Origin of the sequence: Klebsiella sp. HMSC25G12, assembly GCF_001807705.1 — a bacterium.
Lineage (GTDB): Bacteria > Pseudomonadota > Gammaproteobacteria > Enterobacterales > Enterobacteriaceae > Klebsiella > Klebsiella variicola.
On the sequence record NZ_KV789928.1, the window covers coordinates 1 to 47,245 of the forward strand.

Annotated in this window: 49 protein-coding genes and 1 pseudogene; 26 read left to right on the forward strand and 24 right to left on the reverse strand. The window is 55.9% G+C overall.

The window, feature by feature from the left end:
• Window positions 1-28: 28 nt before the first annotated feature.
• Window positions 29-178, reverse strand: a pseudogene (locus HMPREF3096_RS31695) (hypothetical protein); the annotation flags it as partial.
• Between the two features lie 3 nt (window positions 179-181).
• Complete coding sequence (locus HMPREF3096_RS27880) at window positions 182-550, reverse strand: DUF3302 domain-containing protein (protein ID WP_004152044.1); 369 nt, start codon at window positions 548-550, stop codon at window positions 182-184.
• 538 nt (window positions 551-1,088) lie between these two features.
• Between HMPREF3096_RS27880 and mtlA the strand changes: the two genes are divergently transcribed.
• The 3 genes from mtlA (at window position 1,089) to mtlR (ending at window position 4,843) form a co-directional block, all read left to right on the forward strand.
• Window positions 1,089-2,996, forward strand: coding sequence for a PTS mannitol transporter subunit IICBA (gene mtlA / locus HMPREF3096_RS27885; protein ID WP_004173919.1), 1,908 nt, complete (start codon window positions 1,089-1,091; stop codon window positions 2,994-2,996).
• 102 nt (window positions 2,997-3,098) lie between these two features.
• On the forward strand, window positions 3,099-4,247 hold the full coding sequence (gene mtlD / locus HMPREF3096_RS27890; RefSeq protein ID WP_008806863.1) for a mannitol-1-phosphate 5-dehydrogenase: 1,149 nt from the start codon (window positions 3,099-3,101) through the stop codon (window positions 4,245-4,247).
• Entirely contained in the window at window positions 4,247-4,843 is a 597-nt protein-coding gene (mtlR, locus tag HMPREF3096_RS27895) for a mannitol operon repressor MtlR (RefSeq protein WP_002922401.1), read from the forward strand. Before mtlD ends, mtlR begins: the two co-directional genes overlap by 1 nt.
• Here mtlR and HMPREF3096_RS27900 read toward each other — a convergent pair.
• Window positions 4,832-5,056 carry a hypothetical protein gene (locus tag HMPREF3096_RS27900; protein ID WP_012540317.1) on the reverse strand — a complete coding sequence of 75 codons (225 nt, stop codon included), beginning with the start codon at window positions 5,054-5,056 and terminating at the stop codon, window positions 4,832-4,834. The genes mtlR and HMPREF3096_RS27900 overlap by 12 nt on opposite strands.
• Before the next feature lie 272 nt (window positions 5,057-5,328).
• Between HMPREF3096_RS27900 and HMPREF3096_RS27905 the strand changes: the two genes are divergently transcribed.
• The 5 genes from HMPREF3096_RS27905 to trmL all read left to right on the forward strand — a co-directional run bounded on the left by HMPREF3096_RS27905 (window position 5,329) and on the right by trmL (window position 10,310).
• Window positions 5,329-5,691, forward strand: a complete 363-nt coding sequence (locus tag HMPREF3096_RS27905; RefSeq protein ID WP_008806861.1) for a YibL family ribosome-associated protein — start codon at window positions 5,329-5,331, stop codon at window positions 5,689-5,691.
• A gap of 284 nt (window positions 5,692-5,975) precedes the next feature.
• Entirely contained in the window at window positions 5,976-7,631 is a 1,656-nt protein-coding gene (lldP, locus tag HMPREF3096_RS27910) for an L-lactate permease (RefSeq protein ID WP_008806860.1), read from the forward strand.
• The gene (gene lldR / locus HMPREF3096_RS27915; RefSeq protein WP_008806859.1) at window positions 7,628-8,401 is read left to right on the forward strand and encodes a transcriptional regulator LldR; all 774 of its coding nucleotides are present in this window, start codon (window positions 7,628-7,630) and stop codon (window positions 8,399-8,401) included. The genes lldP and lldR overlap by 4 nt, the downstream gene beginning before the upstream one ends.
• A complete protein-coding gene (gene lldD / locus HMPREF3096_RS27920; RefSeq protein WP_008806858.1) occupies window positions 8,401-9,585 on the forward strand; it encodes an FMN-dependent L-lactate dehydrogenase LldD in 1,185 nt (394 codons plus the stop codon). Before lldR ends, lldD begins: the two co-directional genes overlap by 1 nt.
• Window positions 9,586-9,836: 251 nt before the next feature.
• Window positions 9,837-10,310 carry a tRNA (uridine(34)/cytosine(34)/5-carboxymethylaminomethyluridine(34)-2'-O)-methyltransferase TrmL gene (gene trmL / locus HMPREF3096_RS27925; protein WP_004205043.1) on the forward strand — a complete coding sequence of 158 codons (474 nt, stop codon included), beginning with the start codon at window positions 9,837-9,839 and terminating at the stop codon, window positions 10,308-10,310.
• Between the two features lie 81 nt (window positions 10,311-10,391).
• Here the strand turns inward: trmL and cysE are convergent, their stop codons facing one another.
• The 5 genes from cysE to HMPREF3096_RS27950 form a co-directional block, all read right to left on the reverse strand.
• On the reverse strand, window positions 10,392-11,213 hold the full coding sequence (gene cysE / locus HMPREF3096_RS27930) for a serine O-acetyltransferase (protein ID WP_002922426.1): 822 nt from the start codon (window positions 11,211-11,213) through the stop codon (window positions 10,392-10,394).
• A 73-nt stretch (window positions 11,214-11,286) separates the two neighbouring features.
• The gene (gpsA, locus tag HMPREF3096_RS27935) at window positions 11,287-12,306 is read right to left on the reverse strand and encodes an NAD(P)H-dependent glycerol-3-phosphate dehydrogenase (protein ID WP_008806857.1); all 1,020 of its coding nucleotides are present in this window, start codon (window positions 12,304-12,306) and stop codon (window positions 11,287-11,289) included.
• Window positions 12,306-12,773: a protein-export chaperone SecB gene (gene secB / locus HMPREF3096_RS27940; protein WP_002922428.1), complete on the reverse strand. Its 468-nt coding sequence runs from the start codon at window positions 12,771-12,773 to the stop codon at window positions 12,306-12,308. The genes gpsA and secB overlap by 1 nt, the downstream gene beginning before the upstream one ends.
• Window positions 12,774-12,833: 60 nt before the next feature.
• Entirely contained in the window at window positions 12,834-13,085 is a 252-nt protein-coding gene (grxC, locus tag HMPREF3096_RS27945) for a glutaredoxin 3 (protein ID WP_008806856.1), read from the reverse strand.
• Between the two features lie 104 nt (window positions 13,086-13,189).
• Window positions 13,190-13,621: a rhodanese-like domain-containing protein gene (locus tag HMPREF3096_RS27950; RefSeq protein WP_008806855.1), complete on the reverse strand. Its 432-nt coding sequence runs from the start codon at window positions 13,619-13,621 to the stop codon at window positions 13,190-13,192.
• 245 nt (window positions 13,622-13,866) lie between these two features.
• On the opposite strand from HMPREF3096_RS27950, the gene gpmM reads away from it, so the two are divergent.
• Genes gpmM through HMPREF3096_RS27965 form a run of 3 tightly spaced genes read left to right on the forward strand, consistent with a single transcriptional unit; the run spans window position 13,867 to window position 17,652 of the window.
• Window positions 13,867-15,411: a 2,3-bisphosphoglycerate-independent phosphoglycerate mutase gene (gene gpmM / locus HMPREF3096_RS27955; protein WP_032731476.1), complete on the forward strand. Its 1,545-nt coding sequence runs from the start codon at window positions 13,867-13,869 to the stop codon at window positions 15,409-15,411.
• A 9-nt stretch (window positions 15,412-15,420) separates the two neighbouring features.
• Entirely contained in the window at window positions 15,421-16,692 is a 1,272-nt protein-coding gene (envC, locus tag HMPREF3096_RS27960; protein WP_008806853.1) for a murein hydrolase activator EnvC, read from the forward strand.
• A 3-nt stretch (window positions 16,693-16,695) separates the two neighbouring features.
• Complete coding sequence (locus tag HMPREF3096_RS27965) at window positions 16,696-17,652, forward strand: divergent polysaccharide deacetylase family protein (protein ID WP_070544672.1); 957 nt, start codon at window positions 16,696-16,698, stop codon at window positions 17,650-17,652.
• A gap of 5 nt (window positions 17,653-17,657) precedes the next feature.
• Here the strand turns inward: HMPREF3096_RS27965 and HMPREF3096_RS27970 are convergent, their stop codons facing one another.
• The 3 genes from HMPREF3096_RS27970 to kbl form a co-directional block, all read right to left on the reverse strand.
• Window positions 17,658-18,446, reverse strand: coding sequence for a glycosyltransferase family 2 protein (locus tag HMPREF3096_RS27970; protein WP_012540315.1), 789 nt, complete (start codon window positions 18,444-18,446; stop codon window positions 17,658-17,660).
• Window positions 18,447-18,615: 169 nt separating this feature from the next.
• A complete protein-coding gene (gene tdh, locus HMPREF3096_RS27975) occupies window positions 18,616-19,641 on the reverse strand; it encodes an L-threonine 3-dehydrogenase (protein ID WP_004205051.1) in 1,026 nt (341 codons plus the stop codon).
• A 12-nt stretch (window positions 19,642-19,653) separates the two neighbouring features.
• A complete protein-coding gene (gene kbl / locus HMPREF3096_RS27980; RefSeq protein WP_008806850.1) occupies window positions 19,654-20,847 on the reverse strand; it encodes a glycine C-acetyltransferase in 1,194 nt (397 codons plus the stop codon).
• Window positions 20,848-21,060: 213 nt separating this feature from the next.
• On the opposite strand from kbl, the gene rfaD reads away from it, so the two are divergent.
• From rfaD to HMPREF3096_RS28005, 5 genes are read left to right on the forward strand one after another with little or no spacing between them, the layout of a single operon-like run.
• Window positions 21,061-21,993: an ADP-glyceromanno-heptose 6-epimerase gene (gene rfaD, locus HMPREF3096_RS27985; RefSeq protein WP_008806849.1), complete on the forward strand. Its 933-nt coding sequence runs from the start codon at window positions 21,061-21,063 to the stop codon at window positions 21,991-21,993.
• 8 nt (window positions 21,994-22,001) lie between these two features.
• Window positions 22,002-23,060, forward strand: coding sequence for an ADP-heptose--LPS heptosyltransferase RfaF (rfaF, locus tag HMPREF3096_RS27990; RefSeq protein WP_022064891.1), 1,059 nt, complete (start codon window positions 22,002-22,004; stop codon window positions 23,058-23,060).
• 3 nt (window positions 23,061-23,063) lie between these two features.
• Entirely contained in the window at window positions 23,064-24,035 is a 972-nt protein-coding gene (gene rfaC, locus HMPREF3096_RS27995) for a lipopolysaccharide heptosyltransferase RfaC (RefSeq protein ID WP_008806847.1), read from the forward strand.
• The gene (locus HMPREF3096_RS28000; protein WP_012540313.1) at window positions 24,035-24,943 is read left to right on the forward strand and encodes a sugar glycosyltransferase; all 909 of its coding nucleotides are present in this window, start codon (window positions 24,035-24,037) and stop codon (window positions 24,941-24,943) included. Before rfaC ends, HMPREF3096_RS28000 begins: the two co-directional genes overlap by 1 nt.
• Window positions 24,921-26,090 carry an O-antigen ligase family protein gene (locus HMPREF3096_RS28005; RefSeq protein ID WP_022064893.1) on the forward strand — a complete coding sequence of 390 codons (1,170 nt, stop codon included), beginning with the start codon at window positions 24,921-24,923 and terminating at the stop codon, window positions 26,088-26,090. Before HMPREF3096_RS28000 ends, HMPREF3096_RS28005 begins: the two co-directional genes overlap by 23 nt.
• A 43-nt stretch (window positions 26,091-26,133) precedes the next feature.
• On the opposite strand, the gene HMPREF3096_RS28010 is transcribed toward HMPREF3096_RS28005, so the two are convergent.
• Both HMPREF3096_RS28010 and HMPREF3096_RS28015 read right to left on the reverse strand, forming a co-directional pair.
• A complete protein-coding gene (locus HMPREF3096_RS28010; RefSeq protein ID WP_008806844.1) occupies window positions 26,134-27,213 on the reverse strand; it encodes a glycosyltransferase family 9 protein in 1,080 nt (359 codons plus the stop codon).
• A gap of 18 nt (window positions 27,214-27,231) precedes the next feature.
• Complete coding sequence (locus HMPREF3096_RS28015) at window positions 27,232-28,194, reverse strand: polysaccharide deacetylase family protein (RefSeq protein ID WP_012540311.1); 963 nt, start codon at window positions 28,192-28,194, stop codon at window positions 27,232-27,234.
• A gap of 111 nt (window positions 28,195-28,305) precedes the next feature.
• On the opposite strand from HMPREF3096_RS28015, the gene rfaQ reads away from it, so the two are divergent.
• The 7 genes from rfaQ (at window position 28,306) to coaD (ending at window position 35,240) form a co-directional block, all read left to right on the forward strand.
• Window positions 28,306-29,382 carry a putative lipopolysaccharide heptosyltransferase III gene (gene rfaQ, locus HMPREF3096_RS28020; RefSeq protein ID WP_012540310.1) on the forward strand — a complete coding sequence of 359 codons (1,077 nt, stop codon included), beginning with the start codon at window positions 28,306-28,308 and terminating at the stop codon, window positions 29,380-29,382.
• Complete coding sequence (locus HMPREF3096_RS28025) at window positions 29,379-30,506, forward strand: glycosyltransferase family 4 protein (RefSeq protein ID WP_008806841.1); 1,128 nt, start codon at window positions 29,379-29,381, stop codon at window positions 30,504-30,506. Before rfaQ ends, HMPREF3096_RS28025 begins: the two co-directional genes overlap by 4 nt.
• 2 nt (window positions 30,507-30,508) lie before the next feature.
• Window positions 30,509-31,603 carry a glycosyltransferase gene (locus HMPREF3096_RS28030; RefSeq protein ID WP_070544673.1) on the forward strand — a complete coding sequence of 365 codons (1,095 nt, stop codon included), beginning with the start codon at window positions 30,509-30,511 and terminating at the stop codon, window positions 31,601-31,603.
• Between the two features lie 29 nt (window positions 31,604-31,632).
• Window positions 31,633-32,622, forward strand: coding sequence for a glycosyltransferase (locus HMPREF3096_RS28035; protein ID WP_008806839.1), 990 nt, complete (start codon window positions 31,633-31,635; stop codon window positions 32,620-32,622).
• 91 nt (window positions 32,623-32,713) lie between these two features.
• Window positions 32,714-33,988: a lipid IV(A) 3-deoxy-D-manno-octulosonic acid transferase gene (waaA, locus tag HMPREF3096_RS28040; protein WP_008806838.1), complete on the forward strand. Its 1,275-nt coding sequence runs from the start codon at window positions 32,714-32,716 to the stop codon at window positions 33,986-33,988.
• Window positions 33,988-34,758, forward strand: a complete 771-nt coding sequence (locus tag HMPREF3096_RS28045) for a glycosyltransferase family 2 protein (RefSeq protein WP_008806837.1) — start codon at window positions 33,988-33,990, stop codon at window positions 34,756-34,758. The genes waaA and HMPREF3096_RS28045 overlap by 1 nt, the downstream gene beginning before the upstream one ends.
• A 2-nt stretch (window positions 34,759-34,760) precedes the next feature.
• Window positions 34,761-35,240 carry a pantetheine-phosphate adenylyltransferase gene (coaD, locus tag HMPREF3096_RS28050; RefSeq protein ID WP_008806836.1) on the forward strand — a complete coding sequence of 160 codons (480 nt, stop codon included), beginning with the start codon at window positions 34,761-34,763 and terminating at the stop codon, window positions 35,238-35,240.
• Window positions 35,241-35,375: 135 nt separating this feature from the next.
• Here the strand turns inward: coaD and mutM are convergent, their stop codons facing one another.
• The 4 genes from mutM to radC all read right to left on the reverse strand — a co-directional run bounded on the left by mutM (window position 35,376) and on the right by radC (window position 37,627).
• Window positions 35,376-36,185 carry a bifunctional DNA-formamidopyrimidine glycosylase/DNA-(apurinic or apyrimidinic site) lyase gene (gene mutM / locus HMPREF3096_RS28055; protein ID WP_008806835.1) on the reverse strand — a complete coding sequence of 270 codons (810 nt, stop codon included), beginning with the start codon at window positions 36,183-36,185 and terminating at the stop codon, window positions 35,376-35,378.
• A 135-nt stretch (window positions 36,186-36,320) separates the two neighbouring features.
• Window positions 36,321-36,488 (reverse strand): 50S ribosomal protein L33, encoded by a 168-nt coding sequence (gene rpmG, locus HMPREF3096_RS28060; protein ID WP_002922510.1) that lies wholly within the window; start codon window positions 36,486-36,488, stop codon window positions 36,321-36,323.
• A 20-nt stretch (window positions 36,489-36,508) separates the two neighbouring features.
• Window positions 36,509-36,745, reverse strand: a complete 237-nt coding sequence (rpmB, locus tag HMPREF3096_RS28065; protein WP_002436699.1) for a 50S ribosomal protein L28 — start codon at window positions 36,743-36,745, stop codon at window positions 36,509-36,511.
• 216 nt (window positions 36,746-36,961) lie between these two features.
• Window positions 36,962-37,627 carry a RadC family protein gene (radC, locus tag HMPREF3096_RS28070; RefSeq protein ID WP_008806834.1) on the reverse strand — a complete coding sequence of 222 codons (666 nt, stop codon included), beginning with the start codon at window positions 37,625-37,627 and terminating at the stop codon, window positions 36,962-36,964.
• A gap of 172 nt (window positions 37,628-37,799) precedes the next feature.
• Here radC and coaBC point away from each other — a divergent pair, with 172 nt between their 5' ends.
• The 3 genes from coaBC to slmA all read left to right on the forward strand — a co-directional run bounded on the left by coaBC (window position 37,800) and on the right by slmA (window position 40,171).
• On the forward strand, window positions 37,800-39,014 hold the full coding sequence (gene coaBC / locus HMPREF3096_RS28075; protein ID WP_032691473.1) for a bifunctional phosphopantothenoylcysteine decarboxylase/phosphopantothenate--cysteine ligase CoaBC: 1,215 nt from the start codon (window positions 37,800-37,802) through the stop codon (window positions 39,012-39,014).
• Complete coding sequence (dut, locus tag HMPREF3096_RS28080; protein WP_012540306.1) at window positions 38,992-39,450, forward strand: dUTP diphosphatase; 459 nt, start codon at window positions 38,992-38,994, stop codon at window positions 39,448-39,450. The genes coaBC and dut overlap by 23 nt, the downstream gene beginning before the upstream one ends.
• Before the next feature lie 124 nt (window positions 39,451-39,574).
• Window positions 39,575-40,171: a nucleoid occlusion factor SlmA gene (gene slmA / locus HMPREF3096_RS28085; protein ID WP_008806831.1), complete on the forward strand. Its 597-nt coding sequence runs from the start codon at window positions 39,575-39,577 to the stop codon at window positions 40,169-40,171.
• 47 nt (window positions 40,172-40,218) lie between these two features.
• On the opposite strand, the gene pyrE is transcribed toward slmA, so the two are convergent.
• The 7 genes from pyrE to HMPREF3096_RS31240 form a co-directional block, all read right to left on the reverse strand.
• Complete coding sequence (pyrE, locus tag HMPREF3096_RS28090; protein WP_008806829.1) at window positions 40,219-40,860, reverse strand: orotate phosphoribosyltransferase; 642 nt, start codon at window positions 40,858-40,860, stop codon at window positions 40,219-40,221.
• Window positions 40,861-40,971: 111 nt separating this feature from the next.
• Window positions 40,972-41,688 carry a ribonuclease PH gene (rph, locus tag HMPREF3096_RS28095; protein ID WP_002922602.1) on the reverse strand — a complete coding sequence of 239 codons (717 nt, stop codon included), beginning with the start codon at window positions 41,686-41,688 and terminating at the stop codon, window positions 40,972-40,974.
• 95 nt (window positions 41,689-41,783) lie between these two features.
• Window positions 41,784-42,923, reverse strand: coding sequence for an ABC transporter permease (locus HMPREF3096_RS28100; protein WP_012540305.1), 1,140 nt, complete (start codon window positions 42,921-42,923; stop codon window positions 41,784-41,786).
• Window positions 42,910-43,827, reverse strand: a complete 918-nt coding sequence (locus HMPREF3096_RS28105) for an ABC transporter ATP-binding protein (protein ID WP_016161962.1) — start codon at window positions 43,825-43,827, stop codon at window positions 42,910-42,912. Before HMPREF3096_RS28105 ends, HMPREF3096_RS28100 begins: the two co-directional genes overlap by 14 nt.
• Window positions 43,820-44,785 carry an HlyD family secretion protein gene (locus tag HMPREF3096_RS28110; RefSeq protein ID WP_012967055.1) on the reverse strand — a complete coding sequence of 322 codons (966 nt, stop codon included), beginning with the start codon at window positions 44,783-44,785 and terminating at the stop codon, window positions 43,820-43,822. The genes HMPREF3096_RS28105 and HMPREF3096_RS28110 overlap by 8 nt, the downstream gene beginning before the upstream one ends.
• Before the next feature lie 86 nt (window positions 44,786-44,871).
• Window positions 44,872-46,572, reverse strand: a complete 1,701-nt coding sequence (locus HMPREF3096_RS28115; RefSeq protein WP_032731486.1) for a lysophospholipid acyltransferase family protein — start codon at window positions 46,570-46,572, stop codon at window positions 44,872-44,874.
• 394 nt (window positions 46,573-46,966) lie between these two features.
• Window positions 46,967-47,245: hypothetical protein (locus tag HMPREF3096_RS31240; protein WP_218069940.1), on the reverse strand; the 279-nt coding region annotated here is incomplete at its 5' end.

The window sequence follows — 47,245 nt, forward strand, 5'->3', positions numbered from 1 at the left end:
GAAAGACTTAGTTCTTAAGGTCCAGTCTATGATAGTTCATTAATAAAATAAGCGCGCTAACAATAAATACGCCCCCCAGCGCCGCGGTAGGTACCGTCCATTTATTTACCGGTATTTTGAAGATTTTAAATATCGACCAGGCGATGGCCACGTAGGTCAAAATTATCAACAGATCCATAGATTATTTCTCCGCCGCAGAGGTGGACTGCGGCCGCTGGATGGCCGCCACCTGGTGTTCAAGGTCGCTCAGTCGTTGGCGAAGCTGTTGTATATCGGTCTCTTTTTCAGGTTCGTCAGGGGCCGTATTCGCCTTATGCTGCATGCCCCAGCCGCGCTCAGGCTGGTACAACGTGGCCCAAATCCATAAAAACGGCCAGATGACGTGGAGAGTAAAAAGACTGACCCATCCGGCGACATGAATAGCATCGGAATGAGGGTGGTTGCGTTTTTTGGCGATCAAATAAGGAATATCGTGAATAATGATAATCCCATAAAAAATGACCAGAAAAACGAAGATCAGAACGCCCAGCGCAAAATAATTGAGAAACATAATTCCCTCGGCTTTACGCTAATAATTTATATGAATTTTATTCACGACCCACTGACATTCGGGCCGCTATTTTGAGCATAATTCACGCCTTTCATTTTTGCCATCCGGCGTAAAAAAGTTATTCGGCAGTTAAGGTTGCTTAGTTACAGAGCCATCTCGCCCTGGCCGCAAAACCGGGCCGAGATCACAGCGGCAAAAATCCACCGTGAAATTCTTTGTGATCAAAATCACAAACAAACAACAAAACCACGAAACAAAATTGTGACAAATATCACACAAAAAGGCAGATCAGCGGCTAAAAAGGCGCTGTGTTGTTTTTTTACACAGGAATTATGTGATCAGCATCACTACAAAAAGCGCTTTGCCCCCTATATTCATGTGATCCGTATCACACAAAAGGGCGCTGGCTGGACAGCTAAACGATTCAGTGCCAGATTTCGCACTATCAATCAGGGCCCGGCTACCTCTGCCGCCACATTAACAACAAACCTCGGGCTTTAAGCCTGCGCGATACGCAAAACAGAAGAAGGGGTGTTTTATGTCATCCGATATCAAGATCAAGGTGCAAAGCTTTGGTCGTTTCCTCAGCAATATGGTGATGCCGAATATCGGCGCGTTTATCGCGTGGGGTATCATCACCGCGCTTTTCATTCCGACAGGGTGGTTGCCAAACGAAACGCTGGCGAAGCTGGTCGGTCCGATGATCACCTACCTGCTGCCGCTGCTGATCGGTTACACCGGCGGTAAATTAGTCGGCGGCGAACGTGGTGGCGTGGTCGGGGCGATCACCACCATGGGCGTTATCGTCGGCGCGGATATGCCGATGTTCCTCGGCTCAATGATTGCCGGCCCGCTGGGCGGCTACTGCATCAAGAAGTTCGATAACTGGGTAGACGGTAAGATCAAATCCGGTTTTGAAATGCTGGTGAATAACTTCTCCGCTGGCATCATCGGGATGATCCTCGCCATTCTGGCCTTCCTCGGCATCGGCCCGGCGGTTGAAGTTCTGTCGAAAATTCTGGCAGCTGGCGTTAACTTTATGGTGGCGCACGACATGCTGCCGCTGGCGTCTATCTTCGTGGAACCGGCAAAAATCCTGTTCCTCAATAACGCCATTAACCACGGTATCTTCTCGCCGCTGGGTATTCAGCAGTCCCACGAGCTGGGTAAATCTATCTTCTTCCTGATTGAAGCTAACCCGGGTCCGGGGATGGGCGTTCTGCTGGCGTACATGTTCTTTGGTCGCGGCAGCGCAAAACAGTCAGCAGGCGGGGCGGCTATCATCCACTTCCTGGGGGGTATCCATGAAATCTACTTCCCGTACGTGCTGATGAACCCACGTCTGATCCTGGCCGTTATCCTCGGCGGGATGACCGGTGTCTTCACCCTGACCATCCTCAATGGCGGTCTGGTCTCTCCGGCTTCCCCAGGCTCTATCCTGGCGGTGCTGGCGATGACGCCGAAAGGCGCCTACTTCGCTAACATCGCCGCGATTATCGCAGCGATGGCGGTCTCCTTCGTGGTCTCTGCGGTTCTGCTGAAGACCAGCAAGGTAAAAGAAGAAGACGATATCGAAGCCGCAACGCGTCGTATGCATGACATGAAAGCGGAATCCAAAGGCGCCAGCCCGCTGGCGGCCGGTAATGTCACCAACGACCTGAGCCATGTGCGTAAAATCATCGTCGCCTGCGACGCCGGGATGGGTTCCAGCGCCATGGGCGCCGGGGTACTGCGCAAAAAAGTGCAGGATGCCGGACTGAGTAACATCTCGGTTACCAACAGCGCGATCAATAACCTGCCGCCGGATGTTGACCTGGTTATCACTCACCGTGACCTGACCGAGCGGGCGATGCGCCAGGTACCACAGGCGCAGCATATTTCGCTGACCAACTTCCTCGACAGCGGTCTGTACACCAGCCTGACTGAGCGTCTGGTCGCGGCCCAGCGCCACATCGAGAATGAAGTGAAAGTTACCGATAGCCTGAAAGACAGCTTTGATGATGGCGACAAAAACCTGTTCCAGTTGGGTGCGGATAACATCTTCCTCGGGCGCAAAGCAGCCACCAAAGAAGAAGCCATTCGCTTCGCCGGCGAGCAGCTGGTGAAAGGCGGCTACGTCGAGCCGGAATATGTGCAGGCGATGCTGGACCGCGAAAAACTGACCTCGACCTATCTCGGCGAGTCCATCGCGGTCCCGCACGGCACCATCGAAGCGAAAGACCGTGTGCTGAAAACCGGCGTCGTCTTCTGCCAGTACCCGGAAGGCGTGCGCTTCGGGGAAGATGAAGACGATGTCGCCCGCCTGGTGATCGGTATCGCGGCCCGCAACAACGAGCATATTCAGGTTATCACCAGCCTGACTAACGCCCTGGATGACGAAACCGTGATTGAGCGCCTGGCGAAAACCACCAGCGTCGACGAAGTTCTGGCACTGTTGAATAAATAACCAAAGCGGTCCATTCCCTCTCCCTTTGGGAGAGGGTTTGGGTGAGGGGAAAAGCCTCACCCCAGCCCTCTCAGGTAAAAACATTAATTGAAGGTTAATACTATGAAAGCATTACATTTTGGCGCAGGTAATATCGGACGTGGCTTTATCGGTAAATTGCTGGCCGACGCGGGCATTGAACTGACGTTCGCCGATGTCAATCAGACCGTACTTGATGCCCTGAATGCCCGTCATAGCTATCAGGTTCACGTCGTCGGTGAGAATGAGCAGGTGGATACTGTCTCCGGCGTCAATGCCGTCAGCAGCATCGGCGATGAGGTTGTGGACCTGATCGCTGAGGTGGATCTGGTCACCACCGCCGTCGGTCCCGTCGTACTTGAGCGCATCGCCCCAGCCATCGCCAAAGGGCTGGCGAAGCGCAAAGCGCAGGGCAGCGAACGTCCGCTGAACATTATCGCCTGCGAAAATATGGTGCGCGGCACCACGCAGTTAAAAGGCCACGTGTTTAACGCGCTGGCGGAAGAAGATAAAGCGTGGGTTGAAGCCCATATCGGCTTTGTCGACTCAGCCGTTGACCGTATTGTGCCGCCATCGGCTTCCGCCACCCATGACCCGCTGGAAGTCACCGTGGAAACCTTCAGCGAGTGGATTGTCGATAAGACGCAGTTCAAAGGAGCGCTGCCGACTATCCCGGGAATGGAATTAACTGATAACCTGATGGCATTTGTCGAACGCAAGCTCTTCACCTTGAACACCGGGCATGCTATAACCGCCTACCTCGGAAAACTGGCGGGCCACCAGACGATTCGCGACGCGATCCTCGACGAGAAAATTCGTGCCGTCGTGCAGGGCGCGATGGAAGAGAGCGGCGCGGTGCTGATCAAACGTTACGCCTTTGACCCGCAGAAACACGCGGCTTATATCCAGAAAATTCTTGGACGTTTCGAGAACCCGTACCTGAAAGACGATGTTGAGCGCGTTGGCCGTCAGCCGCTGCGCAAACTGAGCGCTGGCGACCGTTTAATTAAGCCGCTGCTGGGTACCCTGGAATACGGTCTGCCGCACCGCAACCTGGTGAAAGGGATTGCAGCGGCGATGCATTTCCGTAGCGAAGACGATCCGCAGGCGCAGGAGCTGGCGGCACTGATCGCCGACAAGGGGCCGCAGGCCGCGCTGGCGCAGATTTCCGGCCTGGATGCCGCAAGTGATGTCGTCGCGGAGGCCGTTAACGACTACAACGCGGAAAAATGATGCACAACCTGGCGCGACCAACGTCGCGCCCATTACGACTCCTGTCAGATATGCAGGCAATGATGGAAGAAACACAAGCATTTGAAAACCGTGTGCTTGAGCGTCTGAATGCTGGCAAAACCGTACGAAGCTTCCTGATCGCCACCGTCGAACTGTTAACGGAAGCGGTCAATATTCTGGTGCTTCAGGTGTTCCGTAAAGACGACTACGCGGTGAAATACGCCGTCGAGCCCTTGCTGGAGGGCAGCGGGCCGCTCGGCGATCTCTCTGTACGCCTGAAGCTGATTTATGGCCTTGGGGTGATAAGTCGTGCCGAATATGAAGACGCCGAACTGCTGATGGCCCTGCGCGAAGAGCTTAACCACGACGGCAATGAGTACAGCTTTACCGACGACGAAATTATCGGGCCGTTCGGCGAGCTGCACTGCGTCGCCGCCCTGCCGCCAACGCCGCAGTTTGATGATAGCGATGCCGAACTGCTGGCAATGCAGAAGCTGCGTTACCAGCAGATGGTGCGCTCAACAATGGTGTTGTCCCTGACTGAGCTGATTTCGCGAATCAGCTTAAAAAAAGCCTTCCAGAAATCAACGCTCTGACTCCGGCTCCGTCTGGTCGCAGGTCGGCCGGTAAAGCTGACGATAATATTCCAGACGCTGCAGAAACAACGCTTCCTTATCCTGGGGAATATCTCGCGGTATATGCTGCAGACGCGGAGATTTTTTCAAATACTCCATAAACGCCTGACTGGAAGCCATAAAATCAACCGCTTTATCGATTAAACGTGGTACGCCGTCGCCGATCTTTGCCATCACGTCCTCCTTTTGGGAATAATCTGATTAAGCATTAGCCAAATCACCGGCGCGGGTTAAGGAAAACGTGCTTATCTGCCGACGGGCTTCACAGAAATGAAATTAGAACGGGTATTAGGCGGAATATTAATAAAATTCAAATTATTAGCGATCGCTGGTATAGCATTCTGCGGGCGATAAACGGCGAATTTTTGATAAATAGCTATCAACAATGACGGTCACAGCACATACTATAGGCGAATGAAGCCCCTTTATTAACAGATTAAGTCATCATGAAAGAAGTCGAAAAAAATGAAATCAAGCGCCTGAGCGACCGTCTCGACGCCATCCGCCATCAGCAGGCCGAACTGTCGCTGGTGGAAGCCGCCGACAAATACGCCGAGCTGGAAAAAGAAAAAGCCACCCTGGAAGCGGAGATTGAACGTCTGCGTTCCGTCCAGAGCCAGAAGCTGAGCAAAGAGGCGCAAAAACTAATGAGCCTGCCGTTCCGCCGCGCGATCACCAAAAAAGAGCAGGCCGATATGGGCAAGCTGAAGAAAAGCGTTCGCGGTCTGGTGGTCGTCCATCCGATGACCGCCCTGGGCCGGGAAATGGGTCTGAAAGAGATGACCGGTTTCGCCCGCAGCGAATTCTGATCCCCTGCCCTCTCCGCCCGGAGAGGGTCATTCTGTCTTCACTTCCCACATTTTTACCCTCAGCCAGGTCGATTGGTCCTACCAATAATTTCATCTACCCCCCAGCAGTTCACAAATCCATCAAAATACATCACAAACACGTTGCTTAAGAGCAACATCTGATTAACCATTCGTTGTCATCAACCCTGATACCCTTAATTGGCCGGGCCAATTTTACCTACGATGGGATCGGCAATGAGCGCAGACTCAGCCCTCCTCTCCTGGCGGCCCGATGGAGACCCTGCATGAATCTCTGGCAACAAAACTACGATCCCGCCGGTAATATCTGGTTATCCAGTCTTATCGCATCGCTACCGATTCTGTTTTTCTTTTTTGCGCTGATTAAGCTCAAACTGAAAGGCTACCTCGCAGCCACCTGGACCGTCGCTATTGCGCTGGCCGTCGCCTTGCTGTTCTATAAAATGCCGGTGGACCGCGCCTTAGCCTCGGTGGTCTACGGCTTCTTCTACGGCCTGTGGCCTATCGCGTGGATTATTATCGCCGCGGTCTTCGTCTATAAAATCTCGGTGAAGACCGGGCAGTTCGACATCATCCGCTCATCGATTCTGTCGATTACGCCGGACCAGCGCCTGCAGATGCTGATCGTCGGCTTCTCGTTCGGCGCCTTTCTCGAAGGGGCGGCGGGTTTCGGCGCGCCGGTGGCGATTACCGCCGCGCTGCTGGTCGGCCTTGGGTTTAACCCGCTGTATGCGGCTGGCCTGTGCCTGATCGTCAACACCGCGCCGGTGGCCTTCGGCGCGATGGGCATCCCGATCCTGGTCGCCGGCCAGGTGACCGGTATCGACAGCTTTGCTATCGGCCAGATGGTGGGCCGTCAGCTGCCGTTCCTGACCATTATCGTCCTGTTCTGGATCATGGCCATCATGGATGGCTGGCGCGGCATCAAAGAGACCTGGCCGGCGGTGATGGTGGCAGGCGGTTCGTTCGCTATTGCCCAGTACCTCAGCTCTAACTTCCTTGGCCCGGAGCTGCCGGACATCATCTCGTCGCTGGTCTCCCTGGTCTGTCTGACCCTGTTCCTCAAACGCTGGCAGCCGGTACGCATCTTCCGCTTCGGCGATATCGGCGCCTCGCAGGTGGATATGACGCTGGCCCGCACCCGCTACACGGCGGGACAAGTGATCCGCGCCTGGTCGCCGTTCCTGTTCCTGACCGCCACCGTGACCCTGTGGAGCGTACCGCCGTTTAAAGCGCTGTTCGCACCGGGCGGCGCAATGTATGACTTCGTCATCAATATTTCGGTGCCGTTCCTCGACAAAATGGTTGCCCGTATGCCGCCGGTAGTTAGCGCCGCGACGCCATACGCCGCGGTGTATAAATTCGACTGGCTGTCGGCAACCGGCACCGCCATTCTGTTCGCCGCCCTGCTGTCCATCGTCTGGCTGCGCATGAAGCCAAAAGACGCGCTGACCACCTTCGCCGGGACGCTGAAGGATCTGGCGCTGCCGATCTACTCTATCGGCATGGTGCTGGCGTTCGCCTTTATCTCCAACTACTCCGGGCTGTCGTCGACCCTGGCCCTGGCGCTGGCGCATACCGGCCACGCGTTTACCTTCTTCTCGCCGTTCCTTGGCTGGCTGGGGGTATTCCTGACCGGTTCGGACACCTCGTCTAACGCCCTGTTCGCCGCACTGCAGGCAACGGCCGCGCAGCAGATTGGCGTCTCCGATATTCTGCTGGTCGCGGCCAACACCACCGGCGGTGTCACCGGCAAGATGATTTCCCCTCAGTCGATCGCCATCGCCTGCGCCGCGGTAGGCCTGGTGGGTAAAGAGTCGGATCTGTTCCGCTTTACCGTCAAACACAGCCTGATCTTCACCTGCATGGTGGGCCTGATCACCACGCTGCAGGCCTACGTTTTAACCTGGATGATCCCGTGATAGTGATGCCTAAACGCCTGGCCGACGACGTGGCGCGTCGCGTCCGGGCGCTGATTGAAGAACAACAGCTGGAGGCGGGCATGCGACTGCCCGCTGAACGCCAGCTCGCCGCCCAGCTCGGCGTCTCGCGCAATTCCCTGCGCGAAGCGCTGGCGATGCTGGTCAATGAAGGCGTGCTGCTGAGCCGTCGCGGCGGCGGCACCTTCGTCCGCTGGCAGCATGAACCGTGGTCGGAGCAAAACATCGTCCAGCCGCTGAAGACGCTGCTGGCCGATGACCCGGACTACAGCTTCGACATCCTCGAAGCCCGCCACGCCATCGAGGCCAGCACCGCGTGGCACGCAGCGATGCGGGCCACCGACGCCGATAAAGAAAAAATTCGTCTGTGCTTTGAAGCGACCCAGAGTGAAGATCCGGATATCGCCTCGCAGGCGGATGTCCGCTTCCATCTGGCCATCGCCGAAGCCTCGCATAACGTGGTGCTCCTGCAAACCATGCGCGGTTTTTTCGACCTGCTGCACTCCTCCGTTAAGCAGAGCCGCCAGCGCATGTATCTGGTGCCGCCGGTGTTTGCCCGCCTGACTGAACAGCACCAGGCCGTTATGGAGGCTATTGTTGCCGGTGACGCCGAGGCGGCGCGCCAGGCGATGATGGGCCACTTAGGTTTTGTCCACGCCACGATTAAACGTTTTGATGAAGACCAGGCCCGCCAGGCGCGAATTACCCGCCTGCCCGGTGACCACAATGAAAATTCCAGGGAGAACTCGTGATGATTATTTCCGCCGCCAGCGACTATCGCGCCGCCGCACAGCGTATCCTGCCGCCGTTTCTGTTCCACTATATCGACGGCGGCGCCTACGCCGAACATACCCTGCGCCGTAACGTCGAGGACCTGTCCGATGTGGCCTTGCGCCAGCGTATTTTGCGCAATATGTCGGATCTGAGTCTCGAGACCACTCTGTTCAATGAGAAGCTGGCGATGCCGACGGCGCTGGCGCCGGTCGGGCTGTGCGGCATGTACGCTCGCCGCGGCGAAGTGCAGGCCGCCGGCGCGGCGGACGACAAAGGCATTCCGTTCACCCTCTCTACCGTTTCCGTTTGCCCGATTGAAGAGGTCGCCCCGACCATCAAACGCCCGATGTGGTTCCAGTTATACGTCCTGCGCGACCGCGGCTTTATGCGCAATGCGCTGGAGCGCGCCAAGGCCGCCGGCTGCTCGACGCTGGTCTTTACCGTCGATATGCCGACCCCTGGCGCCCGCTACCGCGACGCCCATTCCGGCATGAGCGGCCCGAACGCCGCCCTGCGCCGCTACTGGCAGGCGGTGACTCATCCGCAGTGGGCGTGGGACGTCGGCCTTAACGGTCGCCCGCACGATCTGGGCAATATCTCCGCCTATCTCGGCCAACCGACCGGTCTGGAGGATTACATCGGCTGGCTGGCGAATAACTTCGATCCGTCGATTTCATGGAAAGACCTCGAGTGGATCCGCGATTTCTGGGACGGTCCGATGGTGATCAAAGGGATCCTCGATCCGGAGGACGCCCGCGACGCGGTGCGCTTCGGCGCTGACGGCATTGTGGTCTCTAACCACGGCGGCCGCCAGCTCGATGGCGTGCTCTCCTCGGCCCGCGCCCTGCCGGCCATTGCCGACGCGGTGAAAGGCGACATTACCATTCTCGCCGACAGCGGCATCCGCAATGGTCTCGATGTGGTGCGGATGATTGCCCTGGGCGCCGACAGCGTACTGCTGGGCCGCGCGTATCTGTACGCCCTGGCGACCCACGGTAAGCAGGGCGTGGCGAATCTGCTGAACCTGATCGAAAAAGAAATGAAAGTGGCGATGACCCTGACCGGGGCGAAAACCATCCGTGAAATCAGCCGTGATTCGCTGGTGCAGAACGCCGAAGCGCTGCAGACCTTCGATGCGCTCAAGCAGAATAACGCCGCGTAGGCGGCGGCGTCATTCTCTCCCCTCACCCTAACCCTCTCCCTCAGGGAGAGGGGACTGTCCGGCAGACAGGTTAGCGGCGGCGTTTCCCTGAGCCTCTGTCCACGAAAAGTATCGACTGATGGGTGAGTCCTTTACCCGCACCCTCCGATCCACCGACCGGCGCCGGTTTTCCCCCTCTCCCTCAGGGAGAGGGTCGGGGTGAGGGTTCGCCAAATATCTGCTATTCTGCCCCCCGCAATTAAGGGGGCAGTATGCTGAACATCGTGTTATTCGAACCAGAGATCCCGCCGAACACCGGGAATATTATCCGCCTGTGCGCCAACACGGGCTTCAGTCTGCATATCATTGAGCCGATGGGCTTTACCTGGGACGATAAACGCCTGAGACGCGCCGGACTGGACTATCACGAGTTCACTGCCGTGCAGCGCCATGCGGATTACGCGGCGTTTCTCGCCAGCGCGCAGCCACAGCGGTTGTTCGCCCTGACCACCAAAGGCACGCCGGCGCACAGCGCAGTGAGCTATCAGGATGGCGATTTCTTGATGTTTGGCCCGGAAACCCGCGGTCTGCCGGCCAGCATCCTCGATGCCCTGCCGCCAGAGCAGAAAATCCGTATTCCGATGATGCCGGACAGCCGCAGCATGAACCTGTCAAACGCGGTGTCGGTGGTGGTGTATGAAGCCTGGCGCCAGCTGGGGTATCCGGGCGCCGTGTTGCGCAGCTAACCTGAGCCATTCCCGGATGGCGGCGCACCGCGCCTTATCCGGGCTACATATCTGAGCTTAACAGCGGCAAATGGCAATACATCAAATCCCGTCGCCGTACTCGAAGGTGTGGTGGATGCCGTTGAAATGCTGATCCATGTCCATCGCCGGCTTGTCGCTCTCCGGCTTGCCAACGATGCGCGCCGGTACGCCCGCCGCGGTGGTGTGCGGCGGAACCGGCTGCAATACCACCGAACCGGCGCCAATCTTCGCCCCACGTCCCACTTCGATATTACCGAGGATCTTCGCCCCGGCGCCAATCATCACGCCTTCGCGAATTTTCGGGTGACGGTCGCCGCTGGTTTTACCGGTACCGCCGAGGGTGACCGACTGCAGGATAGAGACGTCATCTTCAATCACCGCCGTTTCGCCGACCACAATGCCGGTGGCGTGGTCGAGCATGATCCCGCGGCCGATTTTCGCCGCCGGGTGGATATCCACCTGGAAGGAGACGGAGACCTGATTTTGCAGGAAAATCGCCAGCGCACGTCGGCCCTGAGTCCACAGCCAGTGGCCGATACGGTAGGCCTGCAGCGCATGGAAACCCTTCAGGTAGAGCAGCGGCGTGGAGTATTTATCCACCGCCGGGTCGCGCGTGCGCACCGCCTGAATATCGCAGGCGGCGGAGGCGATCATTTCCGGATCGGCGGCATAGGCCTCTTCCACCACTTCGCGAATGGCGATCGCTGGCATAATCGGCGAGGCCAGCTTGTTGGCCAGCATATAGCTCAGCGCACTGCCCAGATTTTCATGCTTGAGTAGCGTAGCGTGGTAAAAACTGGCGAGCATCGGCTCACAGTCAGCCAGAGCCCGGGCTTCGGCTTTAATATTATTCCAGACGATATCCAGTTCTTCACACGGCATTGCATACTCCAGACGATATGATAATGACCTGCCAGTTCTGCGCTGGCAGGGTCATTCAGGTGACAAAGGAAAGCTAATTGCTGCTGCGCTCGTCCTTGCGGGCGCGACCCAATAAGGTCAATGCTGCCTCGCGCGCAATTTTTCCGCAATACAATACCTGATAAATTTCCTCGGTTATTGGCATTTCGACACCTAAACGCTGTGCCAGAACGCGAACCTCCTTGGTATTGCGGTAGCCTTCGACCACCTGGCCAATCTTGTCCTGGGCGCTCTGCACGTCCATACCCTGGCCGAGCATCATGCCGAAGCGACGGTTACGGGACTGGTTGTCGGTGCAGGTGAGCACCAGGTCACCGAGGCCGGCCATGCCCATAAAGGTTTCCGGATCGGCGCCCAGCGCCGCGCCGAGACGGGACATTTCCACCAGCCCACGGGTAATCAGCGCCGTACGCGCATTGGCGCCGAAGCCGATGCCATCCGACATACCGGCCCCGATGGCAATGACGTTTTTCACCGCGCCGCCGAGCTGCACGCCGATAAAGTCCGGATTGATGTAGACGCGGAAACTTTTGCCGCAGTGCAGCAGGTGCTGCAGATCCTCGGCAAACTGCGGATCCGTCGCTGCCAGCGAAATCGCCGTCGGCAGACCGGCGGCCAGCTCTTTGGCGAAGGTTGGTCCCGAGATCACCGCCAGCGGGATATCATCGCCCAGCGCCTCACGCGCCACGTCCTGCAGCAGGCGGCCGGTTTCAGCCTCGAGGCCTTTGGTCGCCCACACCAGACGTGCGTCGGGACGCATCAGCGGTTTAATCTGACGTAATACCTGGCCGAACACATGGCTTGGCACCACGACAAGGATGTCGCGGCTGGCGGCCAGCGCGGTGGCCAGGTCGCTCTCAAGATGCAGCGTATCCGGGAAAGGCACATCGGGAAGGAACGCGGCGTTGCAGCGATCGTGTTGCAGCGTCGCGATATGTTTCGGGTCATGGCCCCAGAGCACAACGTGGTGGCCATTTCTTGCCAGGGTGATGGCAAGAGCGGTGCCGTAAGAGCCGGCACCGATCACAGTCATTGCAGCATTAAGTGCGTTCATCAGGCATCCTGATGTTGTTCAGCACCTTCGCCAGCCTGCTGCTGCAGATAGTTCATAAACAGCGCGTCGAAGTTCACTGGCGCAAGGTTAAGTTGCGGGAAGGTGCCGCGGGAAACCAGGCTGGTGATGCACTCACGCGCGTACGGGAACAGAATGTTCGGGCAGTATGCGCCGAGGCAGTGCGCCATCTGGGTGCCTTCGATGCCGTCGATGGAGAAAATACCGCCCTGCTGTACTTCACAGAGGAACGCGGTTTCTTCGCCCAGCGCGGCGGTCACGGTCACACGCAGCACCACTTCATAAACGCCTTCAGCCAGCTGGGTGGAGGCGGTATCCAGATCAAGTTTAACTTCCGGCTGCCAGTCTTTCTGGAAAACTTGCGGCGCGTTCGGCGCTTCAAAAGAGATATCTTTGGTATAGATACGCTGGATCTGGAAGGTCATTTCGGTGCTGTTTTGTTCTGACATAGTAAAACCCTTTCGTGTTGTCCTTAAATACGCGCTTCCGCCAGGGAAAGCGCGCAAAAATTAGCGCAAGAGGGGATCAAGTCCACCACGTGAATCAAGCGCATACAAGTCGTCACAGCCGCCAATGTGCTGCGCATCAATAAAAATCTGCGGAACCGTCGTCCGTCCGCTGCGCTGGATCATCTCCTCACGCTTCGCGGCATCGCCATCGATCGGCAACTCATGGAACGTTACGCCTTTGCTGTTCAACAGCGCTTTCGCGCGTACGCAGAACGGGCAGGTCGCTTTGGTGTAGATCTCAATATTGGCCATGACTTTACTCCTGTTTTTACCCTGGGGTTTTACGCCGCAGCCTGAGCTTCCCCTTACGTCAGGCATGAAGGGGAAAGCGCGGCGGCATTACCACGCGAGGTAAGTTATTTGCCGCGTACCAGAGGAAGGTTTTCGCCGCTCCAGCCTGCGATGCCCTCTTTCAGTACAAAGACTTTTTCAAACCCGGCTTTGTTCAGCGCGCTGGCTGGCTCTTGCGCCTGCATGCCGGAACCGTCTACCACAATAATGGGTTGCGATTTGTGTTTTTCCAACTCGCCGACGTTATTGGCTTTGATATCGGCAGGCAGCAGGTTGATGGCGCCGGCAATATGGCCTTTACGGAAATCGTCACGCTGACGCAGGTCGACCACCACCGCATCTTCTTTATTGATAAGACGCGTCGCTTCACCACGGGTGATGACTTTAACTTTCGACATCAACCCTTTAAAGGTGGTGAACAGTACCGCACCCAGCAGCGCGATCCACGCGATGCTCAGGACCGGGTGACGGCCGATGAATTGCATAATTTCTTGCATGGGGGGTTACAACTCCCGACTAAGTGATAAAAAACCAGGGAAGGAGTATACCTGTGCATTGCGGCAAATACAGCCAGTGAGCGCGATGTAATGTATTTTCTGCGGGCGGTCACGAAAAAAAAGCCGCCTTCATCATCGCCTCTGACGCCGCCCCTTCCCTTTCTTTGATCTTTCACGGGGATTTAAACGATTCAGCTGTAGTAAAATTACGCAAAATTTCTGTCTTTGAGCATGAGGTTGTCGCAATGTCGGTTTCTAAAAAACCTATGGTACTGGTGATTCTGGATGGCTACGGCTATCGCGAAGACCAACAGGATAACGCCATTTACAGCGCTAAAACGCCGGTAATGGACGCCCTGTGGGCCAAACGTCCGCATACCCTGATCGATGCATCTGGCCTGGAAGTCGGCCTGCCGGACCGTCAGATGGGGAACTCCGAAGTAGGCCACGTCAACCTGGGCGCCGGTCGTATCGTCTACCAGGACCTGACCCGTCTCGATGTTGAAATTAAAGAACGCACCTTCTTCGCCAACCCGGTACTCACCGCCGCGGTCGACAAAGCGGTTGCCGCCGGTAAAGCGGTCCACATCATGGGCCTGATGTCTCCGGGCGGCGTCCACAGCCACGAAGATCACATCATGGCGATGGTGGAGCTGGCAGTAGAGCGCGGCGCTGAGAAAATCTATCTGCACGCCTTCCTTGATGGCCGTGATACGCCGCCGCGCAGCGCGGAAAAAACGCTGGCGACATTCGAAGCCAAATTTGCCGCGCTGGGCAAAGGCCGCATCGCGTCTATTATTGGCCGCTACTATGCCATGGATCGCGATAACCGCTGGGATCGCGTGGAACAAGCTTATGATCTGATGACCCTGGCGAAAGGCGAATTCCAGGCCGATACCGCCGTCGCGGGTCTGCAGGCCGCCTACGCCCGTGACGAAAACGACGAATTCGTCAAAGCCACCGTTATCCGCGCCGCCGGCCAGGCCGATGCCGCGATGGAAGACGGCGACGCGCTGATCTTCATGAACTTCCGTGCTGACCGCGCGCGTGAAATCACCCGCGCCTTCGTCAACGCCGACTTCGACGGCTTCGCGCGTAAGAAAGTGGTTAACCTCGACTTCGTGATGCTCACCGAATACGCCGCCGACATCAAAGTCGCTTGCGCTTATCCGCCCGCCTCACTGGCTAACACCTTCGGCGAGTGGATGGCGAAGCACGATAAAACCCAGCTGCGCATCTCCGAAACCGAGAAATACGCTCACGTGACTTTCTTCTTCAACGGCGGCGTAGAAGAGCCGTTTAAAGGCGAAGAGCGTATTCTGATTAACTCACCAAAAGTGGCAACCTACGATCTGCAGCCAGAAATGAGCTCCGCCGAGCTGACCGAGAAACTGGTCGCCGCCATCAAAGGTGGCAAATACGACACCATCATCTGTAACTACCCGAACGGCGATATGGTTGGCCATACCGGGGTGATGGAAGCGGCAGTGAAAGCGGTTGAAGCGCTGGATCACTGCATCGACCAGGTGACTCAGGCGGTGGAATCCGTTGGCGGCCAGTTGCTGATCACCGCCGACCACGGCAACGCCGAGCAGATGCGCGACCCGGCCACCGGTCAGGCGCACACCGCCCATACCAACCTGCCGGTTCCGCTGATCTACGTCGGTAACAAAGCGGTCAAAGCGGTCAATGGCGGTAAACTTTCCGACATCGCCCCGACCATGCTGTCGCTGATGGGAATGGAAATCCCGCAAGAGATGACTGGCAAGCCGCTGTTCATCGTGGAATAATCCTTCCCCATGAGGGGAAAGGCGACGTATTCAACTACATGGATCGCAACGGCAGTTCGATCCGTCCTTTACGCCAGCGCGCTCAGCGCTGGCGTATTGCTGTGCGCGTCATCTGCGCACGCCGACGATCGCGATCAGCTAAAGTCCATCCAGGCCGACATCGCCGCCAGGCAGCGGGCGATTAAGCAACAGCAGCAGCAGCGCGCAAGCCTGCTCGCCCAGCTCAAAGCGCAGGAAGAGGCGATCGCCGCCGCGGCCCGCAAACTGCGTGAAACCCAGGACAGCCTGAACCAGCTCAATAAGCAGATTGACGAGATGAACGCTTCTCTCGCGAAGCTGGAGCGTCAGCGCGCGTCTCAGGAGCGTAACCTCGCTGCGCAGCTTGACGCCGCGTTCCGCCAGGGGCCGCATACCGGCATCCAGATGGTGCTGAGCGGTGAAGAGGGCCAGCGCAATCAGCGGATGCAGGTCTACTTCAGCTATTTCAACCAGGCCCGTCAGGAGACTATCGCGGAGCTGAAGAAAACGCGCGAAGAGATGGCGGTGCAAAAGTCGATGCTCGAAGAGAAGCAGAGCCAGCAGCAGACGCTGGTCTACGAGCAAAAAGCCCAGCAGGCGAAGCTGGAGCAGGCGCGTAACGAACGGAAAAAGACCCTTTCCGGTCTGGAGTCCGCCATTCAGCAGGGTCAGCAACAGTTAAGTGAATTGCGGGCTAACGAATCGCGCCTACGCGGTCGTATCGCCCAGGCGGAGGCTGCCGCCAAAGCCCGAGCCGATCGGGAAGCTCGCGATGCGCAGGCGGTGCGCGACCGCCAGCAGGAAGCATCGCGCAAAGGCACCACCTATAAACCAACGGAAAGCGAGCGTTCGCTGATGTCACGCACCGGCGGGCTGGGCTCGCCGCGCGGCCAGGCGTTCTGGCCGGTTCGCGGTCCGCTCCTTCATCGATATGGCGAACAGCTGCAAGGTGAACTACGTTGGAAAGGGATGGTTATCGCCGCGTCTGAAGGCACCGAAGTCAGAGCCATTGCCGATGGTCGGGTCATTCTGGCCGACTGGCTGCAGGGCTATGGTCTGGTGGTGGTGGTCGAACATGGCAAAGGCGACATGAGCCTGTATGGCTATAACCAAAGCGCGCTGGTCAGCGTCGGTACGCAGGTTCGTGCCGGTCAGCCTATCGCGCTCGTAGGCAGCAGCGGCGGTCAGGGCCGTCCGTCGCTCTATTTCGAAATTCGCCGCCAGGGTCAGGCGGTCAATCCACAGCCGTGGTTGGGAAGATAAGTTTTGCTTCAATTTCGCGCAATTGCTCTTGCCGTAGCCGGTTCGCTGGCTCTGGCGGCGCCAGCGTTCGCTGGCAAACTCTCCATCGTTATTGACGATTTTGGCTACCGCCCGCAGACCGAGAATCAGGTGCTGGCGCTGCCGTCAACTATCTCCGTCGCCGTGCTGCCGAACGCGCCGCACGCCCGGGAAATGGCCACGAAAGCGCATAATCTGGGCCATGAAGTGCTCACCCACCTGCCGATGGCGCCGCTCAGCAAACAGCCGCTGGAAAAAGACACCCTGCGTCCCGAAATGAGCAGCGAGGAGATCGAGCGCATCATTCGCGAGGCTTACGGCAAAGTTCCCTACGCCGTCGGGCTGAATAACCATATGGGCAGCGCGATGACCTCCAACCTGTTTGGTATGCAGAAGGTGATGCAGGCCCTGGAGCGCTACAATCTCTATTTTCTCGATAGCGTCACCATCGGCAACACCCAGGCCATGCGCGCCGCGCAGGGCACCGGGGTGAAGGTGATTAAGCGCAAGGTGTTTCTTGACGATACGCAGAATGAAGCCGATATCCGCACCCAGTTCAATCGCGCCATCGCCCTGGCGCGGCGCAACGGTTCGGCAATAGCCATTGGCCATCCGCATCCGACGACGGTGCGGGTGCTGCAGCAGATGGTCTATAACCTGCCGCAGGATATCACGCTGGTGCGCCCGAGCAGCCTGCTCAACGAGCCACAGGTCGACAACTCGACGCCAAACTACGCTCAGCCGCCCGCGCAACAAACGCCGCCGCAGCAGCAGAAGCCGCGTAATCCGTTCCACGGTGTGAAGTATTGCAAGCCGAAGCGCCCGCTGGAGCCCGTGAACGCCAGCCGCTTCTTCACTATCCTCAGCGACAGCATCAGCCAGAGCGCGCTGGTCCAGTACTATCGCCTCAAATGGCAAGGCTGGGACAATCCCGGCAACTAGACCACTCAGGGGTCCGTTCGCTTTTGCGCGACGGGCGCCTGGTTATCTTCGTGGGCGTACCACGCCTTAAAATATTTGAGAAAGCTGTAAAACGTGGCGTACAGGCCGGTGACCACGCCGACTTTGCCATAGCGCCACGCTCCGCTAAAGAGATACCACTTAAAGAAAGCGCCAATGGCGCTGACGATCCCCCGCGTCAGCGAAGGTTTGATCTGCTGGTACTTCACCAGCCGGGTGGTATAGCTGTTTAGCTTATTAAACACTTCATGCAGCGAATAAAAGGTGTCATGGCGTACAAAGCCCGGCAGCCTGACGGAGCGTGCGTGTCCGACCACCTGGTCATCCACCGGCCGGTCGTTAAACCGCGCCTGCTGGCGGTTAAAGAGACGCACCGGGTAATCCGGCGAAGAAATAGGGTAGATCGTTCGCACCTGCGTGCCGAGCACAAACCAGTAGCGCGGCAGACGCCAGGCGCAGGTTGGGTCCGGCTCCTCCCCCGCTTTTAGCGCCTGAATGGCCGCCACTACGTCATTATCAAGAATCTCATCGCTATCCATACACAGCACCCAGTCATGGCTGGCCAGCCCGATGGCGTAGTTCATCTGGGCGCCGTGGGCTTTATAGGCATGATGATGGACGGTGAGGCCAAACTGCTGACAAATAGAGACCGTTTCGTCGGTGCTGCCGGAGTCGACGACGATACATTCATCGGCCACCTTCAGCAGCGGCGGCAGCACCTCCATCAGCAGGCGCGCAGAGTTACAGGTCAGTAAGCATACGGAGAGTTTAAGCATGATAGTTACAAAGTTAAACCGCGACTAAACACACTGTATAAGCGAATAACCGTAAAATCGATGTAGAAATTGTGCGCTTAATATTAAGCAGGCTAAAAATGTTATCCAAATCTAAATTAAGGCGCCCGCAGGCGCCTTTTTTGCTGATTTTTACAACAGCCCGGAGGCGTTATTCCCAGCTCAGAACCACTTTACCGGACTGGCCGGAGCGCATCGCGTCAAAACCTTTCTGGAAATCATCAATGCCGAAGCGGTGGGTGATGATCGGTGAAAGGTCCAGACCAGACTGGATCAGCGCCGCCATTTTGTACCAGGTTTCGAACATTTCGCGACCATAGATCCCTTTAATAAACAGCCCTTTGAAGATGACCTTGGTCCAGTCGATGGACATATCCGACGGCGGGATACCCAGCATCGCGATACGGCCGCCGTGGTTCATGGTATCGAGCATGCTGCGAAACGCCGGCGGCGCGCCGGACATCTCCAGGCCCACGTCGAAACCTTCGGTCATGCCCAGCTCGGCCATCACGTCGTTGAGGTTCTCTTTCGCCACGTTCACCGCGCGGGTGACGCCCATTTTGCGCGCCAGCTCCAGACGGTACTCGTTGACGTCGGTGATCACCACGTTACGCGCGCCGACGTGTTTCGCCACCGCCGCCGCCATCACGCCGATCGGACCGGCGCCGGAAACCAGTACATCTTCCCCGACCAGATCGAAGGAGAGCGCGGTGTGCACCGCGTTGCCGAACGGGTCGAAGATAGACGCCAGGTCATCAGAGATATTGTCGGGGATTTTAAAGGCGTTAAAAGCCGGGATCACCAGATACTCGGCAAAGCAGCCCGGGCGGTTGACGCCCACGCCGATGGTGTTGCGGCACAAATGGGTGCGGCCCGCGCGGCAGTTGCGGCAGTGGCCGCAGGTGATATGCCCTTCGCCGGAGACGCGGTCGCCAATCTTAAAGCCGCGCACTTCCTGACCAATCCCCACCACTTCGCCGACGTATTCGTGACCGACCACCATCGGCACCGGAATGGTCTTCTGCGACCACTCATCCCAGTTGTAGATGTGCACGTCGGTTCCGCAAATAGCAGTCTTGCGGATTTTAATCAGCAGATCGTTATGGCCGACTTCCGGTTCCGGTACGTCGGTCATCCAGATGCCTTCTTCCGCTTTCAGTTTGGATAACGCTTTCATCTCACACCCTTATTAGGCGATGACGCCCAGTTGTTTGCCGATGCGGGTAAAGGCTTCCACCGCACGCTCAATTTGTTCAGGGGTATGCGCCGCCGACATCTGGGTGCGAATACGCGCCTGGCCTTTCGGTACCACCGGATAGAAGAAGCCGGTGACATAGATCCCTTCTTTCTGCAGCTCGCGGGCAAAGTTCTGCGCCACCACCGCTTCACCCAGCATCACCGGAATGATGGCGTGGTCGGCGCCCGCCAGCGTGAAACCTGCCGCGGTCATTTTTTCGCGGAACAGACGCGCGTTAGCCCACAGCCGATCGCGCAGGTCTGCCCCCTCTTCAACCATCTCCAGCACTTTGATGGAGGCGGCCACAATGGCCGGCGCCAGAGAGTTGGAGAACAGATACGGACGGGAACGCTGGCGCAGCCACTCAACCACCTCTTTGCGTGCGGCGGTGTAGCCCCCGGAGGCGCCGCCCAGCGCTTTACCCAGCGTGCCGGTGATGATGTCGACGCGACCCATCACGTCGCAATATTCATGAGAGCCGCGGCCGTTTTCGCCGACGAAGCCGACGGCGTGGGAGTCATCGACCATCACCAACGCATCGTATTTATCCGCCAGGTCGCAAACGCCTTTCAGGTTGGCGATCACGCCATCCATCGAGAAGACGCCATCGGTGGCGATCAGCACGTGACGCGCGCCGGCCTCGCGCGCTTCTTTCAGACACGCTTCCAGCTCCTGCATGTCGTTGTTGGCATAGCGGAAGCGCTTCGCTTTACACAGGCGCACGCCGTCGATGATCGAGGCATGGTTCAGGGCGTCGGAGATAATGGCGTCTTCCGGCCCGAGCAGCGTTTCAAACAGGCCGCCGTTGGCGTCAAAGCAGGAGGAGTAGAGGATCGCGTCTTCCATACCGAGGAAATCGGCCAGCTTCTTCTCCAGCTGCTTATGCGTGTCCTGGGTACCGCAGATGAAGCGCACCGAGGCCATCCCGAAGCCGTGGCTGTCCATACCGGATTTCGCTGCGGCAATCAGTTCCGGGTGGTTCGCCAGACCCAGATAGTTATTGGCGCAGAAGTTAATCACATGGCTGTCGCCGACGGTAATGTCCGCCTGCTGCGCCGAGGTGATGATCCGCTCTTCTTTGAACAAGCCTTCGGCCCGAGCGGTTTCCAGATTACTCGTTAACTGTTTGTAGAAATCACCACGCATTGCAACTCTCCAGATTCGGCAAAATTTGGCACATATTACCCAAAGCTATACGCTGATACGAGATGATGCAGGCCTGAATGAATTATTTGCAGCATAAATCACGTCAGCCCAGCACCTTATTCTGCGAATGGCTGTAGGCTTGCTCATGTGGTGATATGATATGAGCATTCATGCCCGGATTGTCTTCGGGCTCCCAACTTCAAAGGTACAGTTATGATCATCGTTACCGGCGGCGCAGGCTTTATCGGCAGCAACATCGTTAAAGCGCTGAATGACAAAGGCATCACCGACATTCTGGTTGTCGACAATCTGAAAGACGGCACCAAGTTTGTGAATCTGGTTGACCTGAACATCGCTGACTACATGGATAAAGAAGACTTTCTGATCCAGATAATGGCGGGTGAAGAGTTCGGTGAAATCGAAGCGATCTTCCACGAAGGCGCGTGCTCTTCCACCACAGAGTGGGATGGCAAGTACATGATGGATAACAACTATCAGTACTCTAAAGAGCTGCTGCACTACTGCCTGGAGCGTGAAATCCCGTTCCTGTACGCCTCTTCCGCCGCCACCTACGGCGGGCGCACCAGCGACTTCATCGAGTCCCGTGAGTACGAACAGCCGCTGAACGTCTACGGCTACTCCAAATTCCTGTTCGACGAATACGTCCGCCAGATCCTGCCGGAAGCCAATTCGCAGATCGTCGGCTTCCGCTACTTCAACGTCTACGGGCCGCGCGAAGGCCACAAAGGCAGCATGGCGAGCGTCGCTTTCCACCTCAACACCCAGCTGAATAATGGCGAAAGTCCGAAACTGTTCGAAGGCAGCGACGGCTTCAAGCGCGACTTCGTCTACGTGGGCGACGTGGCAGACGTCAACCTGTGGTTCTGGGAAAACGGCGTGTCCGGGATCTTCAACCTTGGCACCGGCCGCGCGGAATCCTTCCAGGCGGTTGCCGATGCGACCCTGGCTTTCCATAAAAAAGGCAGCATTGAGTACATCCCGTTCCCGGACAAACTGAAAGGCCGCTACCAGGCATTCACCCAGGCCGATCTGACTAACCTGCGCAAAGCGGGCTATGACAAACCGTTCAAAACCGTTGCCGAAGGCGTAACGGAATATATGGCCTGGCTGAATCGGGATGCGTAAGAGATAACATGAAAATTCTGGTGGTAGGCCCGTCTTGGGTGGGCGACATGATGATGTCGCAAAGTCTTTATCGTACGCTCAGGGCGCGCTATCCCCAGGCGATTATCGACGTGATGGCGCCAGCCTGGTGCCGTCCGTTGCTATCGCGCATGCCGGAAGTGAATGAAGCGATCCCGATGCCGTTGGGCCACGGCGCGCTGGCTATCGGCGAACGCCGCAAGCTCGGCCATAGCCTGCGCGAGCGTCGCTACGATCGCGCTTACGTGCTGCCGAACTCGTTTAAATCGGCATTAGTCCCCTTCTTTGCCAACATCCCGCTGCGCACCGGCTGGCGCGGCGAGATGCGCTACGGCCTGCTCAACGACGCCCGGGTACTGGACAAAGACGCCTGGCCGCTGATGGTGGAACGCTACGTGGCGCTGGCCTACGACAACGGCGTGATGCGCTGCGCCAAAGATCTGCCTCAGCCGCTGCTGTGGCCGCAGCTGCAGGTCAACGATGGCGAAAAATCACAGACCTGCAACGCCTTTAATCTCTCAAACGAGCGGCCGATCATCGGCTTCTGCCCCGGCGCGGAATTCGGTCCGGCCAAACGCTGGCCGCACTATCACTATGCTGCGCTGGCTAAAAAGCTTATCGACGATGGCTATCAGATTGCGTTATTCGGCTCGGCGAAAGATAACGAGGCCGGCAAAGAGATCATCGCCGCCCTCAGCAGCGAGCAGCAGGCCTGGTGTCGTAATCTGGCGGGTGAAACCCAGCTGGAGCAGGCGGTCATTCTGATCGCCGCCTGTAAAGCTGTAGTGACTAACGATTCGGGGCTGATGCACGTCGCCGCCGCGCTGGACCGCCCGCTGGTGGCGCTGTATGGCCCGAGCAGCCCGGACTTCACCCCGCCGCTGTCGCATAAAGCGCGGGTTATCCGCCTGATTAGCGGCTACCACAAGGTGCGCAAAGGCGATGCCGCGGAAGGCTATCATCAGAGCCTGATCGACATCACCCCAGAACGCGTCCTGCAAGAGCTGAACGAACTGTTAGCGGAAAAAACCGAGCACGAGGAAGCGTAACGGATGCGGGTATTGATCGTAAAAACCTCGTCCATGGGCGACGTGCTACACACGCTGCCCGCGCTAACCGACGCTGCGCAGGCCATCCCCGGCATTCGCTTCGACTGGGTGGTTGAAGAGGGTTTCGCGCAGATCCCCTCCTGGCATGAAAGCGTCGAGCGGGTGATCCCGGTGGCGATTCGCCGCTGGCGTAAAGCCTGGTTTTCCGCGCCGATTAAAGCGGAGCGTCAAGCCTTCCGCGAGGCCGTTCAGGCGGTAAAGTATGACGCCATCATCGACGCCCAGGGGCTGGTGAAAAGCGCCGCGCTGGTTACTCGCCTGGCGCACGGCGTCAAGCACGGTATGGACTGGCAAACGGCCCGCGAGCCGCTGGCGAGCCTGTTTTACAACCGCCGCCACCATATCGCGAAACAGCAGCACGCAGTGGAGCGTACCCGTGAGCTGTTCGCCAAAAGCCTTGGCTACGCGAAACCCCAGACCCAGGGGGATTACGCCATTGCGCGCCATTTCCTGCAGCACGAGGCTAGCGCTGCCGCGCCCTATCTGGTGTTTCTGCACGCCACCACCCGCGATGATAAGCACTGGCCGGAAACCCGCTGGCAGGAGCTTCTCGATCTGCTGGCCGACAGCGGCGTCCGCATTAAGCTGCCGTGGGGCGCCCCGCACGAAGAGGCGCGGGCAAAACGACTGGCGGAAGGCCGGGAGTATGTTGAAGTGCTGCCGCGCATGAGCCTTGAGCAGGTGGCGCAGGTTCTGGCCAGCGCCCGGGCTGTCGTCTCGGTCGATACCGGACTGAGTCATTTGACCGCCGCGCTGGATAAACCGAACTTCACGCTCTACGGCCCGACCGATCCGGGGCTGATTGGCGGATACGGTAAAAACCAGCATATCGTCAGGCCGGAAAACAGCACCAGCACCAGCGATATTCCGGCCAGCCGGGTTCATCTTCTCCTGCAAAATCAGGGGCTGCTCTGATGGGATCCCTGTTTAAACAGATCTACCGCTATACGCGCCCTCGCGCTTATCGCCACAATGAAAATCTGTGGCCTTTTACCCGTATTACGCGCGCGCCAAGCGGCGAAATCAGCGCGTTACGCTATAAAGGGAAAACGGTGCCGCTGGTCAGCCTGAGCGCGCTGAAAAACAGCATGCAGGGCGAAGTCCTGCTGACCGCCACCGGCCCCTCAACCCGCAATATCGATTTTTCCCTGTTGTCGAAAACGATCCCGGTGATGGGCGTCAATGGCGCCTGGCATCTTGCCGACCGGCTACACTTTTCGCTCTATACCATCGTCGACATGGAATTTTTCGATAAGAAGCCTGATATTATCCGCGCCATTGTCAGCCAGCCGGAGATTCTGCTGTTCACCACCATGCACGGGATCGCCAAAATCCTCGATCGCTATGGGGACGCACTACGCTGCCGTTTGGCGTTGATTGAGGACGGTTGCTATAAGATTTACCAGCCGAAAGTCGCCAGCGAAGCGATAAAGCGCACTTACCAGCAGAATGCGGCGATGTGCTTTCATCCTCAGCGCCCGGATATCTGTTTTAGCACCGATATTCGCCAGGGCATCTTTGATGCCGGCACGGTGGTCTACTGGGCGCTGCAAATTCTCGCCTGGCTGGGCTTCAATACTATCCTGGTGAGCGGCCTGGATATGACCAACTTTAACCAGCCGCGATTCTACGAAACACAACAAGAAAAATTGCCTTCTTACCTGGCAACAAAAGTGGATACCCTCGTCATGCCCTCCTTTGCGCATGCCGCGCAGGTACTGCAGCAACGTCAGATTCGGGTGATTAATTTTTCCCCAGAAAGCGCTGTGCCGGATACTATCTTCGAAAAGGTTGCGTTTAATGAGTACTTTAAAAGTGAGTAACTTCGCCAGACAGGGTTACTCGATTGTCTTTCCTTTGTTTTTATTTTTCAGCGCGATTTTTTGCATGTCCACCCGGACCAATAATCTGCTGCATTTATCGATCCTGCTGCTATTGCTGTCGCTGGTACGCCAGGAAAACCGCCAGGCGCTGGCCGGGGTGTTACGCGAGCAGTGGCAGACCTGGACGCTGCTGGCAGCTTTCTTTATCTATTACGCCCTCAGTAACCTGTGGGGACATACGCCACAGCATATTGACTCGCCGATCACCCACGGCGTGTATCTGACGGGGTATCTGTTGCTGATGACGATGCTGCTCAGCGACGAACGAACCCGCCGCCTGGCCATGCTGGCGGTGGTTGGCGGGATCACCGTGCTCTCCCTGTGGACGCTGATTATCGACCATACGCTGGTCCTCACCGAACGAGCGGTCTCCCCCGAGAACCCCGGACCAACGAACGTTATCGACCTTGCCGGTTACTGCGGCATCGGCATTTTAATCTGCGGCATGCTACTGAAAGAAAAAGCCAGCCACTGGCTCTATCTGCCGGTGGTCATCATGCTGGTGATGCTGCTGCTCACCCAAAGCCGTGGGCCGATCATCGCCCTGGTGCTGGCGGTCGGCTGCACGTTGCACCTGCACGTCTTCACCCGCCGCAACCTGCTGATCGCCGCGGCGCTGGCTGTGCTGGTTGCGCTGCTTTTGGTCATGACGCCGGTGGGCGACATGCTGCTCGCCCGTTTCGAGGAGCTTGGCACCCAAAGCGGGCTGCGCCTGAGCATCTGGCACCATACGCTGTCGGAGATGGCCAGCCAGCCGTGGCTGGGGCGCGGTTTCAGCTATGAACTGGATTTCATCAACTACAGCGGCGAGCACATCACCACCACCCACAGCGTGTATATGGGCGCCCTGCTGAAAGGCGGCATCCTGGGGTTACTGCTGCTGCTGGCGGTCATTGCCTGCGGGCTATGGCAGGCGTGGCGCAAGCGCCACACCGACAGCCGCTACAGTCTGGCGATCCTGTTTTACGCGCTGGTGTTTATGGCCTCGCAGGGGATGTTTATCATCAGCAACCCCCGGGAAACCTGGGTGCTGTTCTGGCTGCCGCTGGGCATCGCGCTCAGCAAAGGGCTGGCGGAAAAACGCTAACAAAAAGGGCCGTCAGCGGCCCTTTATTATATTCACTTTTAAATCAACTGCGGGCGGCGACCAGCCGGTCGGCCTGCTCTTTAATCACGGGCCACACTGACTCAATCGCCACATCGGCGACATTCGCTTCTTCACAGACGATCTGTTTCGCCTTGTCATAGCCCGGCGCCCAGATGTGATAGCCGGGCAGCCCGGTATCCTTGAGTTTGCGCTTGTTATAGACCGCCACCATCGGTTTATCGAAGGCCCGGGCGATATGCACGATCGAGGTGTCTGGCGTAATGACTAAATCACAGCTGCGGATCACTTCGACGGCGGAGTTGATGGTACTGTCGGCGATATACAGCGCCATATCCAGCCCCAGCTGGCGGATTTTCTCACTACGCCCCACCATCACGATACAGACCCGGTAAGGTAGGGCGCGTAACCGCTCGACCAGGGTCGCCACCTGGTGACGACAGAAGTCTTTATCCTCAGACGCGGTAAAAGGGTTAATGGCGATACGCAGTTCGACCTCTCCGGCCTGGGAAAGCAAGCGAGCCACTTTCTCCCGCTCATGGCGGCAGCCGGGGAGATGATAGTGATACGGGTGGTCGTCAACGATGCCAAACAGTTTCACCACCTGTTTATAGCGCTGGGAAATATGGCTGTTGCTGTCAAAAAAAGCGATCGAATGATCGTAAAGTTTATATTGATCTTTATTAAAACCAATCACGCTGGCCGCCCGTAAATCGGCGAGTAATTTAAAGCGTTCATAGCTGGTGACGTCATCAAAATCGATAACTGCATCAAAACCTACCGCCCGCAACGTATTTAAGGACATGCGCGGCCGATATAAATATACTTGCTGAATGAATTCTGAGCCTGCTAATATTTCGCAGCATATTGGTCCGGTTAACACCGAAACCTGATATCCCCGTTCGGCCAGTATTCTGGCGCAGCCGGTCGTGACCACCATATCCCCGACTTTATCGTCCAGGCGCAATAGCAGTACGCGGCGGACAGCCGCTGGGTCGAAGGCTTTACGCGCCGGCTTATTTCTGTATCGATAGTTAATTAAATTAAATTTAATGCCGCGGAAAAAAGCATTCTTTTTCCGCGTTAATTGTTTAAGGATACGCATACGGTACCTTGAGCTGTGTTAGCGCTGTGTGATTTTCCGCTGGTAATATTCTGCCAACGTCATGCCCTTCACCTGCGGCGCCAGCCAGCTAAAAAAGGCTTCAAGGTCAGCGTATAAACGCTCAATATCCCGTTCATTCTGGAACGTGGGGCTGCCGCCGGGCATATACTCTGAAGAGTGGAGCATATATTCCACGTAGTCATTGCCCTGCGTCAACGTTTGTTCGACGACTTTTTTCATCGTCTCCACGTTGCCGCCCATCGGACGCAGCCAGTGTACGGAGGGGGAACGCACTTTACCCCGCAGGCGATCGTAGCCCTGCTTCACGCTGTTCATCCACGCTGAGTGCTTGTACTGAATGCTCATCGGCACTTCCAGCAGCGGAGAGTGGCCTTCGCGGCTGATATCATTTTCATCGAGAAAATAGGCATGCTGCGGGAAGCGGCGATAATCGGTCCCGCCATCGCCCTGCGGCGCTCCCTTGGCGGTCTTCCAGTTCACCCGCGGGGTCACCGAGCAATCCACCTGATAACCGTGCTCCACCAGCAGACGCGCATAGCGCTCGTCAAAGGCCCAGCGCCCGGCGCGATGGCTGACCATTTTGGTCTGGAAAGTATCCTCCAGCAGATGCGTCATATAGTCGACCTTCTCACGCATCATGGCATCGCTGTATTCAATGAGATAAGGCTTATGCCGCCAGTCATCGGCGGTCAGCGGCTCGGTCGGCGGGCTGTTCCACGCATGCAGATGCATGCCGACTTCCGCGGTGCCGCGGGCAATCACGTCTCTGGCGAATTCGATATAAAAGGGGTCGATGGCCATTTCATAGTTGGTCAAATAGACCGGTTTAAAGCCATACTTTTCGCAAAGCTGCTGAAAACGCGGGAGATAACGCGCATTCTCGGTGGTGATGCTGTCATGTTTTTGCCAGAGGTTATCGCCCTCTGTATCAATCGTGATGAGAAATGCGGGATTGTGCACGAAAACGTCCTCAGGCCATACGTATCGGGTCATGGTAGAGCAATACAACGCTTCTCTCAATCTGTCTGATCCCCTAGAATCGGAACCCTTATCCTGGATGAAGAACAGAGTATGACGCCTGAAACCCTCTCCCGCGGCCCGTTGAACCCGGCGCGGATCCTGGTCATTAAGCTGCGCCATCATGGCGACATGCTGCTGATCACGCCGCTTATTCACGCGCTGAAACAGCAGTATCCCGCCGCCAGCGTGGATGTGCTGCTGTATGAAGAGACCCGGGATATGCTCGCCGCCAACCCCGATATCCATCATATTTATGGTCTCGATCGCCGCTGGAAAAAGCAGGGAAAAAGGCATCAGTTGAAGATGCAATGGCAGCTCATTCAGACGCTGCGTCAGCAGCGATACGATATGGTGCTTAACCTTGCTGACCAGTGGCCGAGCGCGATTATCAGCAAACTGACCGGCGCCGCGACGCGGATTGGTTTTGATTTTCCGAAGCGCCGCCACCCGGTCTGGCGCTATTGCCACACCGCGCTGGCCTCCACCCAACAGCACAACCAGCTGCATACGGTACAGCAGAATCTCTCTATTCTCGCTCCGCTCGGTCTCCCGTTGAACGACGCGCCGGCGCGGATGGGCTACAGCGAAGCAGACTGGGCCACCAGCCGCGCCCTGCTGCCGGAGGAGTTCCGGGAAAACTACATCGTCATCCAGCCAACGTCGCGCTGGTTCTTTAAATGCTGGCGCGAAGATCGTATGAGTGCGCTGATCAACGCGCTGTCTGCCGAGGGGTACGCGGTGGTGCTCACCTCCGGCCCCGACGATCGAGAGAAGAAGATGGTGGACACCATCATCGCCGGTTGCCCGCAGGCGCGTCTGCACTCTTTAGCCGGCCAGTTAACGCTGCGCCAGCTGGCGGCGGTGATCGATCACGCCCGCCTGTTTATCGGCGTCGACTCGGTGCCGATGCATATGGCTGCGGCGCTCGGCACTCCGCTGGTCGCCCTGTTCGGCCCCTCGAAGCTGACCTTCTGGCGTCCGTGGCAGGCGAAAGGCGAGGTGATCTGGGCCGGCGACTTCGGTCCGCTACCCGACCCGGATGACATCAACACCAACACCGAAGAACGTTATCTCGATTTAATTCCTACCGACGCCGTGATCGCGGCGGCGAAAAAGGTACTGGCATGAGTAAATTCAGGCTGGCTCTGGTGCGGCAGAAGTACCGCCCGGACGGCGGCGCAGAACGGTTTGTCTCCCGCGCGCTGGAAGCCCTCGACAGCAGTCATCTGCAGCTGAACGTCATCACCCGCGAATGGCAGGGGCCGGTGAAACCGGACTGGCAGATCCATATCTGTAATCCGCGCAAATGGGGGCGCATCAGCCGCGAGCGCGGCTTTGCCAACGCCGCGCGCGCGCTCTGGCAGCGCGAGTCTTTCGACCTGGTGCAGAGCCATGAACGTATTCCCGGCTGCGATCTCTACCGCGCTGGCGATGGCGTTCATCGCCGCTGGCTGCAGCAGCGCTCGCGCATTTTACCGGCCTGGAAAAGCCGCCTGCTGTTCGCCGACCGTTATCATCGCTACGTCATGCAGGCGGAGCGCGAGATGTATGAAGACTCACACCTGCGCGGGGTGATCTGCAACGCCGAGATGATCAAGCGCGAAATTATCGAAGACTTTGGCCTGCCGGCGGAGAAGATCCACGTTATTTATAACGCCATTGATAACCAGCGTTTTCTACCGCCGGGCGAAGACACCTTTGCCGCCTTACGCGCCAAATGGCAGCTACCGCTGCAGGCAACCTGCCTGATTTACGTCGGCTCCGGCTTTGAGCGCAAGGGACTGGCGGCGGCAATCCGCGCCATCGCCCCCACCGATCGCTATCTGCTGGTGGTTGGCAAAGATAAGGATCAGCCGCGCTATCAGGCGCTGGCGAAGAGTCTCGGCTGCGAAGCGCGGGTGCGCTTCTTCGGCATGCAGTCGGAGACGCTGCCCTTCTATCAGATGGCCGATGGTCTGCTGCTGCCCACCCTCTACGATCCGTTCCCCAACGTCATTCTCGAAGCGATGGCCTGCGGTCTGCCGGTGATCACCACCACCGGCTGCGGCGGGGCGGAGTTTATCGTCGACGGCCACAACGGTTACGTCTGCGACGCCCTGGATATCCCGGCGCTGCAGCAGGCGGTGATGGCCCTGCCTGCCCGCGCGCTGGGCTCCGCGCAAGGCGGTCGCGCCCGCGAGCGCATCATGGCCTGCACCAGCGAGCGACTCTCAACCCAGCTGCTTTCTCTTTATCAGGATCTGGTGAAATAACGATGCGCATCTTATTTGTGATTGACGGTTTACCCGGCGGCGGCGCGGAAAAAGTGGTCCTGACCCTGGCAGCACAGTTCCTGCGCGACGGCGATCGGGTGTCGCTCATTTCGCTGCGCGATGTCTGCGAGTATCCGTTGCCCGAGGGTCTCGACTATCAGGTGGTGGCCGATCGCTGCCGTAAACCGTGGCGCAAGCTGACCGAGCTGTCCCGCCGCGCCCGCCAGCTGGACGCCGCGGTCATCCGGGCCGAACAGCAGGGGCAATTTGACCTCGTGCTTTCCAACCTGCACAAAACCGACCGCATCGTCGCCCGCAGCCGGGCGCTGCGCGAGCGTAACGTCTGGTTCTGCCTGCACGGCGTATTCTCTGCCTCCTATCTCGGGCACCGCACCGGCTTTGACCGCTGGATGAAGCAGCAGAAAATTAAGCGAATTTACCAGGGTCGCAACGTGGTGGCGGTTTCCGACGCCGTGGGACGCGATCTGGTGGAAGCCTTCGCCCTGCGTCCGGCACAGCTGAAAACTATCTACAACCCCTTCGATATCGCCACTCTGCGCGCCGAGGCGGAAGCCGACAGTGAGCGACCGGCCGGTGACTATCTGATTCACGTCGGCCGCTTCCATCCGGGCAAACGCCACGACCGCCTGCTCGAAGCCTATGCACAAAGCGGCATTGACGCGCCGCTGGTGCTGTTAGGCCAGGGAAAACCGGAGCAAGAGCAGCGCCTGCGCCAGCTGGCCAAAACGCTGCAGGTTGACGATCGGATGTGGTTCAAGGGTTTTCAGAAAAACCCCTTACCGTGGATCAAAGGCGCACGGATGCTGGTTTTAAGCTCCGATAGCGAAGGATTCGGCAATGTGGTGGTGGAAGCGCTGCTGTTGCATACGCCGGTTGCCAGCACCCGCTGCCCCGGCGGCGTCACCGAGATCCTCACCGGCGAACTTGCCCGCGGTCTGGCGGATCTGACCAGTCCGGCGCTGGCTCAGACGATGCAAAGCATTTACCATAACCCGCCGACTATCGACGACGCCGCGCTGGAAAAATTCAGCGTCGTGTCCATTTGTCAGCAGTACCGTCAGCTGCAGCGCACCTGACGCCGTTAGTTAACCAGGATCGAAGATTTATGAGTCAAACGCCTTTATTGAGCATCGTGGCTGCCGTCTACAACGGTGAGAAATTTCTTGCGCAGTTCTTTGAGTGCCTTGAACAGCAGCAGCTGGAAAGCTATGAACTGATCCTGGTGAACGATGGTTCGACAGACAACAGCCTGGCGGTGATCGCCGAATGGCGGGATCGGCTGCAGAACGTCCAGGTACTGGAGCAGGAAAACCAGGGCGTCTCGGTCGCGCGCAATACCGGCCTCGCCGCCGCCAGCGGCAAATATCTGGCGTTTCCGGATATCGACGACAAACTCTATCCGGGCATGTATCGCACGCTGCTGGAGATGGCCGAGAAAGAACATCTCGATATCGCGACCTGCAACGGCACCTACGTGTATGAAAAGCGCCGCGAGAGCCACCCGATCTTCCCGCTGGATCGCCTGCCCTCGACCGGCGTGCTGCCGGGTCATGTCTGGCTCAAGCAGGCCCTGGACTCGCGGAAGTTTCTACACGTCACCTGGCTCAACATCTATCGCCACGACTTTATCCGCCAGCATCACTTCCATTTCGAGCCCGGCCTGCGCCATCAGGATATCCCGTGGACGACAGAGGCGCTGCTGGCCGCGGAGCGCGTGCAGTACACCAGCCAGCAGTTCTATGATTACTACATCCACTCTGAGTCGGTGTCGCATAAGCCGGACAACGACGACACGCTGATGCGTTCGGCGCGCCACTATATGAAGATTCTGGAGATGCTGGAGGCGATCAACCAGCGCTACCCGGATAAAGTGCGCCATATCGCCGCCTGTCGCTGGCAGATCGCCAAAGAAGGCCTGGGGATCATCCACACCTTCGACAGCATGAAAGATGAGTCGAAAAAGCATGTTATTATTAAAGAATTCTTCGACCGCGGTATCTGGCGGTTAATCTGGAAAAACGCCTGTACTTTCCGTTTACGCTGGCGCCTGGGACGCCGTTATCTGCGTATTAAGCGTTATCGCCACGCGGTATAGACCAAAAACCCGCTGTTTCCGCCAAAGAGATAGCTTTACGCGGGCTAAATGCTTAGAATTTGCCCGCCAAAACAGAGAACGGATAAATAGTTTGGAATTGCTTTATACCACCCTACTTTACCTTATTCAGCCGCTGGTGTGGCTGCGGCTGCTGCTGCGCAGTCGTAAGGCTCCTGCCTATCGTAAACGCTGGGCGGAACGCTATGGCTTCTGTCAGAACAAGGTAGAGCCGGATGGCATTCTGCTGCACTCCGTTTCCGTCGGAGAAACCCTGGCCGCCATTCCGCTGGTTCGCGCTCTGCGCCACCGCTACCCTTCGATGCCGATCACCGTCACCACCATGACGCCGACCGGCTCCGAGCGCGCCATGTCGGCGTTCGGCAAAGATGTCCATCACGTCTATCTGCCCTACGATCTGCCCGGCGCCATGAACCGCTTCCTGAATACCGTTCAGCCGAAGCTGGTTATCGTGATGGAAACCGAGCTATGGCCGAATATGGTGGCCGCGCTGCATAAGCGTAAGATCCCGCTGGTGATCGCCAACGCCCGCCTTTCTGAACGTTCCGCCAAAGGCTATGCCAAACTGGGCGGTTTTATGCGCCGCCTGTTAAGCCGTATTACGCTTATCGCCGCGCAGAATGAAGAGGATGGCAACCGCTTCCTTGCTCTCGGACTGAAGCGCAACCAGCTGGCGGTCACCGGAAGTCTGAAATTCGATATCTCCGTCACCCCGGAGCTGGCGGCCCGCGCGATTACGTTGCGCCGCCAATGGGCGCCACACCGCAAGGTCTGGATTGCCACCAGCACTCACGACGGCGAAGAACAAATCATCCTGCAGGCGCATAAAAAACTGCTGGAGACCTTCCCGAACCTGCTGCTGATCCTCGTTCCCCGGCATCCGGAGCGCTTCCCCGACGCGCGTGAGATGGTGCAAAAGGCCGGAATGAGCTTTACTCTGCGCAGCACCGGCGAGATCCCCTCCTCCAGTACCCAGGTGGTGATTGGCGATACCATGGGTGAACTGATGCTGCTCTACGGCATTGCCGACCTCGCCTTCGTTGGCGGCAGCCTGGTGGAGCGCGGCGGCCATAACCCGCTCGAGCCGGCGGCGCATGCCATTCCGGTGCTGATGGGGCCGCATACCTTCAACTTCAAAGATATCTGCGCCAAGCTGCAGCAGGATGATGGCCTGATCACGGTCACCGACGCCGACTCGCTGGTCAGGGAAGTGTCCACGCTCCTGACCGATGAAGACTACCGCCTGTGGTATGGCCGTCACGCGGTGGAAGTGCTGCACCAGAACCAGGGCGCGCTGTCGCGTCTGCTCAAGTTACTGCAACCTTACATGCCGCAACGGAGTCATTAATGTCGAACCGGCTTTCCGTGGTGATGATCGCCAAAGATGCAGCGGACCTGCTGCCGGATTGTCTGGACTCCGTTAGCTGGGCAGATGAAATCATCGTCCTCGACTCTGGCAGTACCGACAACACCGTCGAGCTGGCCCGCCGCCTCGGCGCCCAGGTCTATACCCATACCGACTGGCGAGGCTATGGTATTCAGCGCCAGCGCGCGCAGGACTATGCCACCGGCGACTGGGTGTTGATGATCGATACCGATGAGCGCGTCACGCCAGAACTCAGGCAGGCTATTCTTAAGGTGCTGGCAGCGCCGCAGCGCGGCGCTATCTACAGCATCGCTCGTCGCAACTACTTTCTCGGACGCTTTATGCGCCACAGCGGTTGGTATCCCGATCGCGTGCTGCGCCTGTACGAACGCGCCCGTTACCGCTATAACGATAATCTGGTCCATGAATCGCTGGATAGCCTGGGCGCTGAGGTCATTCCGCTAACCGGCGATCTCCTGCATCTGACCTGCCGCGACTTCGCTGGCTTCCAGCAAAAACAGCTGGCGTATGCTGCAGCGTGGGCGCTTGAGCGCCACCGCAAGGGCAAGAAGACCTCGATGGCGGGCATTTTCAGCCATACCCTGGGCGCGTTCCTGAAAACGCTGCTGCTGCGCGGTGGGGTGCTGGACGGTAAGCAGGGCTGGTTACTGGCGATGGTCAACGCGCAGTATACGTTTACGAAATATACCGAGCTGTGGGCGCTGAGCCACGGCTACTCGGAGAAAGGGTAATCATGAGCACAAAAGCGATCTATCCGGGTACCTTTGATCCCATCACCAACGGTCATATCGACATTGTCACCCGCGCGGCGAGCATGTTCGATAAAGTGGTGCTGGCTATCGCCGCGAGCCCGAGCAAAAAGCCGATGTTTACCCTCGACGAGCGTATCGCGCTGGCCACTCAGGCAACAGCGCATCTGGTTAACGTGGAGGTTATCGGCTTTAGCGACCTGATGGCCAGTTTCGCCCGCGCGCAGCAGGCCAATATTTTAATTCGCGGCCTGCGGGCGGTGGCGGATTTCGAGTATGAGATGCAGCTGGCCCACATGAACCGCCACCTGATGCCCACCCTTGAGAGCGTGTTCCTGATGCCGTGCAAAGAGTGGTCATTTATCTCTTCCTCACTGGTGAAGGAAGTGGCGCGTCACCAGGGCGACGTTTCTCATTTCCTGCCAGCTAACGTCCACCAGGCGCTGTTGAATAAGCTGAAGTAACGCATCTATCTGCTGGGGCATGAGCCACGCAGGCTGGCGCTGCACTGCGCCGCCCATCCACACCGGCTCTGTCCCGGTCTTTGTGCCAGGTGGCGCTACGCTGACCTGGCCTACAAACGTTCCTGTTCCTGAGAACTACTTCTGGCACTGACGGCAATAAAAGGTCGCCCGCTGGGCATGTTTGGTCCCGACAACCGGCGTGCCGCAGATCCGGCACGGTTCGCCCTTGCGGCCATAGACCTGCAGCTCCTGGGCAAAATAGCCCGGCTTGCCATCGCTTTGCAGGAAATCCTTCAGCGTGGTGCCGCCCTGCTCTATCGAACGCAGCAGGACCAGCTTAATCACTTTCACCAGCTGCTCACACTCTTCCCGCGACAGTGAAGAAGCCAACCTGTCGGGATGGATCCCGGCCGAGAACAGCGACTCGCTGGCGTAGATATTGCCGACCCCTACCACCAGCTTGTTATCCATCAGCCAGGGTTTGATCGCAGTTTTTTTCTTCGCGCATTTCTGCTGAAGATAGTCGGCGTTAAATTCATCGCTGAGCGGCTCCGGGCCAAGGTGGGCCAGTACCGGATGGTCTTCCAGCGTTTTGGTCCACAGCCAGGCGCCAAAGCGGCGCGGATCGGTATAGCGCAGCACCTTGCCATTACTCATGACCAGGTCAACGTGATCGTGTTTTTCGGCCGGTAGCTCTTCGCTCAGGATACGCAGGCTTCCCGACATCCCGAGATGAACGATGATCCAGCCGTCCGGCAGTTCCAGAAGCAGGTATTTGGCACGACGCCGCACGCTGAGTACCGGAACGTCGCTCAGGCGATAAATCTCTTCGGAAACCGGCCAGCGCAGCCGTCCATTGCGCACAATGGCGTGCAGAATAGTTGCGCCAACCAGGTGCGGCTCGATGCCGCGGCGGCTGGTTTCAACCTCTGGTAATTCAGGCATGATTTTCCTCCATTTACCCGACGTATTGTGCTTCACGGACAGGTGACTGAAAAGGGAGTATGTGAAAGCAATATGGGGGAGTTTTAAAAACAAAAAACCCCGCCGAAGCGGGGTTTTTATACAAGGAGGCTAAAATTATTTGATTTTAGCTTCTTTGTAGATAACGTGCTGACGTACAACCGGATCGTACTTTTTCAGTTCCATTTTTTCCGGTTTGGTACGCTTGTTCTTCGTGGTGGTATAGAAGTGACCAGTACCAGCGGAAGAAACCAGCTTGATTTTCTCACGAATACCTTTAGCCATGATTTATTTCCTCTAAGTACTTAGTACTTTTCGCCACGGGCACGCAGTTCAGACAGAACTGTATCGATGCCTTTCTTATCGATTACACGCATACCTTTAGCAGATACGCGCAGGGTGACAAAACGCTTCTCGCTCTCAACCCAGAAACGGTGAGAGTGCAGGTTCGGCAGGAAACGGCGTTTAGTCGCGTTCAGTGCGTGGGAACGGTTGTTACCGGTCACCGGACGCTTGCCAGTAACTTGGCAGACTCGGGACATGTCTATTCTCCAAAAATCAAATTAGCTCGAGCTTCGTATGGGGTATTGGCGCCTCGTCAGGCTTTACAGCCTGGTCATCGCAGTTCAATGTGAACTCTCGACTGCCAGGCCCAAATGCCAAACCCGAGATTCTCAAAGGTGGCGTAGTATACGCTGACTCGGCGATGTGCTCAAGTCCCGAACAGACAAAGATCCCGAAGGATCGCCAGTTCGGGGCTAAATCCAGCCACGCTCGGCAAAAGATACATACGCACCGCGGCCGATAACCAGATGGTCAAGCACGCGTATCTCCATGAATCGACAACATTTTACCACCCTTTCGGTAATCAGCCTGTCTGCCTGGCTCGGCTCCGGACTACCGGAGGGATGATTATGCGCAAGGATCACGGCGGCAGCGTTCACTTTGATGGCTTCGCGTACAATTTCTCGCGGATGCACCTCAACGTGGCTAAGAGTACCAGAAAAAAGGCGACTATGTTTCAACACCCGGTTCTGATTATCTAAAAAGATCACCATAAAGATCTCGCGCTCTTCTTCCGTAAGCTGGCTTTGTAAAAATTCCCGCGTCGTCGAGGGACTGACCAGCGCAGCCTCCTCGACCAGCTGTGAGCTAAAATAGCGTCGCGCCAGCTCGGCAATACCCTTCAGTTGCGCATATTTCGCCAGCCCCAGTCCATCCACGGCAATCAGCTGCGCTTTATCCGCGGAAAGCAGAGCGTAGAGCGAGCCAAAACGCTGCAGTAACGCCTGCGCATAGCCGAGCACATCCTGACGACGCGTGCCGACGCGCAGAAACAGCGCCAGCAGCTCAACATCCGTTAGCGCTTCGATGCCGTACTGCAACATCTTTTCTCGTGGCATCAGATTTTCCGTTTCGTCCATGCGCCCTCCTGGGTGAATTTGCCTATCCTGGCACAGCCTGACGGCGCTGCCGACCCACTGCTTTTCACCCTGCGTAGCCGCTCGCAAAGTGAATGCCCACCAGAGGCACGACGACGACAGGATTGTGATAAGATGCGCGGATTCTGGTCTACGGCAACAGGAAGACATCATGATGACTCTGGCGGGTAAAAAAATCGTCCTGGGCGTCAGCGGCGGTATCGCGGCGTATAAAACCCCGGAACTGGTGCGCCGACTGCGCGAACGCGGCGCGGAGGTGCGTGTCGCGATGACGGAGGCGGCAAAAGCGTTCATCACCCCACTCAGCCTGCAGGCGGTATCCGGCTATCCGGTTTCCGACAGCCTGCTCGATCCGGCGGCGGAAGCGGCCATGGGCCATATTGAGCTCGGGAAATGGGCCGACCTGGTGATCCTCGCCCCGGCAACCGCTGATTTAATCGCCCGCGTGGCGGCCGGCATGGCCAACGACCTGGTGTCGACGATCTGTCTTGCCACCCCTTCCCCGGTTGCCGTGGTGCCCGCCATGAACCAGCAGATGTATCGCGCGCAGGCCACCCAGCAGAATCTGCAGACGCTGGCTTCCCGCGGCCTGCTGCTGTGGGGACCGGACAGCGGCAGCCAGGCCTGCGGCGACGTCGGCCCGGGGAGAATGCTCGATCCGTTAACCATCGTGGAGATGGCCGCGCAGCATTTCGCCTCCCCTGTCAAAGATTTGCAACATCTCAACCTCATGATTACCGCGGGCCCGACCCGTGAGCCGTTGGATCCGGTGCGTTACATCAGCAACCACAGCTCAGGCAAAATGGGCTTCGCGATTGCCGCCGCCGCCGCGCAGCGGGGCGCGAACGTGACCCTGGTCAGCGGCCCGGTATCACTACCGACACCGCCGTTTGTGCAGCGCATTGATGTCACTACCGCACTGGAAATGGAAGCCGCCGTCCAGGCCGGCGCTCAGCAGCAGCATATTTTTATTGGCTGCGCCGCAGTGGCGGATTACCGCGCCGCCGTCATCGCCGAAGATAAAATTAAAAAACAAGGTGATGAATTAACAATAAAAATGATTAAAAACCCGGATATCGTGGCCGGGGTTGCGGCGCTAAAAGCCCATCGCCCTTACGTCGTTGGGTTTGCCGCCGAAACGAATAATGTGGAAGAATATGCGCGGCAAAAACGTGCCCGCAAAAACCTCGACCTGATTTGCGCTAACGATGTTTCTCAGCCTGATCAGGGCTTTAATAGCGATAACAACGCATTACACCTTTTCTGGCAGGATGGGGAAAAGCGCTTACCACTTGAGCGCAAGGAACTCCTGGGCCAATTATTACTCGACGAGATCGTGACCCGTTATGATGAAAAAAATCGACGTTAAGATTCTGGACCCGCGTGTCGGCCAGCAATTTCCGCTGCCGACCTATGCCACCTCCGGCTCCGCCGGACTTGACCTGCGAGCCTGTCTCGACGACGCCGTAGAGCTGGCGCCGGGTGCAACCACGCTGTTGCCGACGGGCCTTGCGATTCATATCGCCGATCCCTCTCTGGCGGCGGTAATTCTGCCACGCTCCGGCCTGGGCCATAAGCATGGCGTAGTACTGGGCAATCTGGTGGGCCTCATCGACTCCGATTACCAGGGGCAACTGATGGTGTCCGTCTGGAACCGCGGTCAGCAGAGCTTTATTATCGAGCCGGGCGAACGTATCGCGCAGATGGTCTTTGTGCCGGTCGTGCAGGCGGAATTTAACCTGGTGGAAGAGTTTGACGCCACCGACCGCGGCGAAGGCGGCTTCGGTCACTCAGGGCGTAAATAAGCCCAGCAACACGGAACCTGCATCCCAACGCGCATAACGCAATAACATCACCGCAAACTCCGGTTTGCGGTCGCGTTGTGGATGTCTGCCTGACAAGTGCTTATTTTCAGGGGTATTTTAAAACATGGCAGAAAAGCAAACTGCGAAACGGAATCGTCGCGAAGAAATACTTCAATCTCTGGCGCTCATGCTGGAATCCAGCGATGGTAGTCAACGTATTACCACCGCGAAACTGGCGGCTTCCGTCGGCGTCTCCGAAGCCGCGCTGTATCGCCATTTTCCCAGCAAAACCCGCATGTTTGACAGCCTGATCGAGTTCATTGAAGACAGTCTGATTACGCGCATCAATTTGATTTTGAAAGATGAAAAGGACACGACCGCGCGCCTGCGCCTGATCGTTCTGTTGATTCTTGGGTTTGGCGAGCGTAATCCTGGGCTGACGCGTATCCTCACCGGGCACGCGCTAATGTTCGAACAGGACCGGCTACAGGGCCGCATCAACCAGCTTTTTGAGCGCATCGAAGTGCAGCTGCGTCAGGTGATGCGCGAGAAAAAAATGCGTGAAGGCGAAGGCTACACCCTCGACGAAACCCTGCTGGCCAGCCAGCTGCTGGCCTTCTGCGAGGGTATGCTGTCGCGCTTTGTGCGAAGCGAGTTCAAATATCGTCCGACGGATGATTTCGAGGCCCGCTGGCCGCTGGTCGCCGCACAGCTGCAGTAATCTGCTTCTGAGATGCCCGGTAGCCTGACGCTTACCGGGCGTATGTCTTAGATGCCGTAGGCTTCACGATAGGCACGAACTGACGCCAGATATTCCGCCATCTCGGGTTTCTCTTCCAGATAAGCAATCAGCTCTTTCAGAGTGATGATTGAGATAACCTGGCAGCCGTAATCCCGCTCCACTTCCTGAATAGCGGAGATCTCGCCGCGGCCGCGCTCCTGACGATCCAGGGAGATCAGTACGCCCGCCAGCTGGGCGCCCTGGGCCTGGATAATCTCCATGGATTCGCGGATCGCCGTACCGGCGGTGATCACGTCATCCACCAGCATCACACGCCCCTGCAGCGGGCTACCGACCAGGTTGCCGCCTTCGCCGTGGGTTTTTGCCTCTTTGCGGTTAAAGCAGTAAGGCAGATCGCGGTCATGATGCTCAGCTAACGCCACCGCGGTGGTGGTGGCGATCGGAATACCTTTATAGGCCGGGCCAAACAGCAGGTCGAACTCAATCCCGGAATCCACCAGCGCCTCGGCATAAAAACGGCCCAGCAGTGCCAGATCGCGCCCGGTGTTAAACAGGCCGGCGTTGAAGAAATAGGGGCTCTTGCGCCCGGATTTCAGCGTGAACTCGCCAAACTTAAGAACCTGCTTGCTAAGCGCAAACTCAATAAACTGGCGCTGATACGGCTTCATGGATTCGCTCCTTTTGGTACTTTCATCATTGTCAGACTACGCGCTCATCCTTTGCAGGTGTAATGAAGGATGAAGCGCAAAAAAAAGGCGACTTCTCAGTCGCCTTAATCATTAATTTTCTAACGCCGCCTTCTGCGTCGTGATAATGGATTCGATCCCCCCTCGGGCTAACGCCAGGAGAGTGAGGAGCTCTTCATGGGTGAACGGCTCGCCTTCTGCCGTCCCCTGCACCTCAATAATGCGGCCATCTTCGGTCATCACCACGTTCATGTCGGTTTCCGCTGCGGAATCTTCGATGTACTCCAGATCGCAAATGGCTTCGCCGTTAACGATACCAACGGACACCGCGGCAACCATCCCCTTCATTGGGTTGGTTTTCAGCTTGCCGGCTGCCACCAGTTTGTTCAGCGCATCGGCCAGCGCCACGCAGGCCCCGGTAATCGACGCCGTACGGGTGCCGCCATCGGCCTGCAGCACATCGCAGTCGAGTGTGATGGTGAATTCACCCAGCGCTTTCAGGTCAACCGCCGCGCGCAGCGCGCGAGCGATCAGACGCTGAATTTCCATCGTCCGGCCGCCCTGCTTGCCTTTTGCTGCTTCACGCGCGTTACGCGTGTGCGTTGAGCGCGGCAGCATGCCATATTCAGCGGTGATCCAGCCCTGCCCCTGTCCTTTCAGGAAACGCGGAACGCCTTCGTCAATGGAAGCGGTGCACAACACTTTGGTATCACCGAATTCGACCAGCACGGAGCCTTCAGCGTGTTTTGTGTAATTACGGGTCAGGGTGACGGGACGCACCTGATTAGCGCTACGGCCTGCTGGACGCATGATAGAAATCTCCGGCTTGAAACGAATGTGGGGCGCATTATACGAATTTCATGGCGAAAAGCCTATGCCAACACGTGCCGGGCACGCACATAATGTCAGTCCAGTGTTTTACGATAAGATTTCAACCCCACGCCAATCACTATCACCGCCAGGCCGATCAGTGGCAAAAGGTCGGGTAATAATGCCATCGCAGAATAGCCTTTCAGCATGATGCCCTTAACCAGTCGGATGAAATAGGTCAGCGGTAAACAGGAGCCAATGGCTTTCGCCCAGTCAGGCATACTAATAAAGGGGCTGATAAAGCCGGAAAGCATAATGGAAGGAATAAAGTAAAATGACGACATTTGCAGCGCCTGCAGTTGGTTTTGTGCCAGGCCAGAAATACCAATGCCAATTGACAGGCAGAGGAAAACATATATTAACAGCACAAAAAAAAGCAGAAAAACGCTACCATGAAGGGGAATATCGAACAATAGCACAGCGGCAATCAGAATTAACGTCGCCTGGAACAAACCGATGACAACAAAAGGCGTTATCTTCCCGACAATGACCTCAAACCCGGTCAAAGGAGAGACCAGTAAATTTTCTAACGCCCCGTTTTCTCGCTCACGGGTAATAGACAGGGCGGTCATCAGGATCAAGGTGGTACTGAGTATCGATCCCATAATACCTGGAATAGTATTAAACTGGGTAATCCCCTCAGGGTTAAACATCCGATGGATAATAAGCTCGAAATCATCCTCTTTTTGCGAGACACGCATGTCGCCCGGCAAATCGTGTTGAAACATCGATTTCGCCACCTGTACAAGGGCACTTAGCGCATTCCCCGTGGTTATCGGATCGATGGCATCCCCCTGAATTAACAGCTGAGGCTTTTCTCCACGCAGCATCTTGCGCGTAAACCCCTCAGGAATTGTCACGATAAAAGTGACATCTCCCCGAACGAAAGCTTTCTGCGCCGCCTCTTCTGAATCGACAGGAATCATTGAAAAATACCCTGTATTTTGCGCTTCCGTCACAAAAATATGACTCATGCGTTCGGTATCGTAATTTAATAACGCGGTAGGAAGATTATGGGGATCCATATTGATCGCATAGCCAAGAATGATCAGCTGAAAAATAGGTGTCAGGAGCACCATACTAATGCTGACTTTATCACGACGTAATTCGTGGATTTCCTTAATAACCACGCCGATCCAACGGGTAAAGGAGAAGCTTAAATTAATTTTTTTCACAATCGTTTTTCATCAAGTAGGTAAATGCATCTTCCAGATTGGTAGCCACCTGACAGAACTCATAGCCCTGTTGTGTAAATGCAAAAAGCGTGGACTTTAATTTGGCTTCATCTCTGGAAGTAATATAAAGCTGATTGCCAAAAATGACCGTTTGCTCAATATCCGGCAAGCGTTGTAGCTGGTTTTCAAGCAGCGTCAGACCGGTGCCACTGGTTCGCATGGTGATCAGATTCTGGGACGCGATAATCGACGAAATAGTGCCATTCGCCAACAGACGGCCATAAGACAGATAGGCAACCTTATGGCAGCGCTCGGCCTCATCCATATAATGCGTGCTCACCAGGATTGAGATCCCTCTGTCCGATAACTGATGCAGCATTTGCCAGAACTCTCGCCGCGCTTTCGGATCCACGCCGGCGGTTGGTTCATCGAGAAACAACAAAACGGGTTCATGCAACATGCAAGCGGCGAGGGCCATTCTTTGCTTCCAGCCGCCAGAAAGCTCCCTGGCCTGCTGATGCTGTCGGGTAGTGAGGCCTAACTCTGAAAGCGCGCGTTCAACCCGGGCTTTACGTTGGTCGAGGCTATACAACCGCGCGATAAAAAGTAAGTTTTCCCGGATGGTTAAATTTCCCCACATTGAGAAATACTGGGTCATATAACCTATCTTTTTTTTTATTTTTTCCCGCTGCGTAAAGATGTCCATGCCCAGACAAGAGCCTTCACCTGAATCCGGGGTAATCAAACCACACATCATCCGAATCGATGTTGTTTTCCCGCTACCGTTCGGCCCAAGAAAACCATAAATTTCGCCTTTGGCCACCTGCAAAGAGAAATCCTTTACGACGTGATGCTCACCAAAATACTTATTGAGATTTTTTACATCAATACAAAGATTATTCATTACCAATAACCTCCACATCAAACGGCTGGCCGATTTTCATCCGCTCAGCCTGCTTCCGGGCAGGAACAGCCTCAGCCATAAAAATGAGTTTCTCCCGGCGTTTCGTACTATAAATAACCGGAGGCGTAAATTCCGCTTCAGGACTGATGTAGTTAATCACGCCAGCAATGGGCTCAGCGCAACCATCGCATATCAGTTTTACCTTAGTTCCGATTTTAAATTTACCAAGCATCGCCTCGGGTATAAAAAAGCGTACTTTTATATTCTCAGGAGGTAACAGACTAATTATTGGTCTGCCGGCAGTGGGCCGTTCCCCAGCGCGATAAATAATATCGAAGACTTTAGCATTGACCGGAGAAACAATCGTCGTTTGCTGGACATCCCAAAGCGCCTTGTCACGTTCGAGTTTTGCCGCGGCCACCATCGAGAGCTGTTTGCTAATCTCATCCTGACGGGCAGGCAGTTGCCGCGCTTTGAGTTGATTAATTAACTCTTCAACCTGCGCGCCTTTTTGCGTTAACTCATCCCGGATATCCTCCCATTCTGCGAGCGAGATGGCGCGACTGGCGTAAAGATTACGATACCGCTCAAGCTGACGCTTTACCTGGGATTCCGCCGATCGTGCTTTTTTAATCTGGGCACGAATAATATCCAGCTCTTCAGGCCGCTCTCCCGACTCCAGATTTCGCAATAATGCGCTCTCTGCAGAAAGTTTTTCCTCAGCTCGCAGGAAAATATTTTGCGCATCAAAGGACTCAATCTTCACTAACTCTTGTCCAGGCGTGACATTATCTCCTTTCTTAATGAATAGCTGTTCAATTTTTGCAGTGGAAGAATAAGAAAGATAGACAAATTCGCCATGTGAATAACCAGATAACCTGTTCTCCGGTTTGTTATCACACCCCGTTATCATCAGCATCGCTATCACAACAATAAATATATTTACTGGCTTTTGCATTAAAACGCATCCGTACGCATAGAGTTTTTCATTACTGATGTCTGGATTGAATTATTCTCATTCCAAACCCTAACGTTATCGTCAGTTTAATCCTTTAAATAATGCTTAAAGTATATTTCATTCAATTTATCGAGAGCACTCAGGTTTAAACCAGCGATCGAGTGAAAAGCATCATCTTTTGTGAATGCAAGAATCGACGATCCGCCTGGAGAAAACCATTTAGCGCTCTGTTTAAAAGGCCATGGTAGTTCATAACCTTTTTCTCTCAGTAAATCGTTAAGCACACGCCAGTCGTCTCTAAAATCATTTCCGGAAAATGGGCTATCACTTTGTGCACCTTCTGCAGTGAATAATTGAATTGGCGTACAAAAGTTAACCGAACTGGGAAAGTACATATTATAAAAGCTTACAATGAGTTTCTGTACCTCTTCAGGAAAAGAGCCGGGAATCGTCAACACACCTAACAAATATTTATAGTCTGGATATCTTTTTATAAAATCAAATATCCCGCGCCATAAATAATCAAGAGCATTACTTTTTTGATAAGGCTTCTGGATAAATCCACGGCCGATTTCCACACACTGGCTTAAACAGGAATAGGCATTATTATGGTACTTGAACAGGCTGTTGCTATAGAGGCCTGTTATTCCATGTTGCGCTAACTGCTCACCAACGGGTATTAGACGATAGGCACCCAGTATTTCTTCATCAGAAGGATCCCATAAAATGACATGGTAATAGGTTTCATCAAAAACATCATTATCTCTGTCTTTACCGGATCCGGCGCCAATATCGCGATAACAGCGCTCGCGTAAGCGCCCTAGCTCATCAATAATGGGTGAGTCTCCGAGGGTATTGCAGCGAAATATCAATAATTTTCTACCATCATCAAATTGTCTTAATACTTCGCACTCTTCTATTGCGTTTATTAAACTCTCTCGACTACCTGTTAATTGTTGCGGAGAAACCGTATCTACCAGCGCCGGGCCATTCTCTCCGATGCTCTGGAGATGCATCAAGCATACACTTGACGCGGCAGACAGATCTTTATTAAATCGATTAAACGAAGATAAGGCTATTTGCTGCCCTACTTTGATTTTCATGGTCTTACCACGATGGCGTAGCGCTTCACGAATAATCATTATATTTGACAGTTGCCGCCAGACCGTCGCAGCTAAATAATAAGTTTTGCTGTTTGATCCCGTAATATGAACAGGTACCAGCGCCGCGTTGTTTCTCATCGCCAGTTGTAAAAAACCGGGATTCCATTGATGTTCCTGTAAACCTGAAAGAGACCAGCTAGCCAACTTACCTGCAGGACAAATAATCAACACACCACCGTTCTTCAGGTGATCGTTCATTTCCCTGAATTTCTTATGGCTCATCTTACCAGCCATATTCTCAATACCAATGGTAAGTTCTGCCACCTGTGGGAATATCATTGGCAAAATATGGTTAGCCACTATTTTTATATCTTTCCTGACCTGAGCGATAGTATGTATTAAAGCAATACCATCCATTACCGTCGGATGATTTGAAATAACAACTGTAGCACCCTGTCGGGGTATATTATTAAAGTCAGAGCATTCCGTTTCACATCGGACGTTAAAAAAATCAACGACCGAACTAACCCAATGCACACCATTTTTATCAATTAACCGTTCGTCGTTTATTAAACGAGAGAATATCTTATTGCCAAATGCGGCTCTGAAAACCCATTTTTTCCAGTGTGGAATATTGGTATCCGGGAAAAACTCTCTAATGACTCTGTCAAAGATAGCGTTCATATTAAAATCCTTTTTATAGAACTAATCTAAAACGACTATACTCGTGATCCTTCTGTCGGACAATACCGCCCAAAATGAAAACCCACTAATACAAAATTAATGAATATAGTTGAAGTGATAATATTCATGAAGACAATATAAACAATAGCAGGTTTAATATATTCGCCGTAATAAATTCAAAAAAAGCATACATAATACTTAAAGATAATAGACCATAGTATTTCCAGTGGTTATATTTGGCACGAAAGCATCACTCTAATCAGATTTTCCGCCAAGAAACTAGCTCGTATAGCATCATCTGTATTTGATGCTCACGCCAAATAACATAAAACCATTAACTACAGCAAAAAGTAATATCTCCCCGCGGTCAACAAAGCGCAGAAAAACCATTTCTTCAGTAAGCCAAAATAATTAACCACATATGACTTAACAGCATCATGGACGTAAAATTGCCAATACAAAACGTCTTATTTTTACCCACAACAGAAGCATACCGCTCGCTTAACTTAGTAATTGCATGAAATAGATTGTGGCTATGCCCCTCAAAACAATCGCCATCCAGGTATTTCATCACTATTCCTGTTAAGTCACCGCCCGCATAGCTATAATCCTTGCATTCATTATTACGAAAACAGGAACGTCTCATAGACTGGACCTTAAGAACTAAGTCTTT

Bases quoted from the DNA above. Each gene is read 5' to 3' on its own strand.
- envC (WP_008806853.1), top strand. From the start codon at position 15,421: ATGAGGGGAAAGGCGACGTATTCAACTACATGGATCGCAACGGCAGTT.
- HMPREF3096_RS28010 (WP_008806844.1), bottom strand. From the start codon at position 27,213: ATGCGTATCCTTAAACAATTAACGCGGAAAAAGAATGCTTTTTTCCGC.
- coaBC (WP_032691473.1), top strand. From the start codon at position 37,800: ATGACTCTGGCGGGTAAAAAAATCGTCCTGGGCGTCAGCGGCGGTATC.
- HMPREF3096_RS28105 (WP_016161962.1), bottom strand. From the start codon at position 43,827: ATGAATAATCTTTGTATTGATGTAAAAAATCTCAATAAGTATTTTGGT.
- HMPREF3096_RS28045 (WP_008806837.1), top strand. From the start codon at position 33,988: ATGTCGAACCGGCTTTCCGTGGTGATGATCGCCAAAGATGCAGCGGAC.
- gpsA (WP_008806857.1), bottom strand. From the start codon at position 12,306: ATGAACGCACTTAATGCTGCAATGACTGTGATCGGTGCCGGCTCTTAC.
- lldP (WP_008806860.1), top strand. From the start codon at position 5,976: ATGAATCTCTGGCAACAAAACTACGATCCCGCCGGTAATATCTGGTTA.
- HMPREF3096_RS27900 (WP_012540317.1), bottom strand. From the start codon at position 5,056: ATGGCAAAGATCGGCGACGGCGTACCACGTTTAATCGATAAAGCGGTT.
- pyrE (WP_008806829.1), bottom strand. From the start codon at position 40,860: ATGAAGCCGTATCAGCGCCAGTTTATTGAGTTTGCGCTTAGCAAGCAG.
- rpmB (WP_002436699.1), bottom strand. From the start codon at position 36,745: ATGTCCCGAGTCTGCCAAGTTACTGGCAAGCGTCCGGTGACCGGTAAC.
- lldD (WP_008806858.1), top strand. From the start codon at position 8,401: ATGATTATTTCCGCCGCCAGCGACTATCGCGCCGCCGCACAGCGTATC.
- HMPREF3096_RS27950 (WP_008806855.1), bottom strand. From the start codon at position 13,621: ATGCAAGAAATTATGCAATTCATCGGCCGTCACCCGGTCCTGAGCATC.
- slmA (WP_008806831.1), top strand. From the start codon at position 39,575: ATGGCAGAAAAGCAAACTGCGAAACGGAATCGTCGCGAAGAAATACTT.
- grxC (WP_008806856.1), bottom strand. From the start codon at position 13,085: ATGGCCAATATTGAGATCTACACCAAAGCGACCTGCCCGTTCTGCGTA.
- HMPREF3096_RS28000 (WP_012540313.1), top strand. From the start codon at position 24,035: ATGGGATCCCTGTTTAAACAGATCTACCGCTATACGCGCCCTCGCGCT.
- trmL (WP_004205043.1), top strand. From the start codon at position 9,837: ATGCTGAACATCGTGTTATTCGAACCAGAGATCCCGCCGAACACCGGG.
- rpmG (WP_002922510.1), bottom strand. From the start codon at position 36,488: ATGGCTAAAGGTATTCGTGAGAAAATCAAGCTGGTTTCTTCCGCTGGT.
- secB (WP_002922428.1), bottom strand. From the start codon at position 12,773: ATGTCAGAACAAAACAGCACCGAAATGACCTTCCAGATCCAGCGTATC.
- radC (WP_008806834.1), bottom strand. From the start codon at position 37,627: ATGGACGAAACGGAAAATCTGATGCCACGAGAAAAGATGTTGCAGTAC.
- rfaC (WP_008806847.1), top strand. From the start codon at position 23,064: ATGCGGGTATTGATCGTAAAAACCTCGTCCATGGGCGACGTGCTACAC.
- cysE (WP_002922426.1), bottom strand. From the start codon at position 11,213: ATGCCGTGTGAAGAACTGGATATCGTCTGGAATAATATTAAAGCCGAA.
- kbl (WP_008806850.1), bottom strand. From the start codon at position 20,847: ATGCGTGGTGATTTCTACAAACAGTTAACGAGTAATCTGGAAACCGCT.
- HMPREF3096_RS28030 (WP_070544673.1), top strand. From the start codon at position 30,509: ATGCGCATCTTATTTGTGATTGACGGTTTACCCGGCGGCGGCGCGGAA.
- mtlD (WP_008806863.1), top strand. From the start codon at position 3,099: ATGAAAGCATTACATTTTGGCGCAGGTAATATCGGACGTGGCTTTATC.
- HMPREF3096_RS28035 (WP_008806839.1), top strand. From the start codon at position 31,633: ATGAGTCAAACGCCTTTATTGAGCATCGTGGCTGCCGTCTACAACGGT.
- rph (WP_002922602.1), bottom strand. From the start codon at position 41,688: ATGCGTCCAGCAGGCCGTAGCGCTAATCAGGTGCGTCCCGTCACCCTG.
- HMPREF3096_RS28005 (WP_022064893.1), top strand. From the start codon at position 24,921: ATGAGTACTTTAAAAGTGAGTAACTTCGCCAGACAGGGTTACTCGATT.
- mtlR (WP_002922401.1), top strand. From the start codon at position 4,247: ATGCACAACCTGGCGCGACCAACGTCGCGCCCATTACGACTCCTGTCA.
- rfaD (WP_008806849.1), top strand. From the start codon at position 21,061: ATGATCATCGTTACCGGCGGCGCAGGCTTTATCGGCAGCAACATCGTT.
- dut (WP_012540306.1), top strand. From the start codon at position 38,992: ATGATGAAAAAAATCGACGTTAAGATTCTGGACCCGCGTGTCGGCCAG.
- rfaQ (WP_012540310.1), top strand. From the start codon at position 28,306: ATGACGCCTGAAACCCTCTCCCGCGGCCCGTTGAACCCGGCGCGGATC.
- HMPREF3096_RS28115 (WP_032731486.1), bottom strand. From the start codon at position 46,572: ATGAACGCTATCTTTGACAGAGTCATTAGAGAGTTTTTCCCGGATACC.
- mtlA (WP_004173919.1), top strand. From the start codon at position 1,089: ATGTCATCCGATATCAAGATCAAGGTGCAAAGCTTTGGTCGTTTCCTC.
- HMPREF3096_RS27970 (WP_012540315.1), bottom strand. From the start codon at position 18,446: ATGCTTAAACTCTCCGTATGCTTACTGACCTGTAACTCTGCGCGCCTG.
- gpmM (WP_032731476.1), top strand. From the start codon at position 13,867: ATGTCGGTTTCTAAAAAACCTATGGTACTGGTGATTCTGGATGGCTAC.
- HMPREF3096_RS27905 (WP_008806861.1), top strand. From the start codon at position 5,329: ATGAAAGAAGTCGAAAAAAATGAAATCAAGCGCCTGAGCGACCGTCTC.
- HMPREF3096_RS28110 (WP_012967055.1), bottom strand. From the start codon at position 44,785: ATGCAAAAGCCAGTAAATATATTTATTGTTGTGATAGCGATGCTGATG.
- tdh (WP_004205051.1), bottom strand. From the start codon at position 19,641: ATGAAAGCGTTATCCAAACTGAAAGCGGAAGAAGGCATCTGGATGACC.
- rfaF (WP_022064891.1), top strand. From the start codon at position 22,002: ATGAAAATTCTGGTGGTAGGCCCGTCTTGGGTGGGCGACATGATGATG.
- HMPREF3096_RS28025 (WP_008806841.1), top strand. From the start codon at position 29,379: ATGAGTAAATTCAGGCTGGCTCTGGTGCGGCAGAAGTACCGCCCGGAC.
- coaD (WP_008806836.1), top strand. From the start codon at position 34,761: ATGAGCACAAAAGCGATCTATCCGGGTACCTTTGATCCCATCACCAAC.
- mutM (WP_008806835.1), bottom strand. From the start codon at position 36,185: ATGCCTGAATTACCAGAGGTTGAAACCAGCCGCCGCGGCATCGAGCCG.
- HMPREF3096_RS27880 (WP_004152044.1), bottom strand. From the start codon at position 550: ATGTTTCTCAATTATTTTGCGCTGGGCGTTCTGATCTTCGTTTTTCTG.